Origin of the sequence: Rhizobium mesosinicum (assembly GCF_019511345.1) — a bacterium.
GTDB lineage: Bacteria > Pseudomonadota > Alphaproteobacteria > Rhizobiales > Rhizobiaceae > Rhizobium > Rhizobium mesosinicum.
In genome coordinates, this window is the sequence record NZ_JAEUAK010000001.1 from 112,593 (window position 1) to 168,354 (window position 55,762).

Annotated in this window: 54 protein-coding genes (2 of these 54 only partly in view); 31 read left to right on the forward strand and 23 right to left on the reverse strand. The window is 59.8% G+C overall.

Annotated features, from left to right (window positions below; translation table 11 throughout):
* From kdpA to JNB85_RS00605, 6 genes are all read left to right on the forward strand, one after another.
* Nucleotides 1-771 carry the 3' portion of a potassium-transporting ATPase subunit KdpA gene (gene kdpA, locus JNB85_RS00580; protein WP_220332450.1) on the forward strand. 933 nt of this gene lie to the left of the window's left edge, so the window shows 771 of its 1,704 coding nt (coding positions 934-1,704); its start codon lies beyond the left edge, outside the window; the stop codon is at nt 769-771.
* A gap of 209 nt (nt 772-980) precedes the next feature.
* Nucleotides 981-3,041 (forward strand): potassium-transporting ATPase subunit KdpB, encoded by a 2,061-nt coding sequence (gene kdpB / locus JNB85_RS00585; protein WP_220332451.1) that lies wholly within the window; start codon nt 981-983, stop codon nt 3,039-3,041.
* 11 nt (nt 3,042-3,052) lie between these two features.
* A complete protein-coding gene (gene kdpC / locus JNB85_RS00590) occupies nt 3,053-3,622 on the forward strand; it encodes a potassium-transporting ATPase subunit KdpC (RefSeq protein WP_220332452.1) in 570 nt (189 codons plus the stop codon).
* 63 nt (nt 3,623-3,685) lie between these two features.
* Nucleotides 3,686-6,397 (forward strand): sensor histidine kinase, encoded by a 2,712-nt coding sequence (locus JNB85_RS00595; protein WP_220332453.1) that lies wholly within the window; start codon nt 3,686-3,688, stop codon nt 6,395-6,397.
* Nucleotides 6,394-7,086, forward strand: a complete 693-nt coding sequence (locus JNB85_RS00600; protein ID WP_220332454.1) for a response regulator transcription factor — start codon at nt 6,394-6,396, stop codon at nt 7,084-7,086. The genes JNB85_RS00595 and JNB85_RS00600 overlap by 4 nt, the downstream gene beginning before the upstream one ends.
* 29 nt (nt 7,087-7,115) lie before the next feature.
* Nucleotides 7,116-7,571, forward strand: coding sequence for a PTS sugar transporter subunit IIA (locus JNB85_RS00605; protein ID WP_220332455.1), 456 nt, complete (start codon nt 7,116-7,118; stop codon nt 7,569-7,571).
* Between the two features lie 87 nt (nt 7,572-7,658).
* Here the strand turns inward: JNB85_RS00605 and JNB85_RS00610 are convergent, their stop codons facing one another.
* Nucleotides 7,659-8,687, reverse strand: coding sequence for a porin (locus JNB85_RS00610; RefSeq protein WP_220332456.1), 1,029 nt, complete (start codon nt 8,685-8,687; stop codon nt 7,659-7,661).
* A 355-nt stretch (nt 8,688-9,042) separates the two neighbouring features.
* Between JNB85_RS00610 and JNB85_RS00615 the strand changes: the two genes are divergently transcribed.
* From JNB85_RS00615 to JNB85_RS00635, 5 genes are all read left to right on the forward strand, one after another.
* Nucleotides 9,043-10,068, forward strand: coding sequence for a sulfate ABC transporter substrate-binding protein (locus JNB85_RS00615; RefSeq protein WP_220332457.1), 1,026 nt, complete (start codon nt 9,043-9,045; stop codon nt 10,066-10,068).
* An 8-nt stretch (nt 10,069-10,076) separates the two neighbouring features.
* A complete protein-coding gene (cysT, locus tag JNB85_RS00620) occupies nt 10,077-10,934 on the forward strand; it encodes a sulfate ABC transporter permease subunit CysT (RefSeq protein ID WP_220332458.1) in 858 nt (285 codons plus the stop codon).
* Nucleotides 10,924-11,811, forward strand: coding sequence for a sulfate ABC transporter permease subunit CysW (gene cysW, locus JNB85_RS00625; protein ID WP_220332459.1), 888 nt, complete (start codon nt 10,924-10,926; stop codon nt 11,809-11,811). The genes cysT and cysW overlap by 11 nt, the downstream gene beginning before the upstream one ends.
* A 10-nt stretch (nt 11,812-11,821) precedes the next feature.
* Complete coding sequence (locus JNB85_RS00630; protein WP_220332460.1) at nt 11,822-12,862, forward strand: sulfate/molybdate ABC transporter ATP-binding protein; 1,041 nt, start codon at nt 11,822-11,824, stop codon at nt 12,860-12,862.
* A 160-nt stretch (nt 12,863-13,022) separates the two neighbouring features.
* Entirely contained in the window at nt 13,023-13,832 is an 810-nt protein-coding gene (locus tag JNB85_RS00635) for a cell wall hydrolase (protein WP_220332461.1), read from the forward strand.
* Between the two features lie 309 nt (nt 13,833-14,141).
* On the opposite strand, the gene pepT is transcribed toward JNB85_RS00635, so the two are convergent.
* From pepT to JNB85_RS00670, 7 genes are all read right to left on the reverse strand, one after another.
* A complete protein-coding gene (gene pepT, locus JNB85_RS00640) occupies nt 14,142-15,374 on the reverse strand; it encodes a peptidase T (RefSeq protein WP_220332462.1) in 1,233 nt (410 codons plus the stop codon).
* Nucleotides 15,375-15,499: 125 nt separating this feature from the next.
* Nucleotides 15,500-16,558, reverse strand: a complete 1,059-nt coding sequence (locus tag JNB85_RS00645; protein ID WP_220332463.1) for an ABC transporter ATP-binding protein — start codon at nt 16,556-16,558, stop codon at nt 15,500-15,502.
* 4 nt (nt 16,559-16,562) lie between these two features.
* On the reverse strand, nt 16,563-17,393 hold the full coding sequence (locus JNB85_RS00650; protein ID WP_220332464.1) for a carbohydrate ABC transporter permease: 831 nt from the start codon (nt 17,391-17,393) through the stop codon (nt 16,563-16,565).
* A gap of 4 nt (nt 17,394-17,397) precedes the next feature.
* A complete protein-coding gene (locus tag JNB85_RS00655; RefSeq protein ID WP_220332465.1) occupies nt 17,398-18,333 on the reverse strand; it encodes a carbohydrate ABC transporter permease in 936 nt (311 codons plus the stop codon).
* A 93-nt stretch (nt 18,334-18,426) separates the two neighbouring features.
* Nucleotides 18,427-19,686, reverse strand: coding sequence for an ABC transporter substrate-binding protein (locus tag JNB85_RS00660; protein WP_220332466.1), 1,260 nt, complete (start codon nt 19,684-19,686; stop codon nt 18,427-18,429).
* Nucleotides 19,687-19,723: 37 nt separating this feature from the next.
* The gene (locus JNB85_RS00665; RefSeq protein WP_220332467.1) at nt 19,724-20,890 is read right to left on the reverse strand and encodes a PLP-dependent transferase; all 1,167 of its coding nucleotides are present in this window, start codon (nt 20,888-20,890) and stop codon (nt 19,724-19,726) included.
* Complete coding sequence (locus tag JNB85_RS00670; protein WP_220332468.1) at nt 20,887-21,609, reverse strand: FadR/GntR family transcriptional regulator; 723 nt, start codon at nt 21,607-21,609, stop codon at nt 20,887-20,889. Before JNB85_RS00670 ends, JNB85_RS00665 begins: the two co-directional genes overlap by 4 nt.
* A gap of 475 nt (nt 21,610-22,084) precedes the next feature.
* On the opposite strand from JNB85_RS00670, the gene JNB85_RS00675 reads away from it, so the two are divergent.
* Together JNB85_RS00675 and JNB85_RS00680 are read left to right on the forward strand one after the other, a co-directional pair.
* Nucleotides 22,085-22,834: an SDR family oxidoreductase gene (locus JNB85_RS00675; protein ID WP_220332469.1), complete on the forward strand. Its 750-nt coding sequence runs from the start codon at nt 22,085-22,087 to the stop codon at nt 22,832-22,834.
* 28 nt (nt 22,835-22,862) lie between these two features.
* Nucleotides 22,863-23,654 carry an SDR family NAD(P)-dependent oxidoreductase gene (locus JNB85_RS00680; protein WP_220332470.1) on the forward strand — a complete coding sequence of 264 codons (792 nt, stop codon included), beginning with the start codon at nt 22,863-22,865 and terminating at the stop codon, nt 23,652-23,654.
* Nucleotides 23,655-24,161: 507 nt separating this feature from the next.
* Here JNB85_RS00680 and JNB85_RS00685 read toward each other — a convergent pair.
* Together JNB85_RS00685 and JNB85_RS00690 are read right to left on the reverse strand one after the other, a co-directional pair.
* On the reverse strand, nt 24,162-24,428 hold the full coding sequence (locus JNB85_RS00685; RefSeq protein WP_183742705.1) for a DUF2277 domain-containing protein: 267 nt from the start codon (nt 24,426-24,428) through the stop codon (nt 24,162-24,164).
* Nucleotides 24,429-24,621: 193 nt separating this feature from the next.
* Nucleotides 24,622-25,095 (reverse strand): hypothetical protein, encoded by a 474-nt coding sequence (locus tag JNB85_RS00690; protein WP_220332471.1) that lies wholly within the window; start codon nt 25,093-25,095, stop codon nt 24,622-24,624.
* A gap of 305 nt (nt 25,096-25,400) precedes the next feature.
* Between JNB85_RS00690 and JNB85_RS00695 the strand changes: the two genes are divergently transcribed.
* A complete protein-coding gene (locus tag JNB85_RS00695) occupies nt 25,401-25,937 on the forward strand; it encodes a hypothetical protein (protein WP_223216386.1) in 537 nt (178 codons plus the stop codon).
* Nucleotides 25,938-26,043: 106 nt separating this feature from the next.
* On the opposite strand, the gene queE is transcribed toward JNB85_RS00695, so the two are convergent.
* The 4 genes from queE to msrA all read right to left on the reverse strand — a co-directional run bounded on the left by queE (nt 26,044) and on the right by msrA (nt 28,588).
* The gene (queE, locus tag JNB85_RS00700; RefSeq protein ID WP_220332473.1) at nt 26,044-26,790 is read right to left on the reverse strand and encodes a 7-carboxy-7-deazaguanine synthase QueE; all 747 of its coding nucleotides are present in this window, start codon (nt 26,788-26,790) and stop codon (nt 26,044-26,046) included.
* Nucleotides 26,769-27,125: a 6-carboxytetrahydropterin synthase QueD gene (queD, locus tag JNB85_RS00705; protein WP_220332474.1), complete on the reverse strand. Its 357-nt coding sequence runs from the start codon at nt 27,123-27,125 to the stop codon at nt 26,769-26,771. The genes queE and queD overlap by 22 nt, the downstream gene beginning before the upstream one ends.
* Entirely contained in the window at nt 27,125-27,835 is a 711-nt protein-coding gene (gene queC / locus JNB85_RS00710; protein WP_220332475.1) for a 7-cyano-7-deazaguanine synthase QueC, read from the reverse strand. Before queC ends, queD begins: the two co-directional genes overlap by 1 nt.
* Before the next feature lie 240 nt (nt 27,836-28,075).
* Nucleotides 28,076-28,588, reverse strand: a complete 513-nt coding sequence (gene msrA, locus JNB85_RS00715) for a peptide-methionine (S)-S-oxide reductase MsrA (RefSeq protein WP_220332476.1) — start codon at nt 28,586-28,588, stop codon at nt 28,076-28,078.
* Nucleotides 28,589-28,885: 297 nt separating this feature from the next.
* Between msrA and JNB85_RS00720 the strand changes: the two genes are divergently transcribed.
* Nucleotides 28,886-29,860, forward strand: a complete 975-nt coding sequence (locus JNB85_RS00720) for an aminoglycoside phosphotransferase family protein (RefSeq protein WP_220332477.1) — start codon at nt 28,886-28,888, stop codon at nt 29,858-29,860.
* 318 nt (nt 29,861-30,178) lie between these two features.
* Here JNB85_RS00720 and JNB85_RS00725 read toward each other — a convergent pair whose 3' ends face one another.
* Nucleotides 30,179-31,282 carry an NADH:flavin oxidoreductase/NADH oxidase gene (locus JNB85_RS00725; RefSeq protein ID WP_220332478.1) on the reverse strand — a complete coding sequence of 368 codons (1,104 nt, stop codon included), beginning with the start codon at nt 31,280-31,282 and terminating at the stop codon, nt 30,179-30,181.
* Between the two features lie 358 nt (nt 31,283-31,640).
* Between JNB85_RS00725 and JNB85_RS00730 the strand changes: the two genes are divergently transcribed.
* Both JNB85_RS00730 and JNB85_RS00735 read left to right on the forward strand, forming a co-directional pair.
* The gene (locus JNB85_RS00730; RefSeq protein WP_338050292.1) at nt 31,641-31,967 is read left to right on the forward strand and encodes a hypothetical protein; all 327 of its coding nucleotides are present in this window, start codon (nt 31,641-31,643) and stop codon (nt 31,965-31,967) included.
* A gap of 109 nt (nt 31,968-32,076) precedes the next feature.
* Complete coding sequence (locus tag JNB85_RS00735; RefSeq protein WP_220332480.1) at nt 32,077-32,973, forward strand: LysR family transcriptional regulator; 897 nt, start codon at nt 32,077-32,079, stop codon at nt 32,971-32,973.
* Nucleotides 32,974-33,029: 56 nt separating this feature from the next.
* Here the strand turns inward: JNB85_RS00735 and JNB85_RS00740 are convergent, their stop codons facing one another.
* Nucleotides 33,030-34,001, reverse strand: coding sequence for an alpha/beta fold hydrolase (locus tag JNB85_RS00740; RefSeq protein WP_220332481.1), 972 nt, complete (start codon nt 33,999-34,001; stop codon nt 33,030-33,032).
* A 452-nt stretch (nt 34,002-34,453) separates the two neighbouring features.
* Here JNB85_RS00740 and JNB85_RS00745 point away from each other — a divergent pair, with 452 nt between their 5' ends.
* The 8 genes from JNB85_RS00745 to JNB85_RS00780 all read left to right on the forward strand — a co-directional run bounded on the left by JNB85_RS00745 (nt 34,454) and on the right by JNB85_RS00780 (nt 42,835).
* The gene (locus tag JNB85_RS00745) at nt 34,454-34,807 is read left to right on the forward strand and encodes a hypothetical protein (RefSeq protein ID WP_220332482.1); all 354 of its coding nucleotides are present in this window, start codon (nt 34,454-34,456) and stop codon (nt 34,805-34,807) included.
* A 169-nt stretch (nt 34,808-34,976) separates the two neighbouring features.
* On the forward strand, nt 34,977-36,011 hold the full coding sequence (locus tag JNB85_RS00750; RefSeq protein ID WP_220332483.1) for a LacI family DNA-binding transcriptional regulator: 1,035 nt from the start codon (nt 34,977-34,979) through the stop codon (nt 36,009-36,011).
* 40 nt (nt 36,012-36,051) lie between these two features.
* Nucleotides 36,052-37,290 carry an ABC transporter substrate-binding protein gene (locus tag JNB85_RS00755; RefSeq protein WP_220332484.1) on the forward strand — a complete coding sequence of 413 codons (1,239 nt, stop codon included), beginning with the start codon at nt 36,052-36,054 and terminating at the stop codon, nt 37,288-37,290.
* An 82-nt stretch (nt 37,291-37,372) separates the two neighbouring features.
* Nucleotides 37,373-38,284: a carbohydrate ABC transporter permease gene (locus tag JNB85_RS00760; protein ID WP_220332485.1), complete on the forward strand. Its 912-nt coding sequence runs from the start codon at nt 37,373-37,375 to the stop codon at nt 38,282-38,284.
* Nucleotides 38,284-39,147 carry a carbohydrate ABC transporter permease gene (locus JNB85_RS00765; protein ID WP_220332486.1) on the forward strand — a complete coding sequence of 288 codons (864 nt, stop codon included), beginning with the start codon at nt 38,284-38,286 and terminating at the stop codon, nt 39,145-39,147. The genes JNB85_RS00760 and JNB85_RS00765 overlap by 1 nt, the downstream gene beginning before the upstream one ends.
* A 27-nt stretch (nt 39,148-39,174) precedes the next feature.
* Nucleotides 39,175-41,103, forward strand: coding sequence for a glycoside hydrolase family 127 protein (locus JNB85_RS00770; RefSeq protein ID WP_220332487.1), 1,929 nt, complete (start codon nt 39,175-39,177; stop codon nt 41,101-41,103).
* A gap of 1 nt (nt 41,104) precedes the next feature.
* Nucleotides 41,105-42,184 carry an ABC transporter ATP-binding protein gene (locus JNB85_RS00775; RefSeq protein WP_220332488.1) on the forward strand — a complete coding sequence of 360 codons (1,080 nt, stop codon included), beginning with the start codon at nt 41,105-41,107 and terminating at the stop codon, nt 42,182-42,184.
* 108 nt (nt 42,185-42,292) lie between these two features.
* On the forward strand, nt 42,293-42,835 hold the full coding sequence (locus JNB85_RS00780) for a 3'-5' exonuclease (RefSeq protein WP_220332489.1): 543 nt from the start codon (nt 42,293-42,295) through the stop codon (nt 42,833-42,835).
* A gap of 3 nt (nt 42,836-42,838) precedes the next feature.
* Here JNB85_RS00780 and JNB85_RS00785 read toward each other — a convergent pair whose 3' ends face one another.
* Complete coding sequence (locus JNB85_RS00785; RefSeq protein ID WP_220332490.1) at nt 42,839-43,729, reverse strand: LysR substrate-binding domain-containing protein; 891 nt, start codon at nt 43,727-43,729, stop codon at nt 42,839-42,841.
* A 272-nt stretch (nt 43,730-44,001) separates the two neighbouring features.
* On the opposite strand from JNB85_RS00785, the gene JNB85_RS00790 reads away from it, so the two are divergent.
* Entirely contained in the window at nt 44,002-44,997 is a 996-nt protein-coding gene (locus JNB85_RS00790; protein WP_220332491.1) for an aldo/keto reductase, read from the forward strand.
* A gap of 7 nt (nt 44,998-45,004) precedes the next feature.
* On the opposite strand, the gene JNB85_RS00795 is transcribed toward JNB85_RS00790, so the two are convergent.
* Nucleotides 45,005-45,835 carry an SDR family oxidoreductase gene (locus JNB85_RS00795; protein WP_220332492.1) on the reverse strand — a complete coding sequence of 277 codons (831 nt, stop codon included), beginning with the start codon at nt 45,833-45,835 and terminating at the stop codon, nt 45,005-45,007.
* Between the two features lie 110 nt (nt 45,836-45,945).
* On the opposite strand from JNB85_RS00795, the gene JNB85_RS00800 reads away from it, so the two are divergent.
* Nucleotides 45,946-46,851, forward strand: coding sequence for a LysR family transcriptional regulator (locus tag JNB85_RS00800; protein WP_220332493.1), 906 nt, complete (start codon nt 45,946-45,948; stop codon nt 46,849-46,851).
* 9 nt (nt 46,852-46,860) lie between these two features.
* On the opposite strand, the gene JNB85_RS00805 is transcribed toward JNB85_RS00800, so the two are convergent.
* Nucleotides 46,861-47,796: an AraC family transcriptional regulator gene (locus JNB85_RS00805; protein WP_220332494.1), complete on the reverse strand. Its 936-nt coding sequence runs from the start codon at nt 47,794-47,796 to the stop codon at nt 46,861-46,863.
* A 120-nt stretch (nt 47,797-47,916) separates the two neighbouring features.
* Between JNB85_RS00805 and JNB85_RS00810 the strand changes: the two genes are divergently transcribed.
* Nucleotides 47,917-48,297: a carboxymuconolactone decarboxylase family protein gene (locus JNB85_RS00810; protein ID WP_220332495.1), complete on the forward strand. Its 381-nt coding sequence runs from the start codon at nt 47,917-47,919 to the stop codon at nt 48,295-48,297.
* A gap of 29 nt (nt 48,298-48,326) precedes the next feature.
* Entirely contained in the window at nt 48,327-49,283 is a 957-nt protein-coding gene (tehA, locus tag JNB85_RS00815; RefSeq protein ID WP_220332496.1) for a dicarboxylate transporter/tellurite-resistance protein TehA, read from the forward strand.
* 13 nt (nt 49,284-49,296) lie between these two features.
* On the opposite strand, the gene JNB85_RS00820 is transcribed toward tehA, so the two are convergent.
* The 3 genes from JNB85_RS00820 to JNB85_RS00830 form a co-directional block, all read right to left on the reverse strand.
* On the reverse strand, nt 49,297-50,121 hold the full coding sequence (locus tag JNB85_RS00820) for an endonuclease/exonuclease/phosphatase family protein (protein ID WP_220332497.1): 825 nt from the start codon (nt 50,119-50,121) through the stop codon (nt 49,297-49,299).
* A gap of 90 nt (nt 50,122-50,211) precedes the next feature.
* Nucleotides 50,212-51,675 (reverse strand): phospholipase D-like domain-containing protein, encoded by a 1,464-nt coding sequence (locus JNB85_RS00825; RefSeq protein WP_220332498.1) that lies wholly within the window; start codon nt 51,673-51,675, stop codon nt 50,212-50,214.
* A gap of 171 nt (nt 51,676-51,846) precedes the next feature.
* The gene (locus JNB85_RS00830) at nt 51,847-52,146 is read right to left on the reverse strand and encodes a hypothetical protein (RefSeq protein WP_220332499.1); all 300 of its coding nucleotides are present in this window, start codon (nt 52,144-52,146) and stop codon (nt 51,847-51,849) included.
* A gap of 273 nt (nt 52,147-52,419) precedes the next feature.
* On the opposite strand from JNB85_RS00830, the gene JNB85_RS00835 reads away from it, so the two are divergent.
* Nucleotides 52,420-53,241, forward strand: a complete 822-nt coding sequence (locus tag JNB85_RS00835) for a DUF1206 domain-containing protein (protein ID WP_220333075.1) — start codon at nt 52,420-52,422, stop codon at nt 53,239-53,241.
* Between the two features lie 40 nt (nt 53,242-53,281).
* Here the strand turns inward: JNB85_RS00835 and treZ are convergent, their stop codons facing one another.
* Entirely contained in the window at nt 53,282-55,117 is a 1,836-nt protein-coding gene (gene treZ, locus JNB85_RS00840) for a malto-oligosyltrehalose trehalohydrolase (protein ID WP_220332500.1), read from the reverse strand.
* A gap of 121 nt (nt 55,118-55,238) precedes the next feature.
* Between treZ and JNB85_RS00845 the strand changes: the two genes are divergently transcribed.
* Nucleotides 55,239-55,762, forward strand: partial view of a UdgX family uracil-DNA binding protein gene (locus JNB85_RS00845; RefSeq protein ID WP_220332501.1) — the 5' portion only. The gene runs 118 nt beyond the window's last position; only the first 524 of its 642 coding nucleotides appear in the window; its start codon is at nt 55,239-55,241; the stop codon falls past the right edge of the window.

Here is a 55,762-nt window from a genome sequence, read left to right on the forward strand (position 1 = left end):
CTGATGCATACCTTCGGCCTGCAGGGCGGTAACATGGAAGGCAAGGAAGTCCGCTTCGGCATCACCTTGTCCTCACTGTTTGCGGTCATCACCACGGCCGCCTCCTGCGGCGCGGTCAATGCCATGCACGGCTCGTTCACAGCGCTCGGCGGCTTGATTCCGCTCATCAACATGCAGCTCGGTGAAATTATCGTCGGCGGTGTCGGCGCAGGTTTCTACGGCATCCTGCTCTTCATCATCGTTGCCGTCTTCGTGGCAGGCCTCATGGTCGGCCGCACACCGGAATATCTCGGCAAGAAGATCGAGGCGAAGGAGATGAAGATGGCCGTTCTCGCCATCCTCTGCCTGCCGCTCGCCATGCTGGTGTTCACCGCGATCGCCAGCGTCCTGCCCTCGGCGGTGGCTTCGATCGGCACGGCAGGCCCGCACGGTTTCTCCGAAATCCTTTATGCCTATACGTCGGCTGCGGCAAACAACGGCTCGGCTTTCGGCGGCCTCACGGGCAACACGCCCTGGTACAACGTCACGCTCGGCATCGGCATGCTCATGGGCCGCTTCCTCGTCATCATTCCGGCTCTTGCGATTGCCGGCTCTCTGGTCACGAAGAAGACGGTTCCGGCCTCGGCAGGCACCTTCCCGACAGATGGTCCGCTCTTCGTCGGCCTGCTCATCGGCACGATCCTGATCGTCGGCGGTCTCACCTTCTTTCCGGCACTGGCCCTTGGCCCTGTCGTCGAGCACCTGGTCATGATCGCCGGCCAGACCTTCTGAGGCTCGCCATGATTATCCGTCACAGGCTCCGAAAAGCCTTCCGTCCACGGCCCGGTCTGCCGGGGCGTGGAGCCCAGCGAACCCCGCGCGCCTCCGACATCATCCTGGTGATGACGGCAGGCCTGCTCGTCATCCTCTGCGCCATCAGAATTTTACAGGGCTGACCGGCTCTCCGGTTTGCCATCCTCGTTTCAAAGCTGGAGTCTCTTATGAGCCAGGCAAAATCCGCGAGCATCCTGGATTCTCGCATCCTCATCCCGGCCGTGGGCGCTGCTTTCACCAAGCTCAACCCGCGCACCCTCGCCAAGAACCCGGTCATGTTCGTCGTGGCCACGGTTTCGGCACTGACCACAGTTCTGTTCCTGCGCGACCTCGTTTCAGGCAATGGCAATCTCGCCTTTTCCTTCCAGATCAACCTCTGGCTCTGGTTCACCGTGCTGTTTGCCAATTTCGCCGAAGCCGTCGCCGAAGGCCGCGGAAAGGCGCAGGCAGACTCGCTTCGCAAGGCGCGTACTGAAACCCAGGCCAAGCTGCTCACTGCCAATAACGGCAGCGGCTACCGCATGGTGCCGGGCACGAGCCTCAAGGTCGGCGACCTCGTTCTCGTCGAAGCCGGCGACATCATCCCCTCGGATGGCGAAGTCGTCGAAGGCGTTGCCTCGGTCAACGAAGCGGCCATCACGGGCGAATCCGCCCCTGTCATCCGTGAGTCCGGTGGCGACCGCTCGGCCGTAACCGGCGGTACGCAGGTTCTGTCCGACTGGATCCGCGTGCGCATCACCGCGGCTGCGGGCTCGACCTTTCTTGACCGAATGATCTCGCTCGTCGAAGGTGCCGAACGCCAGAAGACACCCAACGAGATCGCGCTCAACATCCTGCTCGCAGGCATGACGCTGATCTTCGTGCTCGCCACGGCGACGATCCCGAGCTTTGCTTCCTATGCCGGCGGCTCGATCCCGATCATCGTGCTCGTTGCCCTCTTCGTCACGCTGATCCCGACCACGATCGGCGCCCTGCTTTCGGCGATCGGTATCGCCGGCATGGACCGTCTCGTCCGCTTCAATGTGCTCGCCATGTCCGGCCGCGCCGTCGAGGCAGCCGGCGACGTCGACACACTGCTGCTCGACAAGACCGGCACGATCACGCTCGGCAATCGCCAGGCCACCAGCTTCCGCCCGGTCCGCGGCATTTCCGAGCAAGATCTTGCCGATGCGGCCCAGCTTGCCTCGCTCGCCGACGAGACGCCCGAAGGACGCTCGATCGTCGTGCTCGCCAAAGAGAAATACGCAATCCGCGGCCGCGACATGGCGAGCCTGAAAGCCACTTTCGTACCCTTCACCGCCCAGACCCGCATGAGCGGTGTCGACCTCGAAGGTTCGGCGATCCGCAAGGGTGCGGTCGATGCTGTGCTCACCTACGTCAATGGCGATGCCTCCTCGAAGAACGGCGCCGAAATCGTCCGCGAACTGCAATCGATATCAGACGAGATCGCCAAGGCCGGCGGCACGCCGCTTGCGGTTGCCCGCGACGGCAAGCTGCTCGGCGTCATCCAGCTCAAGGATATCGTCAAGGGCGGCATTCGCGAGCGCTTCAACGAACTGCGGCGCATGGGTATCCGCACCGTCATGATCACCGGCGACAACCCGATGACGGCAGCCGCCATTGCGGCCGAAGCCGGCGTAGACGACTTTCTCGCCCAGGCGACGCCTGAGAACAAGCTGCAACTCATCCGCGAGGAACAGGCCAGGGGCAAGCTGGTCGCCATGTGCGGCGACGGCACGAACGATGCTCCGGCTCTGGCTCAGGCCGACGTCGGTGTGGCCATGAACACCGGCACGGTCGCTGCCCGCGAAGCCGGTAACATGGTCGACCTCGACTCCGACCCGACGAAGCTTATCGAGATCGTCGAGATCGGCAAGCAGCTCTTGATGACGCGCGGCGCGCTGACGACCTTCTCGATCGCCAACGACATCGCCAAGTATTTCGCCATCATCCCGGCGATGTTCCTGACCTTCTACCCGCAGCTCGGCGTGCTCAACGTCATGGGCCTCGCCACGCCGCAGAGCGCCATTCTCTCGGCGATCATCTTCAACGCGCTGACCATCGTCGCACTGATCCCGCTATCACTGAAGGGTGTGCGCTACCGCCCGATCGGCGCCGGCGCGCTGCTCTCCCGCAACCTGCTGATCTACGGTCTCGGCGGCATCATCGTCCCCTTCATCGGCATCAAGGCGATCGACATCGTCATCACCGCCGTCGGCCTCGCCTAAGGAGTAATTCAATGTTGAAAGAATTTCGTCCCGCAATCGTCATGATCGTTGCCACCACGGCTATCACCGGCCTTCTCTATCCGCTCGCCATGACCGGTGCCGCTCAGGCCATTTTCCCCTTCCAAGCAAATGGCAGCCTCATTGAAAAGGACGGAAAGATCATCGGCTCCACGCTGATCGGCCAGGCCTTCACCAGTGACAAGTATTTCCACGGCCGCCCGTCCGCTGCAGGCGATGGCTACAATGCCGCTGCATCCTCGGGCTCCAACCTCGGCCCGACCAGCCAAAAGCTGATCGATCGCGTGAAGGGCGACTATGACGCTGCCAAGGCGACTAACCCGAATGCCGAGGTCCCAGCCGATCTCGTCACTGCTTCGGGCAGCGGCCTCGATCCGCATATTTCACCCGATGCCGCCTACTTCCAGGTGCCGCGCGTCGCCAAGGCGCGGGGTGTCGATGAAGCCAAGGTAAAAGCGCTGGTCGATGCTGCCGTCACGGACCGCGAACTCGGCCTGCTTGGCGAGCCGACCGTCAATGTTCTGGCGTTGAACCAGGACCTTGATGCTTCTATGAGTGAGTAAAGGTCGAGAGCCCCGGACCGCGGCAAGCGGACCGGGGCTTGCTCGTGAAGAAAGACCAAACCGATGCCAGACGACCACCGCGATCAGGCCGGCAGGCCCTCGCCCGATGCGCTGCTTGAAAAGGCCCGCGCGGAGTCGCGCGGGCGCCTCAAGATCTTCCTGGGTGCCGCCCCCGGCGTCGGCAAGACTTATGAGATGCTGGTCTCCGGCCGCGCCAAGATGGCCGATGGTCTCGACGTGGTGATCGGCGTCGTCGAGACCCATGGCCGCAAAGAGACCGAGGCACTCCTTGCCGGTTTCGAGATCGTTCCGCGTGTGAAGATCACCTATCGCGGCCAATCGCTTGAAGAGATGGATCTCGATGCCATTCTTGCGCGCAAGCCCGATCTCGTTCTGGTCGACGAACTCGCCCATACCAATGCCGAGGGCAGCCGCCATCCGAAGCGTTATCTCGATGTCAAGGAGCTGCTCGACCGCGGCATCGATGTCTATTCGACGCTGAACATCCAGCATGTCGAAAGCCTGAACGACGTCGTTTCACAGATTACTCGCATCCGCGTGCGCGAAACTGTGCCGGACTCCGTGATCGACATGGCTGACGATATCGAGATCATCGACCTGACACCTGACGACCTCATCAAGCGTCTTCACGATGGCAAGGTCTATGTGGCAAAGACCGCCGAACGCGCGCTGACCAATTATTTCACGCCCGGCAACCTGACGGCGCTGCGCGAACTCGCCCTGCGCAAGACTGCCCAGCGTGTCGACGACCAGTTGCTGACGCATATGCAGGCGCATGCGATTTCCGGCCCGTGGGCCGCTGGCGAACGCGTCCTGGTATCGATTGACGAACATCCCCGCTCCGCGTCACTGGTTCGCTACGCCTCTCGCATGGCCGCGCGGCTGCGCGGGCCATGGGCGGCGGTCTATATCGAGACCAACCGGTCCATCAATCTCTCGGAAGCGCAGCGCGACACGATCGCGGCCACCTTGCGACTTGCCGAACAGCTTGGCGGCGAGGCGATTACCATTCCCGGCCGCGAAGTGTCCGAAGAGCTGGTGCGCCACGCAACCAGCAACAATGTCACCCACATCGTCATCGGCGCGCCGAATAAGCCGACATGGCGCGAATGGTGGTGGAGCCGCTCGACGCCGGATGAGCTGATCCGCCGAGCCGGCGACATCAGCGTGCATGTCATTTCCGGCAATGATAAGGATACCGCCTCGCAACGCGGCGTCAAAGCGGCTCCGAGCGTCCCGACGCTGAATTTCAGATCCTATATCCTCTCGACCGTCTATGTCGCGATTGCCCTGGCTGTCGGTGTGGTGCTCGATCAGGTTCTGGACGTGCGCAACCTGGCTCTCGTCTTCCTCATGGCCGTTCTGACATCGGCCGTCCTCCACGGCCTGAGGCCGGCGCTCTATACCTGTATCGTCAGTGCTCTCTCCTTCAATTTCTTCTTCCTCCCGCCGCGCTATACGCTGACGATCAGCGACCCCGAAAGCGTGCTGGCACTCTTCTTCTTCCTCGGTGTCGCCGTCATCGCCTCCAATCTGACCGCAACCGTGCAGCGACAGGCGGCGGCGGCCCGGCAAAGGGCGCGAACGACAGAGGACCTCTATCTCTTTTCCAAGAAGCTCGCCGGCACCGGCACGCTGGACGACGTTCTCTGGGCAACCGCCTTCCAGATCGCCTCCATGCTCAAGCTACGCGTCGTTCTGCTCCTGCCGGAGGATAATTCCATCGCGGTGAAGGCCGGATATCCGCCCGACGATACGCTCGACGACGCCGATATTGCCGCCGCGCGTTGGGCCTGGGAGCATAATCACGCCGCCGGACGTGGCGCGGACACCCTGCCCGGCGCCAAGCGCCTCTATGTACCGCTGCGCACCGGCCGCACCGCCGTCGGCGTCATCGGTCTCGACAGCGACCGCCTTGACGGCCCGCTCCTGACGCCCGAGCAGCAGCGCCTTCTGGACGCGCTCGCCGACCAGGCGGCCCTCGCCATCGAGCGCGTACAGCTCGTTGCCGATGTCGATCGGGCGAAACTTGCGGCGGAAGCAGACCGCCTGCGTTCGGCGCTGCTGACTTCGATCTCGCATGATCTGAAGACGCCCCTTGCAGCGATCCTCGGCGCGTCCGGCACGCTGCGCGACTATTTCGATTCCATGTCGGCCAATGACCGCACGGACCTTCTCTCGACTGTCGTCGATGAATCCGAACGGCTCAACCGCTTCATCGCCAACCTGCTCGACATGACAAAGATCGAATCCGGCGCCATGGAACCGAATTACGCGCTGCACTATGCCGGCGACATCGCCGGCAGCGCGTTGCGCCGCGCCGCCAAGATTCTCGACCGTCACAGAACGGAAATGACGATTCCCGCCGACCTGCCCATGGTCCGCGTCGATCCCGTTCTCTTCGAACAGGTCCTCTTCAACCTGCTCGACAATGCCGCCAAATACGCGCCCGAAGGCTCGGTCATCCGCATAGAGGGTTGGGCGGACGCCGAAAACGTCGTCGTACAGGTCTCCGACGAGGGGCCGGGCATTCCCCCTGCAGACCTCACCCGCATCTTCGACACCTTTTATCGCGTGCGCAAGGGCGATCAGGTGCGCGCCGGCACCGGCCTCGGCCTTTCCATATGTCGGGGCTTCATCGAAGCAATGGGCGGAACGATCACGGCAGGCAACCGCACCGACCGGTCCGGCGCCGTTTTCACCATCCGCCTTCCCAAACCGAATGACATTCCCAAACTGGATGAACTCAAGTGACCGGTTCAGCCGTCAAGATTCTCGTCGTCGACGACGAGCCCCCGATCCGCAAGCTTTTACGCGTTGGCCTCACCGCGCAGGGCTATGAAGTCCATGAGGCACCGAACGCCGCGGCCGCGCGCCAATCCGTCAAGGATGAGCAGCCTGACCTCATCGTGCTCGATCTCGGCCTTCCCGACATGCCAGGCCATGACCTTCTGCAGGAATGGCGCGAGGACGGGCTCACCATGCCTGTCGTCATTCTGTCGAGCCGCACCGACGAGGCCGGCATCGTCAAGGCGCTGGAAACCGGCGCCGACGACTATGTCACGAAGCCCTTCGGCATCAACGAGCTCGGTGCCCGTATCCGCGTGGCGCTCCGGCATCGCCTGCAGCAGCAAGGCGAGAAAGCGATCTTCCAGACGGGGGGCCTGTCGATCGATCTCGTCAAGCGCATCGTCAAGGTCGACGGCAGGGAGATCAAGCTGTCGCCGAAGGAATATGACATCCTGCGCGTGCTCGCCCAGCACGCCGGCAAGGTGCTGACCCATCAGTTTCTTCTGAAGCAGGTGTGGGGTCCGGCAGCGGACGTGCAATATCTGCGCGTCTATGTGCGCCAGCTGCGGCAAAAGGTCGAGCAGATTCCCGACCAGCCACACTATATCACCACCGAGACCGGCGTCGGCTATCGGCTCCGCGAGCCTGACTGATACGCGCCGAAAACAGCATCGAGAAAGAAATGAACCTCTCCAATATCATCCGGCCGGAGCACACTTTGATCGGCCTCTCGGTGACGACCAAATGGCGCGCGCTGCAGGCTATCTCCGAAAAGGCTGGCAAGGCCTTCGGCATTGACAGCCAGACCGTCCTTAAGGCACTCGAATCCCGTGAAAAGCTCGGCTCTACCGGTATCGGCAACGGCATTGCTGTTCCGCATGCGGCTATCGACGGTATGACGAGCCCACGCGGCATGCTGATCCGCTTCGCCCAGCCGCTGGATTTTGATGCGATCGATGATATCCCGACGGACATCGCATTCGTGCTGCTCTTCGGGGAAAACAATCGTGGGGAATATTTGAACGTGCTTGCCGCCATCGCCCGCAGGCTTCAATCGGAAGGCGTCTTGGCCGCCATGCGCAAGGCCAGAAGCGTCGATGAATTCTATTCGGATTTCATCGCCGATTTGCGCGTGTAAGGAATCCGATTCGCGCTTTCCACCTTCTCCCCGCCGTGACGGGGAGAAGGCAAATCGGAACAAAGGGGCCGCTTCGGCCCACTTTTATTAGAAGTCGCGCTGGAGACGCAGGAAACCGAAGGTTTCGTCGTCGCCGTCTTCTTCGTCGTGATACTGAACGCTGACCTTGCTGCGCAGATTTTCAGCGATCTGGTAGTCGACGGTGACGCCGGTCGTATAGGCACTGCCGCCGCTGAAGCCCTTGCCGTCAGCGTCGAGATCGATCTTGTCGAAGTACTGGAAGGCCGGGGTAACCGCCCACTTGTCGGTGAGCTTGACCTTGTACTCGGCAGCGACCGTCCATTCGGACTCTTCGTAGTAGTAGTTAGCGCCGCTAGCCCAAATGCCAGCGAGGCCGAGGGTGCCGGGACCGATGTCGGCATACAGGATTGCGCGGATGGCGCCTTCCTCGTTGTCGGTATCGTAGCTGCCGAGCAGGTAGCCGCTGAATGCGCCGCTCTTGAAGGAAACCTGGGCCGCGACGCCGAAGTTGTTCGGGCCTTCGCCCGGCTTCTCGTCATAGGCTTCTTCAAGTTCGTCGAGCGAGATACCGGCTGCGAAGCGGTCGGTCTCGTACTGGTAGCGGATCGAGTTGTGGGTCGTTTCGTTGCTCGAGAGCGTGTCCGTCTCGCCGCTCAGATCGTCATCCCACCAGCTGTACTGCTTACCAACGCGGAAGCCGGCGATATCGATATAACCTTCGTCGAGCGTCGTCGTCTGGTTGGTGGCGTTGTCAGCGTTGGTACGCAGCGTGATAACGCCCGTGAGCGTGCCATACTCGGTGTCGTTCTTGGTCTGGAAGGTGACCTGACCACGGGTAACGGCATCCCAGTCAGAGTCGTTGGTATCCCGGCCGCCGGCGTTCTGGCTGACATTAAGCTGGAAACGGATGTAACCTTCGATCTTCAGGCAGGTTTCCGTGCCCGGGATGTAGAAGTAGCCAGTCCCGTAGGCGTCGCAAACGCGAACATATTCTACGGGCTCCGGCTCGGCGGCGACGATAGCGTCGGCTGCATGTGCTCCGGAAACCGCTGCAAGGGCGGCGACAGAGCCAAGAAGGATAGTTTTAATAGACATCAGAAAGACCTTTTACGGTTTGAAAGAAGCAAGCAGTGCTTCAAGGGCACCCCTGCCGTCGGTCGCCGAATCCCAACGACCGGACGTCCATGTAGGCACTCGAAAACGTCAGTGCTGCAAAAGAGGACAAAAAATCGACACATCAGAGCCACTTTCAAGTTCGAACTGTGGCAGAAAAATCACGATTGTGGCGTAACGGCCTGATCGGCCGCGACCAACTGTCAGCACGTCCTGTTCGCAATCAGCCGCTGAAAATGGGATGGCTTTCTAAGGTTGGTCCCCGGAACCGGAACAATCTTCGTTTCATTATACGACCTAGTTGATAGAGTTTACCGCATAACCACGGAGGGTTCCCATGCAGACTTCAAGGCTCACCCGGCTCATCGCGGCCGCGGTCATGGCAAGCAGCTTTGCGATCGGCAGCGTCGCACCGGCCTTCGCCGATCAGACGCTTCTCAACGTATCCTATGATCCGACGCGCGAATTGTATAAAGATTTCAACGTTGCCTTTGCCGCCAAGTGGCAGAAGGACACCGGTGAAACCGTGACGATCCAGGCATCACACGGCGGTTCCGGCGCCCAGGCCCGCTCCGTCATCGATGGCCTGGAGGCCGATGTCGTGACGCTCGCCCTCGAAGGCGATATCGACGCCATCGCAAAGAAGACCGGCAAGATCCCGGCCGACTGGAAGGCCAAGTTCCCGAACAATTCAACCCCCTACACTTCGACGATCGTCTTCCTCGTGCGCAAGGGCAACCCCAAGGGCATTAAGGATTGGAGCGACCTGGTCAAGGAGGACGTGCAGGTCATTACGCCGAACCCGAAGACTTCGGGCGGCGCTCGCTGGAACTTCCTGGCTGCCTGGGCATGGGCCAAACAGGCCAATGGCGGCGACGACGCCAAGGCGCAGGAATATGTAGCGAAACTGCTGCAGCATGTTCCGGTTCTCGATACTGGCGCTCGTGGTGCTACGACCACCTTTGTCCAGCGCGGCCTTGGCGATGTCCTGCTCGCCTGGGAAAACGAAGCCTATCTCTCGCTCGAGGAACTCGGCCCCGACCAGTTCGAGATCGTGACCCCCACCTTCTCGATCCGCGCCGATCCGCCGGTCGCAGTCGTTGATGGCAACGTCGACAAGAAGGGCACACGCAAGGTCGCGGAAGCCTATCTGAACTACCTTTATTCGGATGAGGGCCAGAAGATCGCGGCAAAGCACTATTACCGCCCGATCAAGCCGGAAGCAGCCGATCCGGCCGACATTGCCCGCTTCCCTAAGCTAACGCTCGCCACGATTGACGACTTCGGCGGCTGGAAGGATGCACAGCCGAAATTCTTCGGCGATGGCGGCGTATTTGACCAGATCTACAAGCCGGCCCAATAATAGGTCTTATGAGCGCACATAACCCCACACGGTGGCGGTTCAAGCGGCCGAGCGTCATTCCGGGTTTCGGACTGGCGCTCGGCCTTACCTTGATCTGGCTTACCCTCATCGTCCTTATCCCGCTGTCTGGCCTCGCCTGGCGGTCGAGCACACTTGGCTGGGAGAAGTTCTTCGGCATTGCATTCGACCAGCGGACACTGAGCGCGTTGCGCATCAGCTTCGGCTGCGCCTTCATTGCCGCCTGTCTCAACGTCGTCTTCGGTGTCATCCTTGCATGGGTGCTGGTGCGTTACCGGTTCCCCGGCAAACGCGTAATCGACGCCATGGTGGACCTGCCCTTCGCCCTGCCGACGGCCGTCGCCGGCATCGCGTTGACCACGCTCTATGCTCCGAACGGCTGGGTCGGGCAGTTCCTGACGCCACTCGGCATCAAGATCGCCTTCACGCCGGCCGGCATTGTTGTCGCCCTCATCTTCGTCGGCCTGCCCTTCATCGTGCGAACGGTCCAGCCGGTCATGGAAGAGATAGACAAGGAGGTGGAGGAGGCTGCCGCCACGCTCGGCGCCAATCGTTTCCAGACAATAGCGCGCGTGCTGCTGCCGGGCCTTGCGCCCGCAGTCCTGACGGGTTTCGCCCTTGCATTTGCCCGCGCCGTCGGCGAATACGGCTCGGTCATCTTCATTGCCGGCAACCTGCCGTTCAAATCGGAAATCGCGCCGCTGCTGATCGTCATCAAGCTCGAAGAATATAACTATGCAGCAGCGACCGGCATCGCGGCGATCATGCTGATCATTTCCTTCACGATGCTGCTTGTCATCAATCTCATCCAGAGCTGGAGCAGGCGGAGGTACGGTTATGGCGTCTAATGCTAGCGCAACCGTTTCGACCGTAGAGCCGCACAAGGTTCATTCGGCTGTCACAGAGAGCAAGGTCGCCCGTATCACGCTGGTTGTGATCGCACTCGTCTTCCTGCTCTTGATCCTGTTGCTGCCGCTTGCAGCCGTCTTCGTCGAAGCTTTTCGCAAGGGTGCCGGCGCTTTCTTCACAGCGCTCCAGGATGCCGAAACCTTCTCGGCGATCCGCCTGACATTGATCGTTGCCGGCGTCAGCGTGCCGCTCAACCTCGTCTTCGGCATCGCCGCTGCCTGGGCGATCGCCAAGTTCGAATTCAAAGGCAAGGCGTTCCTGACCACACTGATCGATCTGCCCTTTTCGGTCTCGCCTGTTATCTCGGGTCTCGTCTTCGTGCTGCTCTTCGGCGCCAACACCTGGCTCGGCCAGTGGCTGAGCGCCAATGACATCAAGATCCTGTTTGCGGCGCCCGGGCTGATCCTCGCCACTATGTTCGTCACCTTCCCCTTCGTTGCGCGCGAGCTTATCCCGCTCATGCAGGAACAGGGAACGCAGGATGAGGAGGCAGCTCTTTCGCTTGGCGCGAGTGGCTGGCAGGCCTTCTGGCACGTCACCTTGCCGAACATCAAATGGGGCCTGCTCTACGGCGTCCTTCTCTGCAATGCCCGCGCCATGGGCGAATTCGGCGCCGTTTCGGTTGTGTCAGGCCATATTCGCGGGCAGACCAATACGATGCCGTTGCAGGTGGAAATCCTCTACAACGAATATAACTTCACCGGAGCCTTTGCGGTCGCTTCGCTTCTGGCCTTGCTTGCCCTCGTCACGCTTGTTTTGAAGACGCTGCTGGAAATGCGCTATAGCGCCGAAATCGCCGCCAGCCGGCGGCACTGAGGGAATTAGAATGGAAGTACGCGTCCAAAACCTACGCAAGGAATTCGATCGCTTTCCGGCGCTCCACGATGTCTCGCTCGATATCCGCTCTGGTGAATTGATTGCACTGCTCGGCCCGTCCGGTTCCGGTAAGACCACGCTTCTGCGTCTGATCGCCGGCCTTGAAAGCCCGACCGAAGGCCAGATCTTCTTCGGCGAAGAGGATGCATCGAGAAAGACCGTCCAGCAGCGCAATATCGGCTTCGTATTCCAGCACTATGCCCTTTTCCGCCATATGACAGTGCTCGAGAACGTCTCCTTCGGCCTGAAAGTTCGCAGTGCGTCGCGCCGTCCGCCAAAGGCGGAGATCCGCAAGCGGTCACTGGAGCTGCTCGATCTGGTGCAGCTCTCTGGCCTTGAAAAGCGCTATCCGGCACAGCTTTCCGGGGGCCAGCGCCAGCGTGTGGCGCTAGCCCGCGCCATGGCGGTCGAGCCGAACGTCCTGCTGCTCGACGAACCCTTTGGCGCGCTCGATGCACAAGTGCGCAAAGACCTGCGCAAATGGCTGCGCGAAATCCATGACCGAACAGGCCACACCACCGTCTTCGTCACCCACGATCAGGACGAAGCGATGGAGCTTGCCGATCGTGTCGTCGTTATGAGCCAGGGTGCAATCGAGCAGGTTGGCACGCCGGACCAGGTCTATGACACCCCCAACTCGCCCTTCGTCTTCGGCTTCGTCGGCCAGTCCAATTGCCTGCAGGTGGAAGTGGCCGAAGGCGATATCCGCTTCGAAGGCCGCTCCCTGGGTCTCAATGCCGAGGGTGAGGCCGACGGCGCTGCGCAGCTCTATTTCCGCCCGCACGATGTCCGGCTCTGCGAATCCGCCGAGAACTGCATTGCCGGCCGACCGGTCGCCAGCCGGCGCGTCGCGGGTACCCGCCATATCGAGCTCGACATCGGCAACGACCGGCCGCATATCGAGATCGAGCTTCCGCCGAGCGAGGCCGACAGGCTCGACCGATCGCGCGTCGCCTTCAAGCCGACACGCTGGAAGCTTTTCCGGAATTGACGTTGCTCCAACATCGGCTCCCGCCAGAATCGTATTTTGGCGGGAACCCGTTGTTATTTTTGTGATCTCCGGTTGTTTGTATTTTTGTCACATGCCGGGTAAAAACGTTTTCGCTTAGATCGAGAAGGGCTGGACTAATTCCAATAGGAGGCACCTGGCGTTGAGGGCGGAGATTTCCTTTGGAAAATCCCTGGTCGGGATTTTATTCGTAGGACTGGCAGCCGCGAGCTGCACGACGACACCGAAACCGGCGGCAGCGCCGGTTAAAGCCAAATCGAAACAGGTTCAACCGGCAAAGGTCACTTTCAATTACACCACAAAAGATCGCGACTGCCTGAAGCGGGCGATGTACTTCGAATCGCAGCATTCGGACGAGAATGGCTATCTCGCCGTCGGCAGTGTGATCATGAACAGGCTGACCTCCGGCGCCTATGCCGACTCCATCTGCGGCGTCGTGGCCCAGAAGAAGCAGTTTGCGCCTGGCGTCCTGACACGCGAGGTCAAGCCGCAGGCAGAGCCGGAGCTTGCGACCGCAGCTGACGCGATCCTGAGCGGCGAACGCCACCCGGCAGTGAAGGACGCAATGTTCTTCCACACCGCCGGATTGAAATTTCCCTACAATAACATGCACTATGTGACGGTAGCGGGCGGCAACGCCTTCTATGAAAAGCGCGACGAAAATGGCACGCTCGAAACGCCGCCACCACTGCCGTCCTACGAAGTCGCGATGAACTATGTCCCCGGCGAGAGCATGCTGCCGCCACAGTTCGAGGTGCTGATTCCGTCAGATGTTCCGGTACCTATCCCATCTCCCGACCCAGCGGCGACGGCAAGCATCAACCCGATGCCGATGCCCGCAGCGGCGACGGCAATCGAGCCTGAACCCGGCACACCGATCGCCATCCCAACACCGCGCCCTGCCTATGACAGCGTGATGTTGCGGCCAAGCATTCCGGCAAACGGCGGCTGATCCCGGAGGGAGGAGCGCTAGAGCCTTTCCTGGCAGGATTGCAGCATTCTGTTGGCTCAAACAGAGTCGGATGGTCGACCGGCCAGCGCGCGTCGTAGCCCAGATCTACGGCCAAGCCGGCCGGTCGATCAGGCGGCCCGTTTCAGCCAACCCCGGTGGTTTGCTTGCAAACCAGCCAGGCCGGGCATCTTTGCGCCAGGATCAAAGGCGATCGGCTCGGCCGTACCTGCAGGTATGCCCTTCGCCAATCGCCTTTGCCCTGACACAAACCTGCTCCGGCAGAATGCTTCAATCGAACCAGTAAAGGCTCTAGGCGCGCTCTTCCCAGACCTTCGCAAGCTCCACGATCGTTCTGACAGCCTTTTCCATATCCTGGTGGCTGATCCATTCGAGCGGCGAGTGAAAAGCGTGACCGCCAGCGAAAATGTTGGGACACGGCAGGCCCATGAAGGAAAGACGCGAGCCGTCGGTGCCGCCGCGGATGCTGCCGCGTACCGGCGTCATACCCGCCCGGCGCACCGCCTCGACTGCGTTCTCGACGATCTCAGGATGACGGTCGAGAACCACCTTCATATTGCGGTACTGTTCCTTCACGTCGAAATCATAGGTCGAGCCCGGATAAGCCTTCATCACGTCCTTGACGATCGCTTCGAGCATCGCTTCCTTTTCGGTCAGACCCTCGTCGGTGAAATCGCGGACGATAAGGCTGATTGCGGCCTTTTCCATCGAGCCGGCCACTCCTGTCGGATGAATGAAACCGTGCCTTCCCTCAGTCGCCTCCGGCGCAATCTCCTTCGGTAGCCGGTCGATGATCGCGCCGGCGATCTTGATGGCATTTTCCATTCTGTCCTTGGCAAAACCCGGATGGATTGCGACGCCTGTGATAACAATATCGACGCTATCTGCCGAAAAGGTCTCGTCCTCGATATGGCCGGCGGTTTCGCCGTCCATCGTATAGGCGAAATCCGCACCGAGCTTCTCCAGGTCGACCTTGTTGACGCCGCGACCGACTTCCTCGTCCGGGGTGAACAGGATCTTGATCGGCCCGTGTTTGATCTCACGATTGTCGACGAGGATCTGGGCCGCAGTCATGATTTCTGCCAGGCCAGCCTTGTCGTCGGCCCCGAGCAAAGTCGTTCCGTCGGTGGTAACGATATCGTTGCCGATCTGGTTTTTCAGCTCAGGATGTTCCGACACGCGGATCACCCGGCTCGGGTCAGCGGGAAGCTGGATATCCCCGCCCGCATAAGCCTTCACCATCTGCGGCTTGACGTTCTTGCCGGTGAAGTCAGGCGCAGTGTCCATGTGCGAGCAGAAGCAAATGACCGGCACGGTCTTGTCGGTATTGGCCGGAATGGTCGCATAAACATAACCATGCTCATCGAGATGCGCGTCCGAAAGGCCGATCTCCAAAAGCTCGGCAACCAGAATCCGGCCGAGATCCTTCTGTTTTTCGGTGGTCGGCTGCGTGGACGAGGCGGGATCGGATTGGGTGTCGATGACGACGTAGCGGAGAAAACGGTCGAGAACAGTGTCTGTCATAATATCCATTCCAGCATGATCAACGTCCGCTCATATAGCCATCGGAGGCCTTATGGTGAAAGCTCTTTCCGCTTGTGACGGATTGAATCACCATCCGCCCTGAGCCGGGCTATGGCCTTTGCCGGTTAATCGACGCGATTGCCTTCGCCGTTGAACACATGCAGGTGCTTGGCCGGAAAGGCGACCTTGACCTTCGGTCCCGCATCCAACGCTTCACGATCAAGGGTAAAAATCTTGAATGGCAGGCCATGCAGCGAAAGGTGCAGGATGATGCCGAAGCCTGTAGGCTCGACGAGTTCGACATCGGCGGCAATTCCGGCTCCGTCATTGGTCATGACGACATGTTCCGGCCTGATGCCGAGCGTGACCTTTTCGCCGTTCGACAAAGGCAGTGACTTATCGACCGGCACGATTGTGCCGTCCTTCAGCTTCACGCCGCCCGCCTCGTAGTTCGCCTCCAGGAAATTCATGCCCGGAGAACCGATGAAACCCGCGACGAATAGGTTGGCAGGGCGATCATAGAGCTCCAAGGGGCTTCCGACCTGCTGCACGACCCCGCCATGCATGGCGACGATCCGGTCCGCCAGTGTCATCGCCTCGATCTGGTCGTGGGTCACGTAGATCGAGGTCGCCTTGAGGTCGCCATGCAGTTTCTTGATTTCGGCGCGCATCTGTTCGCGCAGGCGCGCATCGAGGTTCGAGAGCGGCTCGTCGAACAGGAAGGCCTTTGGCTGCCGCACGATAGCGCGGCCCATGGCGACGCGCTGGCGCTGGCCGCCGGACAGCGCCTTCGGCCGGCGTTCCAGCAACGGATCGAGGCCGAGCTTGGAGGCCGCGCCTGCAACGGCACTGGCGATCTTTTCCTTCGCCGTCTTTCGGAGCTTCAAGCTGTAGCTCATATTGCCGGCAACATTCATGTGCGGATAGAGCGCATAGGACTGGAACACCATGGCGATGTCACGGTCTTTCGGGTGCAGTTCGTTGACGCGGTTGCCGGCAATGCGGATCTCGCCGCCGGTCACGTCTTCGAGGCCGGCGATCATGCGCAGCAGTGTGGACTTGCCGCAGCCGGACGGGCCGACGAGGACGACGAATTCCCCATCCTTGATTTCCAGATCGACGCCATGCAGCACCGGGAAATGGCCGTAGGATTTCTTGATATTCTTGATGTCGATCGATGCCATGTAACTAACCCTTGACCGCGCCGGCCGTCAGGCCCTGGACGAGATAACGCTGGATGAGCAGGAAGAAGAGACCGGCCGGAATAAGCGCCATGACGCCTGCCGCCATCATCTGCCCGAAATCTACGGAGAATTTCGAAACGAAGGTGAGAAGACCGACCGGGAAGGTCGCCGCGTCATTGCCGTTGATCAGCATCAGTGCGAAAAGCAGCTCGCTCCAGGCCGCGGTGAAAACGAAGCCGAGGGTTGCCGCGATGCCGGGCAAGGTCAGCGGCAGGATGATCTGCCGGAAGGCCACGAACTGGGTGGCGCCGTCGATCATGGCGGCCTCCTCCAGATCCTTAGGAATGCCGTCGAAGAAAGACTGCATCAGGAAGGTCGCAAAGGGGACATTGAAGGCGGTATAGACGATGACGAGACCGGTCAGGCTGTTCGTGAGATGCAGCGGCGACAGGATCTTGAAGATCGGCGCCACCAGCATCACGAGCGGGAACATCTGTGTCAGCAGCATCAGCGCCACGATCCAGTATTTCGCCCGGAAGGTGAAGCGCGACAGCGCATAGCCGGACAGCGAGGCACAAATCGTCACCGCCACTGCTGTTGAGGCAGAGACGATAACGCTGTTCTTGAAGAAGGTCGGGAAGGCACTGTGCTGCAGCACGAAACTATAGTGCTCCCAAGTGGTCCGCGACGGCCACATGCGCACGCCCTCTGTGTAGAGCAGGTCGTTCGGCGTGACCGAAACCTTCAGGAGCCAGAAGAGCGGAAAGAGCGCGAAAACAACGTAGACAAGGATCGCCAGACGGTGCGCGACAGTGGGGAGAATGGATTGTCTCATCGGCTCAATCCTTGGACAGAAGGCTCTGCCGCAGCAGGATGATCAGCATGGAATAGGCGAGAAGCAGGACCAGCAGCACCAGCGCGATTGCCGAGGCATAGCCGAAGTCGAGCCGCTTGAAGGCCTGAGTGAAAATGTAGCTGGCGACGATCTGCGTCCTGTCGGCCGGGCCGCCACCAGTCATGACGACGATGAGATCGGCGAAATTCGAAATCCAGACGGTGCGCAGCATGACGGTGATGGCAATCGTCGGCGCCAGAAAAGGCAAGGTGATCGACCAGAAGCGCTGGAACCAGCCGGCACCGTCGATCGAGGCCGCCTCATAGAGATCGCGTGGGATTGCCTGCAGGGCTGCAAGCAGCGTGATGGCAAAGAAAGGAATACCCCACCAGACATTGGCGATGATCGGCCCCCACATCGCATATTGCGGATCGGAGAGAATATTGCCCGGCGCGCTCATCAGCCCGAGCGCAAAGAGCCAGTGCGGGATCGGCCCGATGACCGGATTGAAAAGCCAAGCCCAGTTCAGTCCGGCAAGGAATGACGGTACGGCCCAGGGCAGGAAGACCAGCGCCTGAATCACACCCCTGCCCCAAAACGGCTTGTCGAGCAGAAGGGCGAGGATGAGACCGAAGATGAATTGCAGGATCACGGAAGCGCCGGTCCACCAGAGCGTATTCTTCAGCGCACCATAGAAGGCCTTGTCCTGTGCAAGCTCCCGGAAATGCTCGATCCCGACAAAGCCACCGGAAAAAGGATTGAGCAACTGTATATCGCGGAAGGCATAGGAAACCCCGACCACCAGCGGGACCAGCATGACCGCAATGATCAGGATCAAGGAAGGCGCGCTATAGAGATAAGGTTCCGAGGCATCGGCCAGGCGGCGCAGCCATGGCCGGCGGTCGCGGCGCGTCTCGAGCGGGTCGGCGGTGATGGTCATTTACCCGATACTTCCCCTTGCGGCGCTTCGGCGCGCCGTCTGTCGTTGCATGAGCGGCGGCGGAAGATCTCCGCCGCCGTTTGCACGGTTGACCTACTTCTTGGCGAGGAACTTCTGCTGTGCCTTCGTGAGATAGGCGGCCCACTGATCGGCGAGATCCTTGGCCGAGATGTCGCCGAGCAGCGCCTGCTGCGAGGTCTTGATCGCCATGGAATCCTTAAAGAAGGCGAATTCCTCGAGGTAAGTCGGCATGACCGTCGGGACGGTATCCTTGTCGGAAAGCTCCTCGAACCAACCCTTGAACTGGTCACCGGCGTAGAAAGGATCCTTCTCGGCGGCCGTATAGGCCGGCAGGGCACCGATCTTCTTGTTCCACTCGATGTTGCCTTCAGGCCCTTCGAGGGTTGCGATCAGCTTCCAGGACAGGTCCTTGTTCTGGCTCGTCGTAAACATCGACCAGCCGCCGTAGCCGATGGTCGGATAGGACTTGCCGGCCGGACCTTTCGGCAGCGGAGCGACGCCGAAATCTTCTTTTTTCATGCGCTCGGCAATGGCGATCAGCGCATCCGGATCCTGGTCAAGGAAGGCGCAGGTGCCAGAATAGAAGCCGGCGACAACCTCGTTGAAGCCCCAATTGACGCTGTCCTTCGGCGCATAGCCCTTCTTGTAGAGATCGACCATCCACTCGATGCCCTTTGCCCAGCCTTCGCTGTTCATGGTCGAGGTGCCGTCTTCCTTGAAGTACTTATTGTCACCGGCCATGGAGGCGGCGAAGATCATCCAGCCGTTCAGGCCGCCCGGACCGCCGCGCATGCAGTAGCCGTATTTGCCCGGCAGCTTGGAGACGGCTTCAGAGGCCCTGGTGAAATCCTCCATGGTCTTCGGCGGTTCCTTGACGCCGGCCTCCGCGAGCAGCTTCTTGTTGTAGAACATGGCGCGCAGATAGAAGCCGTAAGGCAGCATGTATGCCGTGTTCTTGACATCCCGGCCGAGTTCGAGCGCACGCGGCGTCAGTTCCTTGGTGTGCTCCCACTTTTCGAGATAGGGCTCCAGGCTTTCGAGCATGCCGTTATTGGCATAGAGCGACAGCCAGGTATCGGGCATTTCCATGACGTCGGGCACATCGCCGGCCGAGACCATGGTCGCGAACTTCTGGAAGGCTTCGTTCCAGGGCAGCGAGATGATATCGACCTTGGTGCCGGGATTGGCGGCTTCGAACTTGCCGACGATTGATTTCAGCGTCTCGGTGCGCTCCGGGCTGGTAATGACTTCGACAAGCTTCAGCGTGGTGTCTGCAAAAGCCGTACCCGCCATCATCGTGGCAAAGAGCGTTGAAAGAATAAGCTTTTTCATTTTCGGTTCCCCTCCGTCGTTGTTTGTGAGGTTTCAGTTAAGAGGCGACGGCAATCGCCTCCTCGATATCCCTCCACAGGGCCTCGGTTCCTTCGAGGCCGATATGGAGGCGCACAGATCGCGGGCTGATGCCGAAGGCTTGTGCGGAGTTCGGCTGTGCCTTTTGCTGCAGCACCACTTCGCCCGGGACGATCAGGCTTTCATGCCCACCCCAGCTGACACCCAGTTTGAAAAGCTTGAGGTGATCTGCGAAGGCTCTGATATCGATGCCTTCGCGGAATATGAAGGAGAAGAGGCCCGACGTGCCGTTGAGGCAGGCAGGCAGGCGATTGGCGAGGCCCGGATGGCAGACCTGTTCAACCACGTCGAGCGCCTGCAGGCGCTGCGCGATCGTCATAGCCGCCGCCTCATGCGCCCGCATGCGCAAAGGCAGGGTCCGTAAGCCGCGGATCAGCAGCCAAGCGTCAAAGGGCGACAGCTTGCCGCCGAGATAGGGATAGGATTCGGCCTTGATGCGGGCGATCATCTCCCTCGAGCCGGCGACGACACCGGCAACGACATCGCTGTGGCCGCCAAGATATTTGGAGGCCGAATGAATGACGAGATCAACACCGAGTTTTATCGGCCGCTGGAAGAACGGGCTCGCCCAGCTATTGTCGATCATGGTGACGACGCCATGCTTCTTGGCGAGTGCGGCGAGCACGCCGACATCATGGGCTTCCATCACCCAACTCGTCGGGCTCTCCATATAGAAGACTTTGGCCCCTGGCAGCGCCCTGGCGACGGCCTCTTCGTCACGGCCGTCGACATAGGTCACCTCGACCTTCATGCGCTTCAGGATGGTGCCGAACAGGCGGAAGGCATCGGGATAGACATGCTTGACCGCAACGATGCGGTCGCCCGGCTCCACGAAGCTCAAGACGGCGGACGAGATCGCCGCCATGCCGCTTGCAAAACCCAGAGCATCCTCGGCACCTTCGAGCTTTGCGAGCATCTCCTCGAACATGCGCACGGTCGGGTTCAGACCTCGCGTATAGATCGGCCGCACCTTTTCGCCGCGATAGGAGGCGATCATGTCGTCGTAGTCGGAGAAGGTGAAAAGCGAGGTTTGGAAAATCGGCGGAACGACGGCTTCGGCGAAGTTGCCTTCGTCATGAGCGGTGATCAGCGAGGCAAGGTCGAACGGTTCGAGGCCGTCAGTCATCGGGACATTTCCTTGATGTCTTCCTCGACCACGTCGAGGATTTTCAGTGTCTCGCGCCGCGCCGCCTCGGTGTCCTGGGCGGCAATGGCGTTGAAAAGGGTTCGGTGAAAGGGAAAGGAACGGCGGGCAAAATCCTGCCGGTCAAAGGGATGCGACCAAAAACGCTCGAAGGCCTCGCGCATCTGCTCGAGCAATTGCCGAAACAACGGATTGTGCGTGGCGTCATAAACAGCGAGATGGAAAGCAAGGTCTTCCGGCCCGGACGTACCCTTGGCAATATGCACCCGCTCCATTTCGTCGAGCTTTTCCTCGATGATCGCGAGGTCTCTGGCAGTTCGCCGGCGAGCGGCCACCATGCCGGCTTCGCATTCGATACCGCGGCGAACCTCAAGTGTCTGTAAAAGTGCGTCACGCTGATGCGTCGTATCGAGCGACAGCGGCATATGGACCGTATCTCGGGAAACCGGTTTCAGCAGATAAGTTCCACTACCCTTGCGTGTCTCGATAACGCCGAGCGCCTGAAAATGCCGGATTGCCTCGCGAATGGTGGAACGCCCGACGGCAAGGGCTGCCATCAGCTCACGTTCCGCCGGCAGCCGGTCACCCGCCTGAAGCCGGGCATCCTCGACATAATGCGCCAGCGCTTCCGTCACCTGACGGGCGCGGTCAATCGCCGGAAGCGGCCGGATCACCGGCCTGTCGCGATCATTTGCCTTCATGGTTCCCCAAGTTCTTTTCTAAGGCAGTCGACCTTAAATTGGTCTGACATCTTAGCATTTCTCAAAGATGGAGAGGCGTCAAGGCGGTATTTACTACAGCGGATTCCCTCTGACCCTGACTCATTCACCGAATGCGGACCTACTTTGACTTTCCGAGGTCCCGCCTCACGCTAAAGAGGCTCAAATTACTGCTTCCACTGGATTATTTTTCGAAATCATATTTAGCGTTTTGCGGGTTGGCCGTCTGACTACGCCAAGCTCCAATCGTAAAGTTGCCCCCCGTTTTCGTCACGTACTGGGATTGTTCCGTTGACCCTTCAGCTTGCTAGCCCTGATGCTCCCCGCCTCAAACGTTCGGCCTGGCCGAACAACAGAATTGCTTTTGGCCCACTAATTCGAACGGCTCTCCAGTAGTAAATCCTTGTCATCGACCCCGGCATCGAGGCCGTCTCAACAACGCAAAAGGAAATCAAACATGTCCAGACTTGCTAACAAGACCGCCCTCATCACCGGGGGCACCAGCGGCATCGGCCTTGAAACGGCTCGCCAGTTTGTCGCCGAGGGCGCGCGCGTCGCCGTGACGGGCAGCAGCGCTGCCGGTGTCGAAAAGGCGCGCAAGGAGCTTGGCGAAGACGTCATCGTCATTCAGTCCGACGCTGGCAACGTCGCCGGTCAGAAGGAGGTCGTCAACCAGGTGACGAAAGCCTTCGGCCAGCTCGACATCCTGTTCGTCAACGCTGGCGTCGCTCAGTTCGGTCCCGTCGAGAGCTGGTCGGAGGCGGACTTCGACAAATCGTTCGCGACGAACGTGAAGGGCCCCTATTTCCTCATCCAGGCTCTCCTGCCGATCTTCTCCAAGGGCGCCTCGATCGTGTTGAACACGTCGATCAACGCGCATATCGGCATGCCGAACTCGAGCGTCTATTCGCTGACGAAGGGCGCCCTCCTGACGCTGGCAAAGACGCTCTCGGGCGAGCTGGTCGGTCGCGGCATCCGCGTCAACGCCGTCAGCCCTGGCCCGATCGCGACACCGCTTTACGGAAAGCTCGGTATGTCGGAAGCTGATATGAAGGCGATGGCGGAAGGCGTGCAGAACCAAATTCCGATCGGTCGGTTCGGTGACGTGTCGGAAGTGGCGAAGACGATCGTCTTCTTCGCATCTGACGAAGCGGCCTATATCGTCGGGAGCGAACTCATAATCGATGGCGGCATGAGCAATCTTTAATCGACATACAACCTCACAGGAGCAGAAAGTGCAGATCGATCTCAAAGGAAAGACAGCCCTGGTGACAGGGTCCACGGAGGGCATCGGCTACGCGATCGCCCGGCAGCTCGCGAGAGCGGGCGCGGACGTCGTCGTGAACGGCAGATCCGAAGACAAGACCGCGAGGGCCGCCGAACGGTTGAGAAACGAAGGTGCCAAGGCCAGCGTCACCGCGGTCGCGGCCGATCTCGCGACCGCCGAAGGATGCAACGCGCTTGTAGCCAAGCTTGCCCATGTCGACATCCTCATCAACAACGCTGGCATCTTCCAACCGAGCGACTTCTTCGACACCAGCGATGAAGTGTGGGACCGGCACTGGCAGGTGAACGTCATGTCGGCGATCAGGCTATCCCGCGCCTATCTGCCAGGCATGGAGAAGGCGAACTGGGGCCGCGTCATCTTCATCGCCTCGGAATCGGGCTTCAACATCCCTGTCGAGATGATCCACTACGGGGTCAGCAAGACGGCCGATATCGCCGTCGCTCGTGGACTCGCCAAGCGCATGGCAGGCACCGGCGTGACTGTGAACTCGGTTCTTCCCGGCCCTACTCTCTCGGAGGGCGTCGAGGCAATGCTTGCCGACGAGCAGCAGAAGACCGGAAAGTCGATTGAGGAAGTTGCCGCCGACTTCGTCAAGCAACACCGCAGCAGCTCGCTCATCCAACGTGCTGCCAGCGTCGACGAGATCGCGAACCTGGTGACCTATCTCGCATCCCCGCTCGCATCGGCCACGACTGGGGCTTCTATGCGGGTGGACGGCGGCCTCATCGACACGCTTTGAGAAGAGGCCGGTTTACGGCGCAAGCTCAAGCTTAGAACATCTGAAAGCCCCCGCAGAAGATGGAGGTTTTCGCCCGTGCAACCGAGTGTGGCGGGCAGGATATAGGGGTAGGCTAGGCTTCGAGACCTACCGCTAGCTCCGGGCGCCGTCGGCCAAGCTGTGCCAGCTAACACTCAATAGCCCACTTTCGCGGGCTTTTTTGTGCATTGCCGGCCGGCAATCTTGCAGGGCGAAAACCGCGGGATTCTGGGGACGGGAAATCGCCTTCATATTGGGGAAAGAGTAGTGCTTCGAGAAAAATGCGCAAAAACAACGAGCTACCAAAAACGGGCAAAAAGCGGGACAGTGTGTCAGAGGGCATTTGCCTGAAGAGCACCCGTCGCAGAATATCTTCGCCAAGGAACTGCTCGGCTTCGAGTATCGTATCCGAGCAATGAGAAATCACTGACACACTCCAGGCAACAGGGCGAACCACCCGCCAAATGGAGGAATTGCAAGGCGGCTTTCTTAAGCGAAGCGGGTCGCTGCCCGTGCCCGCGCTTTCGCGGCTACTTCGTCGCGATCGCGAGGAGGTTGAGAGGTCTCCAGCGAATTAAGCAGTTCCCTGGCGCATTTCGCGATTGACACCACCGCGTGTTCAAAAGCGGCCTCATTGCGTTTTGATGGCCTGTTGGTTCCGCTCAACTTGCGTACGAATTGAAGCGCCGCATCATGGATTTCCTCGTCCGTCGCTGGTGGATCGAAGTTGAATAGGGGCTTGATATTTCGGCACATGCCTTGCTTTCCTTTTTCGTCACTCCGCCGCTTCAAACGGCTACGTGGTATAAAAGCTAGTTCCGTGAGCGCTCATTGCAACGGACTCGGCCACCGATCACGTTAGGTGGACGGCGGTCTTAACTCGGCTCCCATGAGAAGATGTGCAAGCGCGCTTCTAACGCGACCTCTACAAAGGCGGAGCCACCCACGCCTACCGACCGCTTGCGAACTCAACCGATGATATTTCGACTGACCAATCCAGTTCCTGTGGTGTCAATTTATCCGGCAAAGTCTGCAGCCCTCGATATTGGTTTAGGGCCCAGCAGTCGTCATAGGTACCACCAGGCTCAATGATTTTATAGCTCGTGAGGTGGTCGGAATAATACTCAATGCTGAAGCCGCGACGTTTTGCGATCAGCCGGAAGCGGACGACATTCACCTGCTGCCGAGAACCGTTGAAAAGCCGAACGAAAACTGGCCTGGCGGGATCTGGGCATCCCTTACTCCCACTGCTTGTGCCTTCTACGGAGGCACTCGATCCATCGCGGTTTGTTTGCTGGAAGTAGATGAAGGTCGCAACACCGCCGCCCAGGACCGCGAGTCCGGTGAGGGTAACCAGCGTCGGCTTTGGAAACAGAAAGAAAAAGACGATAACGATCACCACCGCGACTATCAGTAAAATCATATGGCGGGTCTCGTTTCTTCACCTTTGTGCCGTCCAAAGGACGACGTGATATGAGGCCTTTGTCGTCGCCCAACTCTTGACCGCTTGTTAGTCGCGAACGCGATGCTTGGCATCTCAACATGTAGGGTTTTGCTGGTTGATCTTCCAGCCAGTTGAGGGCGATCAAGCGTCTGCTGGAGCGAGGGATTACTTAACCCCGGTATGCAGAGACATGATTTTTCCTTTTTCATTGGGATGATAGTTATGGGCGGCGCAGTAACAACCGACGAAGGCCACAGGCAGATCCCATGGTTTTAACGCGATGGATGACATACGGCTTCGCAACTGCGTTTCTTCTTGGCAGCATTGCCGATGTCGTCGCGGCAGACGAGCCGGATCCCTTCGACCAGTTCAATGAACGCTGCCTCAATCGGGGAACGGATTATCAACGGGTGGTCGCCGTAGCAAAGGAACGGAATTGGCCGGCACTTGCGGAGGATATGACTACAAGTCTGGTGCCGATGGAAAATCCCGTCGCGTTGGAGGGCTGGAATTTGAGCGCTGGCGAAGACGTACCATTCCGGGCGCTGGTAGTGGCACGGGCGTCCGTAGGCGACAATACCGTCGAAAGCTGCACCATGGCGTTCGCGGAAATCGATGCTGCGGCCTTCGAACGACGCCTGATCAGCGAGACGCATGCTCAAGCGTCCGGAGAAGGGAATGGACAGGGGCGCGCCAGAAAGTTCTTCAAAGCATCGTCCCCAGAGCGCCGGGAAGCGATCACGCTCGACCTGCCACTTTATCCGAACGGAAGCGACGAGGTCATAGTCAGCGTTGTTTCGGACCAACTGATCGAGAACTGATGCGAACCGTGACCGGTGTCTTTCAACTTGGAAACGATGCCAACAAGCCCGCCAGATCGGGGAAGGCACATCAAGCCGCTGAGGCCGTAACCTTCCTCAAAGGTGATCACACCCCGCGCATGTTTCCCCAAAGCAGGACATGGAGCTGCGGGAGAACGCGCGCATTAAACCACCGGTCTGAGGCGACCCTGTCGACCAGCCACCGCATACGGTTGAGAATACCTTCGAGATCGATCAAGGCTTCATCTTCCACCGGCGGCGTATGATTGCCTGGCTGCAGGAAGATCGGAAGTTCTTTGAACTCCTTCGCGACAAACCTCGCAAAGGCATAGTCGGCCTCATCGAAGATGACGATCTTCAGCGCGATTCGGGGACCGTTGCGTGCGGCCGCCACGCAGTTCCTCAGTTCGCCTGGCTTGAATTCCATACCGCTGGACGGTGGTTTGGGACTGAGGATCAAATGATCCAGCTCTGCAAACCAGTCCTGAGCGATCGATCCCTGCGTTTCCAAGGCGAATTGATAGCCATCGCGCTTTCCCCTGGTTATCAGCGGCCCGAGCGGCTGAATCGCCGGGTTTCCACCGGACAAGGAAATCGTCAGTGGACAGCCGTCAGAGAGTGATTCCACTTTCGACCAGATATCCTCGACCGACGTCGGCGTCCACTCGTCACGGAAGGCGCTGTCGACGGCGTGGAGGGTATCGCACCATTCGCAGCGATAGTCGCAGCCGCCTGTTCTGACGAAAACGGTCGGAAGGCCCATGAGCGGCCCTTCCCCCTGGATCGTCGGTCCGAAGATTTCGCTGATGCGGATCTTTTGTTCCCTGCCCGTCATGGACGATATTCCGCCCATGTCTTCGGCGTTTCGCTCACCCTGACAGCAGACGTCTCCGGCAGGCGTTGTTTGCACCAGTCGTAAAAATGCTTGGCGAGCCATTCGGATGTCACCCGGTCATGGCCGAGTACATCATTGAGGTGGCGGTGATCGAAACTCTCGTCGATGTAGTGCTTGAGTGGCGAAAGCTCGTGATAATCACGGACAAAGCCATCCTCGTTCAACTCAGAGGCGGCAAGCTCGACCTCGACGATGTAATTGTGGCCGTGAAGACGAGCACACTGATGGTCGTCAGGAAGATGGGACAGTTGATGCGAGGCAGAGAAATGGAACTCCTTGGTGATCCGGTACATCACTTCGCCTCTTCTGCTCTGAATGCACTCGTCGCAGCGACCCAAAAATCCGGGTCGCCGTAGACAGTCGGATCCTCGACACCGGCGAGATGGAAAGCTTCGCGGCGCTCGACGCAGGTTCCGCACCTTCCGCAGTGCAGGCGATCGCCCTTGTAGCAGGACCAGGTCTCTTCAAAAGGCGTCCGGTTTTTCGCACCATCGGTGACAATGTCAGCCTTGGTGGCATTCACGTAGGGAGCAAGCAGCCTGACATCCGCATACCCATCGAGCGCATGCTGTTGCATGACCTCGAACGACGAAATGAATCCAGGCCGGCAGTCTGGATAGATGAAATGGTCTCCACCGTGGACTGCAATCGCCACGGCGTCTGCGTGACGAGCAGCAGCAAGGCCGAACGCGATCGACAGCATGATGGCGTTGCGGTTCGGCACGACCGTTGCCTTCATCGTCTCTTCTGCGTAGTGCCCGTCAGGAACCTCAATATCGTCCGTGAGGGCGGAGCCGGTCAGGTGCTTGCCCACATTCGATATGTCTATGATGTCGTGTGGCACGGCGAGCCTTCGCGCGCAGAGAGCCGCGAATTCCAGCTCTTTGACATGCCGTTGACCGTAGTTGAAGGAGATCAGACCGATCAGTTGGTGGTCCGCCGCAATCTTGTATGCAAGCGAAACAGAATCAAGTCCGCCTGAGCAGACGACAAGTACTTTCATTTCAAGATCCCTTGTTTTGTTGAACCGGGTGGGCTGCGACCGGTTAGCGGGGGCACCTACTAAACTTCCGATGCTGCTATGTCTAGCAACTTTGCCGGCAAAAGCCTTCGGTGCCCACTCCTCCGCGCAGGCACAAGAGGGCAGTTTGGGAGGAGGATCGTGCGGCGGAAAGGAAGGAAGATCGTGACGTCGGGCGACGGCCGAGGCCGCCGCTCGTCAAGTTCGATCGTAGTCAGAGGATCAAGCGACGTTTGCCTGACGCTTCGGCAATTTCCAGCCGGGGCGGGCAAAATGGCATGTGTAGCCATTGGGGATCCGCTCGAGATAATCCTGGTGTTCCGGTTCGGCTTCCCAGAAGTCGCTGACGGGAACAACTTCCGTCACGACCTTGCCTGGCCAGAGGCCGGAGGCATCCACATCGGCGATCGTATCCTCGGCGATGCGATGCTGGGTCTCATCAACATAGAAGATCGCCGAACGATAGCTTGCGCCAATGTCATTGCCCTGGCGATTGCGGGTCGACGGATCATGAATCTGGAAGAAGAATTCCAGAAGATCGCGATAGCTCGTCTTTTGCGGATCGAAGATTATCTCTATCGCTTCGGCATGGTTGCCGTGGTTGCGATAGGTTGCATTGGGGACTTCACCGCCTGTGTAACCGACACGCGTTGAAACAACGCCGGGAAGCCGTCGAATAAGGTCCTGCATTCCCCAGAAGCAGCCGCCGGCAAGTACCGCACGTTCTGTCGTCATAGAGATGTCCTTTCCAAATGCGCGAAATTGACGGGAATCGTCAGATCCGCTTCGCTGACGCCTATATGGGTACTCGGCTCAATAATCGCCAGTCTTCCCTGAAACACATTCCGCTTCCAGCAGCTCCCGCAGCCGAGGGCATAATTTCTGCGGACCGAGATTGACCGCTGAGAAAGGTCAAAGCACTCTGAGCTGAATTTTGCCTCGTCTATCATCCGGGCGGTATTCTCTGGTTCACAATTTCCGGCACCGCCTCTCAAAATCGGCTGCGAGGGTCGCGCAAGGGAGCTTTTGGACATGGCACCGGAAAGACGGACGACCCTGGAGCTTGATGGAGAAACCGTTCGGCAGATCGTCCAAAACCTCGATCCTGGCTTCGTCGCCGGCGGCTTTGCCCGTCTGCATGGCGGCAGCACGGAAGTTTACAGGATCGACCTTGCCGGCGCCGACCACGAGCCTCTGGTCCTCAAGATCTATCCTGACGAACCTGAATGGGGACCGGCGAAAGAGAAGCTTGTGGCGGGTTGGTTCACGGAGCTGACGCCGCTTGCGCCAAGCTGGCTGGAGATCGACGAGTCGCGAAGCCTCCTGCCGTTGCGTTACGCCTTGCTGCCGCTGCTGCCCGGCCGCTCGCTGCGCGACTGGATGGCCGCACCGGATATAGAGCAAGCCTATCGGCAGATGGGGGAGTTGCTGAGGGGCATTCATGCGATGCCGATGCCAGCTTATGGCTACGTACTCGGCCACGGGATCGACAGACCGATATCGACGAATGCGGACTATATGACATCAGCGTTCGAGGACGTATTCCGGCGCTTTCGCGACCTGGGCGGCGATACCGATCTTGGGCGCCGTCTGCAGCAGCAGGCGGAAGGAAACTTCGGCCTTCTGCTGCAAAGCAGCAATGCCGTGCTCTGTCACGACGACTTCCATCAAGGCAACGTACTGGCCTTGCGCGGTAACACCGGCAAGCTTCAGCTCAGCGGGCTTATCGATTTCGGCAATGCGCGGGCAGCAGACAGGCTCTTCGATCTTGCCAAAGCCCTCTTCTGCTCGGCACATGAAGATCCGCGCAGCTATAAGCCCATCCTTGAAGGTTATGGCCCTGTCGATCACATCGATATCGAGCGGACGCTTTGGTTCTATACGCTTTTCCATCGACTGAGCATGTGGTGCTGGCTGACGAAGCTCGGCATGGATCCCGCTGCCGAGAGCGGTCCCGGTGGATTGATCCGAAATCTGCACGCGATGGTCAAAGGTTCAGGCGCTTGATATGGTGAGGCATGATAACGCGTGCGGCTACTGAACAGGATGCTGGCTGGATTGCGAAACTCCTCGTACAGCGATGGGCAGCACGACAATTGTCGCTCACGGCTAAGCCTTTGACCTGTTGACGCTTCCAGCACTTGTGCCTGAACCGCAACGCGGGCTTGCGACATATCGGCTGCGGGGCGACGATGCAGAACTGATGGCGCTGGATGCGGTTTCTCCGGCCAGGGCGTCGGTACCTTGTTGACCATCACGGGCCTCTATGCCGGTTTTAACGGCATAGAGGCAGATGCGTTCTTATGCGAATATCCGGCCCGAACGTCACTTAACAAACAGGGTCTTGAACTGCGAGGGCTGGCATCGGAGATACTGGTTGGCTGCTTTCACCTGTCCGCCGAGTTCGGCGGCCGCGTGCCACGGCCAGCGCGGATCATAGAGGATGGCACGGGCGAGCGCAATTAGGTCCGCATCGCCGGTTGCTACGATCGCTTCGGCCTGCGTCGGCTCGGTGATCAAGCCGACGGCGATGACTGGCATTTTGACGGCGCTTTTGATCGCCCTGGCGAGCGGCACTTGGTAACTCGGGCTGATCGGGATCGCCTGCGAGGGATGCAGACCGCCGCTCGATACGTGGATGGCGTCACATCCGCGTGCTTCGAGCATCCCGGCAAATTCCACACTCTCGGAAATTTCCAGACCGCCTTCGACCCAGTCGGTGGCTGAAACGCGCATCGTCACCGGCCGATCAGACGGAAAGGCATCTCTCACGGCGTCGAGAACCTCCAGCGGAAACCGGGCGCGATTTTCCAGCGAACCGCCATATTCGTCGGTTCGCTGGTTCGACAAGGGCGACAGGAACTGGTGCAGCAGATAGCCGTGGGCACCATGGATCTGAACGGCGTCGATACCGATCCTTGCCGCCCGCCGTGCGGCAGCAGCAAAGGCATCGCGGACGCGCTTCATGCCATCGCGATCCAGCGCGGTCGGCGGCACGTAATTCGGATTGAAAGCGACAGCTGAGGGCGCTTCGGTCTGCCATCCGTTCGGATCGGTCGGTGGAAACTGACCGCCGCCTCTCCAGGGAACCTCAGTCGAGGCCTTGCGGCCGGCATGCGCCAATTGCACTGCAATCGGCATGTCCGACCATTTTCTGATGCTGTCGAGCGTGCGAGCCATCGCCGCTTCCGAGGCGTCATCATAAAGGCCAACATCGGCAAAGGTGATGCGTCCCTCAGGGACGACGGCAGTTGCCTCGATGGTCAGGAGCGCGGCACCGGAAAGCGCCAGTTGTCCGAGATGAATCAGGTGCCAATCCGTCATGCAGCCGTCTAAAGCCGAATACTGGCACATGGGCGCGATCACAATGCGGTTGGCGAGCTCGAGATTGTGCACGACGAAGGGCGAGAACAGGACGGGCTGGGGCATGGCGTTCCTCGAAGCGGAATTCAGTGGTCTCGATTTATAGCATTCTGTCGGAGTTTTACGACCGTTAGCAGAGCCTCCCCATCTCAGGTACTGTTCTTTGGTGTGGGTCCGCTTTGCGAAGCGGCCCCGTATGGCAGCTTCTTCCGATTGTTTCGCCACGCGGAAGAAAGCCTTCAGCACAACCTCTGTTCAGGGCAGGTGCGGCCGGATGTATTGATCCATCGACGATATTTCGTCCGCGAACGGCCAATGGGCCTGCGATCGCTTCATCGGCCAAAGCGTCGCACGACATCTTTGCCGACAGGCTCGAAACGGCGACCGACGAGACGAGCGCTGTTTGAGGCCTATGGAGAATAAGGTGAGCAAGAATCTCATCACACCGATCATGCGCATACAAATCGAACTTGCTATCGCAAACGCGAGAAATGATCTCAACGCTCTCCGATCTCTGGAGATCGAGGCGAAGCATCTGGCGCTGAGCGGCGCGGAAATCGACGCAGCAAAACGTGGAGGCAGTTTCGACGTGCTTGCCGATATCACCGTGAAACTCGCGCTGGCGATCGAAGCAGGCGATCAGGAGGTAAGTGCGGTCGCAAGACGACAGCTCACGGTTTTCGGTATTCCAGAGATCGCTTCGGAACTGCTCGCCTTCGTCAAGGAACTGAAGCCATCGTCACCGAAATAAGATGCTTTCGCCCAGCAGCTTGCATCAATGAGATCGATAGATTGCGATCGGAAGAAAAGCGCTTAAATCTCTGTCCGAGACTTAAGCTTTTCAAGATAACGTGGGTCGCATGGATCGATGGCAGGCAATGAGGGTCTTCGTGAAGGTCGCGGAGGCCGAGAGCTTTGCAGACGCAGGACGGCAACTCCACATGAGTCCTCCCGCAGTCACTCGCATGGTGTCTGCTCTGGAAGATATCATTGGCACGCGCCTTCTGACGCGCACGACGCGGTCCGTCAAACTGACGGAGGCGGGTGCCCAGTATTTTGCAGATTGCCAGAGGCTCCTCGCCGATCTCTCAGAGGTCGAAGCGGCCGCAGCCGGCGCGTATGGCAAACCTACTGGCACGCTTACCGTCACCACCTCCGTCATGTTCGGCGCGATGTTCGTCCTGCCCCTGATGACCGAATATCTGGATCTCTATCCTGATGTGATCGGTCGCGGCCTGTTCGTCGATCGGGTCGTGAGCATGGTCGATGAAGGTATCGATGTTGCGATCCGTATCGGTCATCTGCCCGACTCCGGCCTCACCGCAACGCGCGTCGGCCAGGTGCGACGCGTCATCTGCGGATCCCCTGGCTATTTTGAAAAGCATGGCGTGCCGATGACGCCCGGCGATCTGTCGACCCATCGCATTGTCGCCTCGACCAGTGCGTGGACATCGCTCGAATGGCGTTTCGGGGTGCGGAAGAAGTTAGCCGTCCACGTCAATCCTCGTCTCTTCTGCAGCACCAACGAGGCCGCTATCTCGGCGGCGGCTTCCGGCTGGGGTCTGACTCGCGTTCTGTCCTATCAGATTGCGCCGCAGCTTGAGTCTGGCGAATTGCGCACGATCCTGGCTGATTATGAGGAGGAGGCTTTGCCGATCCATGTCGTCCATCCGGAAGGCCGCTATGCTTCGGCGAAAGTGCGAAGCTTCATCGATTTTTCGGTGGAGAAGCTGAGATCCAACAGACACTTCAATTAGTAGGGAAAGGCCCGCGTATTCAGCTCTGAATGCGCGGGCTCTCATGCAAGCGATTGTCATTTTGCGATCTTGCGATCGAGGAAATCGCGGATGAGTGGCGCCATCTCATCCAGCTTGTCTTCAAGGGCGAAATGACCTGTGTCGAGGAGGTGCATTTCAGCGTCCGGAAGATCACGCAGGTAAGGATGTGCGCCGACCTCCGGGAAGATCTTGTCGTTCTTGCCCCAGACGATCAGCGTCGGCGGCTTGCGTTCGCGGAAGAAGGCCTGGAATTGCGGGTAGAGCGGGACGTTCGTGCCGTAATCGTGGAAGAGATCCAGCTGAATATCCTTGTTGCCGGGACGATCGAGCAGGGCCTGATCGTGAACCCAGTTGTCGGGGCTGATGCGGGTGAGGTCCTTGACGCCATCGGTGTACTGGAACTTAGTGGTCTCGAGGACGACGAGATTGGACAGGGCCTCGCGCTTTTCCGCGGAACCGTCTGCCCAGGATGCCTTGATCGGATCCCAGAATTCGCGCAGGCCTTCTTCATAGGCATTGCCGTTCTGGACGATCAGCCCGCTTACCCGTTCCGGATGCTTGAGAGCCAGACGATAGCCAACGGGCGCGCCGTAATCCATGACATACATGGCGTAGGTCTCGGCGCCGAGCTCAGTCATGAGCGTATCGACCATGTCGGCATAATGGCCGAAAGTGTAGGCGAACTTCGTGTGATCGGGTGCATCGCTCTGACCGAAACCCGGATAGTCAGGTGCGATGACATGATAACGATCGGCAAGCAGCGGAATGAGGTTGCGGAACATGTGCGAGGATGTCGGGGAGCCGTGCAGGAGCAGGACGACCGGGCCATCGGCCGGACCGGCTTCCCGATAGAACATGTCGACGCCATCGATTTTGACCGAACGATAGTGCACGGTCACCGGCACCCGCTGGGTGATCGCAACCTGCTTGGTAGGAGCGGCGACAGCTTGGGAAAGGGGAGCAAAGCTGACGGTTGCCAGCATCAGGGAAAGGATTAGTCTGTTCATCTCAGTTCTCCGTTTTGACAAATTCAACAACTGCGCTTGCTGGTCTGGCACCAACATAACAATTCATCGGAATCCGTTAATCGGCAGAACGCGGAAGGTATTATTCCACTTATAGGAAGAATTTTCGGTCCATTACGAGCAGGAATCGTGATCGAATCAGCAGGGACGGCCACCTGTGCATACTGCTAGCTGTTTCTTCATGCATGCTGCTTGGCGTGAAGCAGCTACTCGCTAGTCGATCAGCTCAGCTTCCGCTACAATCTTTCTACGGGCACTGCCTGCGTCATGGGCGGAGACTATGCCAATAATGCCTATCGGAGGGCCGACCTGGCGCTCCACGCAGCCAAGATGAGAGGTCGCGACCAGATCAGCAGCGATCCCCACGCGCACCCGCTTGGGCAACAGACATCATAGTCCGGCCTGCCAGTCGGGCCACAAGCCAGGGCGTTCCAATGGTCGAAAAGATTGCACCCACCTCCCCCACGGCAGCCTCCTCGGCCACGCATGTGAACCACAGCACCTCTATCGGCTCCGAACCCGACAATGCCTGGGTTGCCGAGCGACAGGCAAAAATCGGCGCCGGGGGTGGGAAGAAAGACGATCACCACACGGCTCATGACGATGAAGATCGCATCGATGGGGATGATGATCGGGCAGCGGACCGGCATCTGGATCATCACTCCACCCATCCCCATGTGGAGCCTTCTGATCCGGACGAGGAGCGCCTGTCCGGCGAGAGCGAGCGCATCGGCAGCGGCAATCTGGATGAGGATGTCCCGTTCGGCCACCACGTCGGGTTTCTGTAAGAGATAGCGATCGCACGCTGACAAGCCCAACGCACCTTCGATCAGAAGCCGGCACATCATTGATATCAGTTCATCTCTGCCCATCGGCCTTGAGGCCTTCAATCACGGTTGAGAAAACCTTTTCCCACTTGACAATTCTGCAGAGAAAAGCTTTTCTCAATTTGAGTTGATGGAGGAGCGACTGGACACAGCGGAGGAAAAGAGGGGCAGGATCACCATCCACGACGTCGCTGCGGCTGCCGGAATCAGCATCTCGACGGCGTCAAAGGCGCTCAACGACACGGGCCGCATGGGACTGGAAACGCGCGAGCGGGTGAAGCGCATTGCAGCCGAGATCGGCTATAGGCCAAACGCCCTGGCGAGAGGCCTGCTCAGCAAACGCAGTTTCACAATTGGGCTTTTGACCAACGACACCTATGGCCGTTTCACGCTGCCGGTCATGGCGGGCATATCGGATGCTCTGGTCGATCACGGCGTTTCGGTTTTCCTCTGTGCAATCGAGGAGGATCCGGAACTCGGGCAGATTCATGTGGAGGCGATGCTCGACAAGCAGGTTGACGGCATCATCGCAACAGGAAAGCGTCTCGACAGACGGTTACCTGTCGACCTTTCGAATTTGAACGTGCCTGTCGTCTATGCCTTCACGGAGGGTGCGCCCGGATCCGTGACGTTTCGTTCCGACGACGCGCAGGGTGCGCAGCTTGCCGTCGAGTGGCTGGTAAAGCTCGGGCGTAAACGGATCGTACATGTCACCGGGCCGGAAAGTTTCTTTTCGGTGCGCGAGCGTGCCGATGCCTATTCTAAGGTTGCCGGGGAAGAGCGCCCGGTCCTGTTTGGGGTGTGGTCGGAAAGCTGGGGCCACGAGGCCGTTGCAAGATTGTGGAGTGGCGGCGGCGAAAGGCCGGACGGCATCTTCTGCGGCAATGACCAGATTGCCCGCGGTGTCATCGATGCGCTGCGCGAACGCGGCATCCGGGTGCCGCAGGATGTTTCGGTGGTCGGCTTCGACAATTGGGAGATTGTCGCCGCCCAGACACGGCCGCCGCTGACGACGGTGGATATGGAGTTGAAGGAACTGGGGCGACAGGCCGGATTGACGGTTCTGGCGCTTGCGGAGGGACGCCCTGTCGAGCCCGGCATCAGGAAACTGCCGTGCCGTCTCGTCGTGCGCCAGTCATGCGGGGGTGACACCCTCGGAATATAGTAGGGCGCGGAGGAGACGCGCCAATTTGGGAGGAGAGCCAATGATGAAGCGTCTATTGGTGGCAACCAGTCTTGCCACCCTCTGCCTGGTCTCGACAGCCTCGGCTGCCGAAAAAATCGAAATGTGGGTCCGCACGGGCATCGGCGATTCCTTCAAGAAGGTTGTCGAGGCCTATAATGCGAGCCATGAAAACCAGGTCGTCACGACCGAAGTGCCCTTCGGCGAACTGGTGCAGAAATACGCAACCGCAATCGCCGGCGGCCAGGCACCCGATGCCTTGTCGATGGACCTGATCTATAATCCGGCCTTCGCTGCCGCAGGTCAGCTCGAGGACCTGACGGATTGGGCAAAGAGCCTGCCCTATTTCAATTCGCTGTCGCCGTCGCATGTCAAGCTCGGCACCTATCAAGACAAGATCTACGGTCTGCCGCTCTCGGTCGAGACTTCTGTCTTTGCCTGGAACAAGGACCTCTACAAGAAGGCCGGCCTCGATCCCGAAAAGGCGCCTGCGACCTGGGAGGAAATCGAAGCCAATGCCGAGAAGATCCGCAAGCTCGGCGACGATACCTACGGCTTCTACTTTTCGGGCGGCGGCTGCGGCGGTTGCATGATCTTCACCTTCACGCCGCTCGTCTGGGGTGCGGGCGCCGACATCCTCTCGGAGGATGGCAAGACCGCAACGCTCGATACGCCGCAGATGCGCAAGGCCGTCGGCTACTACCGCGACATGGTGAAGAAGGATCTCGTTCCGGCAAGTGCTGCGAGCGACAATGGCACGAACTTCCTGAGCTTCACGAACGGCAAGATCGGCCAGCAGAGCCTCGGTGCCTTCGCGATCGGGACGCTGGTTACCCAATATCCTGACATCAACTTCGGCGTGACGCTGATCCCGAGTGTCGACGGCAAGACTTCGTCCTTTGCCGGCGGCGACAATTTCGTCATCACCAAGGGCACGAAGAAGATCGATGCCGTCAAGGAATTCCTCGAATATATCTATTCGATGGATGGCCAGAAGGTCATGGCGAAATATGGCAGCCTGCCGACACGCGGCGACATTGCCGACCAGGTGCTTGCCGGGCTCGATCCGCGCATGCAGGTCGGCCTCAAGGCCATCTCCGTTGCCAAGACACCCTATACGCTGCAGTTCAACGATCTGATCAACAGCGCGAACGGCCCTTGGGCGAGCTTCACCAACGCCGCGATCTTCGGCGATGACGTCGATGGCGCATTCTCGAACGCACAGTCCGAGATGCAGTCCATCATCGACAGCGGCCAATAACTCTCCCGGCCGTGGCCGGGGGGCAGTGGCAGTTCCCCGGCCGATTCAAAGACAGAAGAACTCGTAAAATGCGGAGGTTTCGATGACCGGTTCCGGTCCGCAGCGCATCCGCGCTGTCCGAAAACGGCGAAAGTCGCAATGGCGCGGCTTTCTCTACATAGCGCCCGCCATGGCGCTCGTCATCGTCTTCTTCGTCATGCCCGTGCTGTTCACCGGCTGGATGAGCCTGCACAACTGGCCGCTGATGGGTGCGGCGCGCTGGATCGGTTTTGCCAATTATATCCGCATGTGGAACGACAGCCGCTTCATGGCGGCCCTGAATTTCACCGCCTATTATACGGTCATCGTAACCATCGCGATCTTTGCAATCGCCTTCCCGCTGGCGATCTTCGTCGAGAAGGAACGCCGCTTCGTCAGCACCTACCGGACGATCATCTTCCTGCCCGTCGTGGTCGGCCTCGCGACTGCTTCGCTTCTCTGGGTCTGGCTTGCCAATGTCGACAGCGGCTTTGTCGGCCCCACCCTTCGTGCGCTTGGCCTCGTCGAGCGAAGTCCCAATATCATGGCAAGCTTCGATACCGCTTTTGCAACCATCATAGTCATGGTCGTCTGGAAGATCGCCGGCTTTACCATGATCATCCTGTTGACGGGACTTCAGGCCATTCCGTCCGAACTGACGGAAGCTGCCCGCATCGATGGCGCCGGCCGGTGGCAGCGCTTCCGGCATCTGACCCTGCCCTTGATGCGAAAGACGATTGCGCTTGCGCTGATCGTCTCGGTTACCGGCTCGATCCTCGCCTTTGACCAGTTCTACATCATGACCGCGGGTGGACCACAGAACAAGATGATCTCCGTCGTCTACTACATCTTCAACCAGTCTTTCGTCTCCTTCAATCTGGGATACGGATCTGCCCTTTCGATCGTGCTCCTGGCAATCCTGGTTGCCATTTCCGTCGTCCAGCTCTGGCTGCTGCGTGTCGGGGAGGAACGCTGATGGTCTCCTCACGGGAACGCCGCGCCCGTAAGCGCTTCAGATCGCAATCGGCCTATCACGTCGCCGGCATTGCCATTTCGATCTTCTTCCTGGCTCCCTTCCTCATCACCCTGCTTGCCTCCTTCCGGCATGGCACTGAGGCAAGCCTGCCGCCCTTGCCTCCGTGGCCGACAACAGGGGTGAGCTTCGACGCCTATGCGCTGCTTGATACGTTCGGCGCCGGCATCTGGCGGCACATGATCAACTCGCTCTTCGTTTCGCTAGCCACCGTGCTCTTGACGGTCACTGTAAGCCTGCTCGCGGGCTACGGCTTCTCACGCTATCGATTTCCCCTGAAGAACGCGCTCTTCGTGTTAATCATCGCGACCCTGATGATCCCGTTCCAGTCGATCCTGACGCCGCTGTTCATCATCCTGGCAAAGCTCGGCCTCAACAACTCGCTGCTGGGACTGACCCTCGTCTACGTCACGCTGCAACTTCCCTTCTCCGTCTTCATGATGCGCAATGCCTTTGACGCCGTGCCGAAGGAGATTGAGGAGGCAGCCCGCATCGACGGGGCACGGGATCTGAGGCTGCTGATCCGCGTGCTCCTGCCGCTGGTGCTGCCAGGTATTGCGACGGTCGCGATCTTTGCTTTCCTCAATGCCTGGAACGAGTTCCTGGCCGCCCTCGTGCTGCTCTCCAGCAACGAGAAATACACGCTTCCCGTCCTGATGACGGCGGTGCGCGCCGGACGCCTCGGCGCCATCAACTGGGGCGCGGTCCAGGCCGGTGTCGTCGTGATGACGATCCCCTGCCTGATCGTCTTCCTGCTCCTGCAACGCTACTACATGCGCGGGCTGATGGCCGGCGCGGTGAAATGATGACCTTTCAACGAAATGGATGAAGCCATGAACCAGCTGAAAAGAGATCGCCAGTTCCGTCCCCTGCCCGTGCCGAGCGTCGAGTTGCAGGGCCTGTTTGGCGATCGCCAGAATGCGATCTGCGATTCCACCGCAGAAACGCTGCTCGACCGCTGTGTCGAGGCCGGCATGCTGCAGGCCATCGACGTGACCCAGCCGAGCCCCGGCGTGGTCATTCCGATCGGTCCGTGGGGTGGGACGACGCAGATGTTCTGGGACAGCGACCTCGGCAAGTCGATCGAGACGGTTGCCTATTCCCTCTACCGCCGGCCCAATCCGAAGCTTGAAGCCCGCGTCGATGAGATTATCGACATGTACGAGAAGCTTCAGGACAAGGACGGCTATCTGAACGCCTGGTTCCAACGTGTTCAGCCGGGCCGGCGCTGGACGAACCTGCGCGATCATCACGAACTCTATTGCGCCGGACACCTGATCGAAGGCGCCGTTGCCTATTATCAGGCGACAGGCAAGAAGAAGCTGCTCGACATCATGAGCCGCTACGCCGATTACCTGATCACCGTCTTCGGCCACGGCCCCGGCCAGACCCCCGGCTATTGCGGCCATGAAGAGATCGAGTTAGCCCTTGTGAAGCTGGCCCGTGTGACGGGCGAAAAGAAATATCTCGATCTCTCGAAATTCTTCATCGACGAGCGCGGCACTGAACCGCATTTCTTCACCGAAGAAGCGATCCGAGACGGTCGCAGCGCCGCTGATTTCCATCAGAAAACCTATGAATATGGCCAGGCGCATCTGCCGGTGCGCGAGCAGAAGAAGGTCGTCGGCCATGCGGTGCGCGCGATGTATCTCTATGCCGGCATGGCCGATATCGCGACCGAATATAACGATGATACGCTGACATCAGCCCTCGAAACCCTGTGGGACGACCTGACGACCAAGCAGATGTATATTACCGGCGGCATCGGCCCGGCAGCCGCCAATGAAGGTTTCACAGACTATTACGACCTGCCGAACGAAAGCGCCTATGCCGAGACCTGCGCCTCGGTCGGCCTCGTTTTCTGGGCAAACCGTATGCTTGGCCGCGGCCCGAACCGGCGCTATGCCGATATCATGGAGCAGGCGCTCTATAACGGCGCCATGGCCGGGCTTTCGCTCGACGGCACCCGGTTCTTTTACGAAAACCCGCTGGAAAGCTCCGGCAAGCACCATCGCTGGATCTGGCACCATTGCCCTTGCTGCCCGCCGAACATCGCCCGCCTGCTCGCCTCGATCGGCTCCTATATGTACGCGATCGCCGACGATGAGATTGCCGTCCACCTCTACGGGGAAAGCAAGGCCCGCTTCGATCTTGCCGGCGCCAGCGTCGAGCTTACCCAGCAGACGCGTTATCCTTGGGATGGCGCGATCCATTTCGACCTGACGCTCGACCGCCCGACTCACTTCGCACTGTCGCTGCGTATCCCGGAATGGGCTGACGGCGCGACGATTTCGATCAATGGCGAGACGCTCGATCTGGCTCCCGTGCTGACCGATGGTTATGCCCGCATCGAGCGCGACTGGAAGAGCGGCGACACGGTCGATCTGTCGATCCCGCTGACGGCCCGCAAGCTCTTCGCCAACCCGCTGGTCCGTCAGGACGCCGGCCGCACCGCGCTGATGCGCGGACCTCTGGTCTATTGCGTCGAGGAAACCGACAACGGCGCCGGGCTGAACGGCATTACCCTTTCGGCCGATGTCTCCCAAGCCAAGACCTCCGAGATATCAGGCCTTTGCGGTGCGGTCGCTCTCGACCTTCCCGTGAGCCGCGACATGGCGGATTGGGGTTCGGCGCTCTACCGCACCTCTCCGCCTGCGGCAAAGCAGGCAAACGCGCGTTTCGTGCCCTACCCTTTCTGGGACAATCGCGAACCGGGCGAAATGCTCGTCTGGGTCAGAGCGGGCGAGGCGCGTGGTGAGTAACATGGCGGATACGGGCGTCGTGCTGACCGAAATTCGCAAGAGTTTCGGCAATCTGGAAGTCATCCATGGCATCGACCTGACGATATCAGAGGGATCCTTCGTCGTCTTCGTCGGTCCCTCCGGATGCGGGAAATCGACGCTGCTGCGCATGATTGCCGGGCTGGAGGATGTCACTGACGGCGAGATCGAGATCAAGGGACGCAATGTCACCGATCTCGACCCCTCCGATCGCGGCATCGCCATGGTCTTTCAGTCCTATGCGCTCTATCCGCATATGAGCGTGCGTGACAACCTCGCCTTCGGCCTGAAAATGGCGCGGACGCAGGCCTCGGAAATCGACGCCCGCGTCAAGGCGGCCTCGGCGATCCTGAAGATTGATCATCTGCTGGACCGCCGGCCGGGCCAGCTCTCCGGCGGTCAGCGGCAACGCGTTGCGATCGGCCGCGCGATCGTGCGCAAACCGGATGTTTTCCTCTTCGACGAGCCGCTGTCGAACCTCGACGCGGAACTGCGCGTCTCGATGCGTATCGAAATCGCGAGACTCCACCGTGAACTCGGCAATACGATGATCTATGTCACACATGATCAGACCGAGGCCATGACGTTAGCCGACAAAATCGTCGTGCTTCGTGACGGATATATCGAACAGGCGGGAACGCCCCGCGAAATCTACGAGCGGCCAAACAATGTCTTCGTCGCGGGCTTTATCGGTTCGCCGCGCATGAACTTACTTGAGGCAAGCTGGGCAAGTGACGGCACCATCCTGGCGGCCGGAAATCGCATTCGTTCGCCGATCAGCGGCGCCGGCTTGAGCGAAGGGCAGAAGATTACACTGGGTATGCGACCGGAGCATCTGAGGGTTACCGCGAACTCTCAAGATGAAACACTAAGGGCCAGGGTCGATTTTGACGAATATCTCGGCGGCACTCAATTCCTCTATTGCCAGCTTGACGACGGCCAGCCGCTGACTGTCGAATATCGGGGCTCCTCCGACATCGCGACCGGCAGCCAGCTTGCCTTCACCTGCGATCCGGCCCATCTGCATATCTTCAACACCGATGGTATCCGGCTCGACAAATAAACTCGACCGATTGTAGGCTACGGTCCCGTTCTTCGGTCGGCCGCTGCGGCACCGGCCGGTCACCATAAGAGTTCCCGCTGGAGGACAGCCCTCGCCTGTCGCGTTGCATTGATCGTTTTCCTGGATTTCGAGGCCTCGTCCCTCAGCAAGAAAAGCGTTCCAATCGAAATTGCATGGGTATTCCAAGATGGTCGCTCGCGCTCTGTCTTGATCCGCCCCGCCGCCGACTGGGAAGATTGGGCAGCCGATGCAGAAGCAATCCATGGAATCTCGCGGGAGTTGCTCGCATCGGAAGGCGTGCCGGCAGAGCAGGTCGCTCGTGAAGTGATCGGAGTTTTGACCGGGCACGATCTTTATGCAAGCGCTCCCTCTTGGGATGGAAAATGGCTTAGCGTTCTTTTGCGCGCCGCTGGCTTTCCTCGGCATGCTCTCCGGCTCGGCAAGTCACGCGACGCCTTCATGGCCGCGGCGCGTGAAATAACAGGAGCAACAGTCACGGAGATAGAGCTGTCAAAGCTCATCGACGGCATCATCGAGGAAAGCAAGGTGGCAATCCCGGCGCATCGCGCATTGGCGGACGCGACGCTTGAGTTTACCCGATGGAAGCTTGTCCGAGAGGCGGCCAGGAAGCGGATGGCGACAGGCGGGTAGAGGTCAGCGTTTGTGAAAGCTCTCGGTCACCCATCGCGCAAAATCCGCAGCCGGGGGCGCAAGACGGTCGAAGCTGCGGGCAACCAGCCAGTAGGCGCCATTCGGGACAGAGAGATCAAAAAGCTGGCGTAAGCGGCCAGCCCTAATTTCCTCCTCTGCAAAGGCTTCGTCGAGGAGCGCAACGCCCTGGCCGCGCAGCGCCGCCTGCAGCACGAGCCCGTCATCAGCATAAACTGGCCCCCTCGCCGTCTCGGGCATGGCGATGCCGGCCGCCTCGAACCACCTGCTCCAGGCGTCGCGGGTTTCTTCATGCAAAAGCCCGTAGGCAAAGATGTCATGCGGAGAGGAGATCGGTGAGCCACGCGCCAGAAGATCGGAAGCGATCACCGGCACCATGCGGACGTCGATCAGGTGCCGGCTTTCTGTCCGTGGCCATGCGGTGACGGTGGCGCTGTGCCTGATTGCGATCTGCGCTTGGCCGGTACGGAATTCGATCGTCCGCGGATCGGCATCGAGCGATATCTCGACGTCAGGGTGACGTTTGCGGAATTCCGGCAGCCGCGGCACCAGCCAGCAGGCGGCGAAGGAAGGTTCGACGCTGACTTTCAGATCCGCCGACATTGAAGCTCCGCGGATATCCTCCAGGCACTCATCGATCCGGTCGAAAGAAGGGGTGAGAACGGCAAGCAGCTTTCGGCCGCTTCCGGTCAGGATGACACTTCGATGGCGCCGCTCGAAAAGCGGCTCGCCCAACAGTTGCTCCAGCTCACGGATCTGCCGGCTGACGGCCGCCTGCGAAATGAACAGTTCCTCGGCCGCACGCGTGAAGCTTTCGAGCCGTCCTGCGACCTCGAAGCTCCGCAACGCCGTCAGCGGCAGCCGGCTGCGTTTCATCTCATAACCTCAAGTTATCCGAAGCCGACGATAAGCTCGTTTGAAGACCAGGCGCAAGAGGAGGAGAACGCTGGCGAAAGGAGAACGCCATGTGGAAGCAAATCATCGCCGCCCTGATGGATGTGATTCGCCTCGTCACCTACACATCTGATGACAGAAACAACCGGCGCCGCCGGAACACCTGAACGCTCACGCAGCTTATCGGGATTTTCGCGTATTCAAAATCCTGCACCGGGGTTTATATAGACCTCTCCCATTTGAGAAGCAGGAGCATGATGATGCAGAAGCGCAAACTCGGCAGCCAGGGACTTGAAGTATCGGCCATCGGCCTCGGATGCATGGGAATGAGCCAGTCCTATGGCCCGGCGGATGAAACGGAATCCATTGCCACCCTTCACCGCGCCCTCGAGCTCGGCTGCACCTTTCTCGACACAGCCGAAGTCTACGGGCCCTACAAGAATGAGGAGTTGCTCGGCCGTGCGCTGAAGGGTCGCCGCAACGAGGTGACGCTCGCCACCAAATTCGGCTTTCGCCTGAAGGATGGTAAACAGGTCGGCACCGAGCGTGACAGCCGGCCGGAAACCATTCGCCGTGCCGTCGAGGGCTCACTCCAGCGTCTTGCGACCGACCATATCGATCTCATCTACCAGCACCGGGTCGATCCGGCTGTCCCGATGGAAGATGTCGCCGGCACCGTCGCCGAGCTCGTCCAGGAAGGCAAGATTCGCTACTTCGGCCTCTCCGAAGCGGGCGTTTCCAATATCCGTCGCGCGCATGCCGTCTTTCCGGTGTCGGCCGTGCAGAGCGAATATTCGCTGTGGGAGCGCAATTTGGAAGCCGACGTCATCCCCGCCTTGAAGGAGCTCGGCATCGGTCTCGTACCCTTCAGCCCGCTCGGCCGCGGCTTCCTGACCGGTGAAGTCAGGCGCGCCGAGGACTATCCGGAAGGCGATTTCCGCCGCGGCGATCCCCGCTATCAGGGCGGAAATTACGACGCCAATGTCCGCGCAGCCGAGGCCGTCCGCTCGGTTGCATCCTCGCTCGGCGTCAAGCCCGGGCAGGTGGCGCTCGCCTGGATCCTGCACAAGGGCAGCGATTTCGTGCCGATCCCCGGCACCAAGCGCCGCACCTATCTGGAAGACAACATCGCCGCCGCCTCCATTGCGCTCAATGCTGAGCAGATGAAGGCGCTCGATGCAGCGCTTGCCCCCGGCAATGTTTCAGGCAAGCGCTACAACGACACGATCATGGCGACGATCGACCGCTGAGGGTGGCTCACGCGTCGATGTCGGTCGACAGCGTGATCTCCTTTTGCGCCTCCAACTCGGCAAGCCGCTCGCCCAAAGCCTTGCGGATCGACTGATATGTCGTGCTGCCGAGAGCAAGTCTTTTGGGCGCCGGTTGTTTTTCGGCCGCCGCGATCATCGCGTCGGTCATCTTGACGGGGTCGCCCAGGATCTTGAATGAGCCGTTGGCAATTGCCCTGCGCACCTGGCCGGCCGGCGTTTCGTCATAGACTTCCATCTGCGGCGGCCTGACGAGACCCTTGCCAAAATCGGTCCCCGCCGGCCCCGGCTCGACAATGGTGATGTCGATGCCGAAGGGAGCAACTTCCTGCGCTACTGCCTCGATAAAACCTTCGATCCCCCATTTGGTGGCATGATAGAGGCTGAAATTCGGATATGCGATCTGTCCACCTTCCGAAGCGACCTGCAGGATGCGACCACCGCCCTGCTGACGCAGATGCGGCAAGGCCACCCGGATCACCTGTATGGAGCCAATCAGGTTGGTATCGATCTGATGACGGATCTGGGTATCGCTCACCTCTTCTGAGGTGCCGAACAGACCGTAACCGGCATTGCTGACAACGACATCGATGCGTTCCATCTGCTCGAAGGCGGCATCGACGACGGCATGAACGGCCCGGTCATCGGTGACGTCGAGCATCGTGACCCGGAGCCGGTCACCGTATTGCGACTCGAGGTCAGCCAGAGCCTCCCGCTTGCGGAGAGTGGCGGCCACGCGATCGCCGCGGGCCAGCAGTTTCTCGGTCATGATCCGGCCGAACCCGGAGGATGTGCCTGTGATGAACCATGTCTTTGTCATCGTCTCTACCTTTCTCACACCGCTGAATCGCGGCTTGATGACAGCAAAGATAGAGGTGATTATTGATGTGATAATCCGTTCAAACCTGCACGAGTTGTTGAAAAATACCCATGAGTTACCGACCAACGCTCGACGACCTCAATGCCTTTGCGGCAATCGTCACCCACCGCAGCTTCCGCAAGGCGGCCGGTGAACTCGGCTTATCGCCTTCGACACTGAGCCACATGATGCGCAATATGGAAGCGCGCATGGGCGTGCGCCTGCTGCATCGCACGACACGCAGCGTCGCGGCCACCGAGGCCGGCGAAATGCTTCTCGATAGGCTGAAACCGGTCCTGCGCGATCTCGATTTGGCACTCGATGCCGTCGGCGAATTCGGCGGGCAGCCGAGCGGCACGCTGCGCATCAACGCAAGCGAAATTGCCGCCCGCGTATTGTTGAATGCCGCCATTCCTCTCTTTCTCGAACGCTATCCAGAGATATCGCTCGATATCGTCACCGAAAACCGGCTGGTCGATATTGTCGGCGAGGGCTTCGATGCCGGCATCCGCCTGCGGGAATCCGTGCCGCTAGATATGATAGCGGTCGAATTCGGCGGCGAGACACGTTTCCTCGCGGTTGCCTCATCAGCTTATTTGAAAGACCACAAGCAGCCGAAGACGCCCGAAGACCTCAAGCGCCACCGCTGCATCCGCCTGCGTATGCCGAGTGGCAAACTCTACCGCTGGGAGTTCGAGAAACATGGCCAGGCAGTGACGATCGAGGTATCGGGCGCCCTGACGCTCGATCATGTAGAACTGATGGCGGAGGCGGCGGTCAAAGGACTGGGCATCGCCTATGTGCCGGAAAGGGTCGCCAGGCCCTACCTTGCCAGCGGCGATCTAATCTCCGTTCTCGACGACTGGTGCCCGTCGATTCCCGGACTCTGCCTCTATTATCCCGGTCACAGGCATCTGCCGCAAAGCCTCAGGGCCTTCATATCCGTGCTGACGGAAGCCGAGAGGCAAGGTGCTTAGCCTCCCCGCTCATCGCCTCTGCCCATTCTGTCCCGCCTGTTCCGCAGCGCGGAAGCGCGACGGCGTCATACCACGTCTTGCCTTGAAAGCCTTGCCGAATGCCGCTTCGGATTCATAACCGACCGCTGCAGCGATATCTGCAACAGTCCGCCGCGTCCTGAGCAGCTGGTCACTCGCCAGCATCATCCTGATATCGGTCAGGAAAGCGCCAACCGTCATTCCGGCGCGCTCGCGAAATTGCCGGGCATAGGTGGCCCGCGACATCGCCGAACGACGGGCAAGATCATCGATGGTCCAGTCAAAGGCCGGCGAAGACATCATTGCCACCATGGATTTGCCGAGCCTGGCATCCCCAAGCAATTGCAGCAGCCCCCCGGATGCGACGGGCGAGACCTTGCCAGCCCTCACCGCCATGATGAAAAGCGAGAGACAGGTCGCGGTAATGATCGCCAATGCCCCCGGTTTCTCCTCAGCCATTTCCCTGTAAAGCATGGCGACCAACGTCTTCAGCAGCTCCTCCGTTTCCTCGGCGAGCGACACGTGAAAGACATCAGGGAGGCTATCGAGCAGCAGGGCGGCCGATCCCGGGGCGCAATCGAAATGGCCACAGAGCAGGTCGACATCGGGCTCGCCTTCGCCGTTTTCGCGCAAGGGCAGCATACCGCCCGTGGCGATGCGTAGAGGCTGCGCTGCGCCACGGGGCCGCAAGCCAACGATCGTATGCGCGTCCCCGCGCGGCAGCAGCAGGAAATCGCCGGAGCGCAAGGTGACCTGACGACCGGAGCCGAGGCGAATGAGGCAATCGCCGCCGAGGATCAGATGAAACGGTAGCGTACCTGTTGCAACGGGTTCGTGGTTGATTTGAAATTCGCCCTGCAGCCGGCAGCGAATGTCGAGCGTCGGCTGCAGGCGGGCAAGTTCGATAAGGCGGCTTAAAACATCCATGAGACGATCGCGCTAGAAAATGACTTTTTTGAGCATTCAAAATATCGGCCTCGAAAGTCATAGTCACTTCCAACAGCCGAGGCAATCACGCCGTCGCTGATGTGAGAAGGAATGATTTTCATGTTGGATTGGAAGGAATATCGCGGCGAACTCCTGGGCCGGATCGGCGAAATCGCCAAGATCGTGCCAGAGACGATCAAAGGCTATCAAACCCTTTCGACCGCCGGACAGAAGACCAATCATCTCGACGCCAAGCAGCGCGAGCTGATCGCCCTTGCCGTGGCCGTCACCGTCCGCTGCGATGGCTGTATTGCCGTACATACTACCGAAGCCCAGAAGGTCGGCGCTACCAAGGAGGAAATTGCCGAAGCCCTCGGTGTCGCGATCTCGGTAAATGCCGGTGCTGCTCTTGTCTATTCGGCGCGCGTGATGGACGCCGCCGACGCCGTTGCAAATAGAGTATCCAACATGAACCGCTTGCCGCACCAGCAGGATAAATGATCCTGCCGGACCAATTCGGAGAACCTAACATGTCGCTCCCCCGCATACCCGCTGCATTCTTTGGCATTGTTCTTGGTGTTGTCGGGCTCGGCAACAGCTGGCGCGCCGCCGCTGCCATCTGGCCGGTTCCGGCCAGCGTGGGCGAAACCATCAGCCTTCTTGGCTTTGCGACCTGGCTCGTCCTCATCCTACTCTACGCCGCGAAAGGGTTTATCGCGCCAAAGGAGGTGATGGCGGAACTTGAGCATCCCATCCAGTGCTGCTTCGTCGGACTGATCGGCGTCGCGACCATGCTGGCCGGACTTGCGATCCTTCCCTATTCGCGTGTCACAACTGAAGTCTTGGCTCTGGTGGGATTCGCCATCACCCTGTTTTTCCTGCTCTGGCGAACCGGCCTGCTCTGGCGCGGTGGGCGTGATCCGGCAACCAACACGCCGGTTCTTTATCTGCCGACTGTTGCCGGCTCTTTCGTCACCGCCATTGCGGCAGGCACGCTTGGTTATGCCGACTGGGGTCAGCTCGCCTTCGGCGCCGGTTTCTTTTCATGGCTGGCAATCGAATCCGTATTGTTGCACCGGCTGCTGATGGCGCCGGAACTGGCCGCACCGCTGAGGCCGACTCTGGGCATCCAGCTTGCCCCACCCGCCGTCGGCAGCGCCGCCTATCTGAGTGTGACGACCGGCACGCCCGATATGTTCGTGCATGCCATGTTCGGTTACGCCATCCTGCAGGTCCTGATCATCGGTCGCCAGTTGCCCTGGATCATGCAACAACCCTTCGCCGGTTCCTATTGGGCTTTCACCTTCGGCCTTACTGCGCTTTCGACAGCAGCACTGCGCATGACGGCGCGCGGCGACACCGGCGCGATCAGTGAGCTTGCGCCTGTTATCTTCGTGCTCGTCAACATCGCGCTTGCGATTATTGCAGTCGGGACGCTCTGGCTGCTGGTGAGAGGCAAGCTCCCTCCTGCTCCCGTCCGGGCCTGAGAGCCCACAGGCGCTAAACACTTGCCACTTCCTGCTGCAGATCGACCACCGCCTTGATCGGCAGGTGGTCGGACGCCATGCGCGCGAGCGGGGTATCGTGCACCTCCACGGCAGAGATGATCCCTCTCCGGTTGGCAATGATGCGGTCCAGCGCCAGGACCGGCAAGCCGGCAGGAAAGCTCGGGACGGCGGGCGGCAGCGGACCGAAGGCCATTTGGAAAGTATTGAGAGACGAGCGGTCGCCGAGCCGCCATTCGTTGAGATCGCCTAGTAGGATGGTCGGCATTTCGTGACGGTCGCTGATGAGATCGACCAGCGTCTTTGCCTGTTGCGCCCGAGAATGGCGCAACAGGCCGAAATGGGCGGCGATGATGCGCAGCTTCCCGCCAGCTTCGAGCTCAATTTCCGCAACCAGCGCGCCACGCGGCTCCAGCCCCGGCAGCTTCACCTGGTGCACATCATGCACCAGGCCCTTTCGGACGAGCACCACATTGCCGTGCCAGCCATGTGCTTTTACCGCTCCCGAGATTGGAACAGGCACAAGGCCGGTTTCGCGCTCCAGCCTCGGCAGATCAAGGATACCGGTGCGCTCGCCGAAGCGCGTATCGGCCTCCTGCAGGGCGATCACATCTGCGTCGATCTCGTGGATAACGCGGCTGGTACGCTCGGGATCGAAACGCCGGTCGGTGCCGACGCATTTGTGGACGTTGTAGGAAGCAATCAGCGTCCCCTCGCCCCGCGGCGCCGGCCCGGCGCTCCAGGTCTCGACGCGTTTCCTTCTGTTTTTGATGGAAGCGAGAATATTGGCGGGGAGACTATCTTTCTTCTTGGCTTGCATCGGAAGGAACGCCGGCTCCATTGCTCGAAAAGCTCTCTGCATTATAGGCAGCGCAGCAAAACTTGCCATGCTGCAATCACGAAATCTCGCTCAAAGATAGGGCGAACCCAGCCACAACACCTTTTCGAGAAGCCGCACCAGGAAGGGCCGCGACCAAAGCCCCTCAAGCGTAACCGGCGTTGCGGACTTGATGGCATCGTCGACGCGCTCGTCAATCTCAGCAGCAAAGCCGGCATTCAGCACTTCGAGATCGACCTCGAAATTCAGGCGCAGCGAGCGCGGGTCGAGATTGGAAGAGCCGACATAGGCCCAGGTTCCGTCGATAGAGAGCAGCTTGGAATGGCTGAAGCTGCCGGTCGAACGCCAGATGCGGCAGTAGTTCTTGACGATCTGGTCGAATTGCGCCGTCATCGCCCGGTCGACCAGGACGAGGTTATTGGCGGCAGGCACGACGATATCAACCTCCACCCCGCGCCGGGCTGCCGTCGTCAGTGCACTAATCAACTCCCGGTCCGGCAGAAAGTAAGGTGACATGATGCGGATCGACTGGCGCGCTATGGAAAAGGCGCCCATCAGCATCTTGTGGTTGGTCTCGACGCTTCGATCAGGTCCGGAAGCGACGACACGCAGGAAGACTGGATCGCCACGCCTGCGCTCCAGTCGGTCGATGCGCCAAGCCTCACCGTTCAAGACTTCGCCTGTCGTAAAACGCCAGTCCTCGGCAGCGACGTCGAAGAGATCGGCAACCGCCGGGCCGCTGATGCTGAAATGCGTGTCATGGGCAAAACTCCCACCGACCGCTTCCTCGCTGAAGCCTTCGCGGATATTCATGCCGCCAGTCAAAGCGGTTTTTCCATCCGCAATCAGGATCTTGCGGTGGGTCCGCAGGTTGGCATAGGGCAGCCTCAGGCCCATGATGACGTTGCCGTTGAAGACATTGACCGTCACCCCGCCGTCCTGCAGATAGCCGAGAATGCTCGGCACCGAATAGCGCGCGCCGACTGCATCGATCAATACGCGTACCGCGACACCGCGCTTGACGGCCGCAATCAGTGCGTCGGCGATGCGAAGGCCGATCCTGTCGCGGTCGAAGATGTAGGTTTCGAGCAGGATGCTGCGCTCGGCACCGTCGATCGCCGTCTTCATCGCCGCATAGGCTTCGTCGCCATTTTCCAGCATATCGATGGAGTTGCCCGTCGTCAGCGGGTAACGCGTGACGCGATCGCCGAGCGTTTGCAAGGCGGCAAAACGCCGGCCGAACTGGCTGATGACGGCATCGGTCTCGGCGTCGAATTTTTCGAGCTCGTGCAAATCGGCGGCAGGCAGCAACACGTCGCGGCGAAGGCTGAGCGACTTGCGGCGGATGCGATTGATGCCGGCAATCATGTAAAGCAGCGCGCCAATGATCGGAGAGAGGATGATGACGCCCACCCAGCCGGTGGCGGCCCGAACCTCTTCCTTGGTCATGGTGGCATGGATGGCCGCCGCTGCTCCCATGGCAATGGAGATGACGAAGAGGATATGCGGCCAGTAGGTCGACAGCAGTTGAAACATCGCGTCCAGAAAGTGTGAGTGCCCCTGCATCAATGCACGAAACCGGCTAAGTAGCGGTATTAAAGCACCGATCCAGCGACGTGACGCAAAAATATCCGGGAAGTGCGATTTTCCATAGCTATTTGTGGAAGGTCGATTTTTGCCGCCCTATCTGCGTCGGCCCTCGCAGCGTCAGTGCCGTAGGGCGGCCGACCCCTCGCTGTCCAACTCCTGCTCACGACAAGTATAAGCGTACATGAACTGAATTCCGAATTCGAGCAGAAGCTCTGCCGTCTCAAGCTCGCACTTGGAAAGATCGTTCCCGCAGCCGCGAATCGTACAGGCAATCGCCTTCGAGTCTCGAGCAAACCGCTCGTCGCCATCGTTTTCTGCTTCTTCGGCGAAAGCCTCGAGGGCTTCTACGACGACATCGACCATATTGGTGCGTTCCTGCAGCGTCATGTCTGCGAGCGCCCTTGATAAAGTCTGCATGATTTTACCTCTTCTTTCGCGCGCATACGAACACAGCGTTAAGCTGTCCGCCGCGGCGATGGAGTGGAAGACAAGGGAATAGATTTACGCGCTTATATGCAGCTCTCGGGCGACCGGCGCAATCACCGAGCACTGCCAATTGGTCAAAGCAGCATAGAGTTATCTGCAGAGTATCGAAAACAGCGGAAGGTGTTTTCAGGTTCGATAGCCGGCCCAAACTTTTCGTGTGCTGGCGCGTTAGCTTTCCCATCCGGAGGATCCGCTATGAACACGATGCCACAGGGATTTCGTTTCGACCTGCTTGCCAAGAGCGGCTATACCGCGCGCGGCATCGTCTTTCTTCTTGTCGCAGGCCTTGCCCTCTTCTCGGGCGTGTCGGGTGGCCGCCCGGAGACGAAGTCGGCGCTGTCAACCCTGCTGCAGCAGCCGTTCGGCCGCGTCTGGGTCGGTCTGATCGGCCTGGGCCTGCTAGGGTTCGTCGTCTGGAGGCTTGCTCAATCGCTCGCAGACAGCGATGGACGTGGCTCTGGGGCAAAGGCGCTGGTGATCAGGATCGCATGGTTTGGCAGTGCTGTGACATATCTCAGCCTCGCGGCCTTTGCTATTGGACACGCCCTGATTTTTGGAGGCGGAAGCGACGAAGCTGGCGAAAAGGATCTCGCCGAGTGGATCATGTCGAAGCCGTTCGGATCCTATCTGGCCATTACCGTCGGCGCAGGTTTCATCATCGGCGGCGGGATCACCGCGGCCAAGGGACTGACGAAGAAATTCGAACGATACCTGCGGATCCCGAACAAGAGCGGCGCCATCACTGCGATCTGCATCTACGGCCTCGTTGCCCGCGGCCTCGTCTTTGCAATTACCGGCGTTTTGTTTGCCTATGCAGGCTTCCGCGTGGATCCGGCTCAAGCCGGCAGCATCGCAGATGCGCTGCAGTGGCTGCGGCAGCTGCCCTTCGGGTCCGTCCTTTACATTGCTGTCGCTGTCGGTCTTGCGGCATTCGGTTTCTACAACCTAGTCGAAGCGCGTTATCGCATCGTTCGGGAACCATCTCTGAACGACGTCAAGCGCGCATTGCCGACGCGCGGTCTTTAATTCGCGGCCTGGCTTCGCCTGCCAAGCAGACCAACGCGATTTAAAGTTCCATCTGCCCGCTGAACTCAATCGCGAAAATGACCGAATGCGGCGGCAACTCTACGTTTTCCGAGGCCTTTGCTTTCTTGCCGTAGCGCTCATAGATCACCGTCCCGGCGACCGGTGGCAGGATCAGCGGCTGTTCGGAGAGATTGGCGCGCAGCGCCAGTGTCCGGTGCGCAAACTTCCACCAGACGGCAACACCTCCTTCAGGTGCTTCCACCAAGCCGCTCTCGATGGCCCAGCTCCCCCGCAGCAAGGGCACGATATGGGTCTTGCGCAATTTCAGGAGCTCGGCGACGAAAGCCAGACTCTTTCGCCCCCTTTCGCTCTCCCGCCATTGCCAGTTGAGCTTTGAATGTTCGAAGGTTGAAAGCGCATTCGGATCGGGCAGATCGGCCGCGGTCTTGCCGGCCTTCAATCCGCCGAAACCCTCGGCTTCCGCCATGCGGCCCTCGCGAACTATTTTGGCAAGCTCGCCGGTATAATCGGTGAAGAAATAGAAGGGCCGCCTCTCCCCATACTCTTCTCCCATGAAGAGAAAAGGAATGTGCGGTGAGAGCAGGAGTATCGCTGTCAACGCATCCAGCATGTCCGGATCGGAAAGGCTCACCAGCCGTTCGCCGAAGGCGCGGTTGCCGATCTGGTCGTGGTTCTGCAGGAAATCGACGAAGGCGGTCGGCGGCAGATAGCGACGCTCCCCGGCGGGTAGTGCGGGCGGATCGGTTCGGTCAGGATAGATGAAGCCGTGCTGAAGCGCCAGGCGAAGCTTATGCCAGAGCTGATCGGCGAAAGGTTTATAATGACCGACGGTTTCACCTGTCGCGACGATGTGCGCCACATGATGAAAATCATCGTTCCATTCGGCGTCGTAGGCGTTGGCCGCGCCGGTTTCGTCACGGACCAGCAGTTCAACGAGATTGCGCTGGTCTTCGACGACCAGATGCACCTGCCTGTCGCCGAAGGCGGCTTTCACTTCTTCGGCCAGGGCAGAAAGCACATGCTTTTCGGAGGTGTCATGGATTTGCTCCACGGCATCGAGCCTGAGCCCGTCGAGCTGGAACTCACCGATCCAATAGAGCGCGTTCTCAATGAAGAAGCGCCGCACCGGTTCCCGCCCGAAATCGATTGCCGCTCCCCAGGGCGTTTGCCGGTCTTTACGGAAGAAGCCCGGCGCATAGCCGTGGAGATAATTGCCCTCAGGGCCGAAGTGATTGTACACGACGTCGAGCAGCACCATGATGCCGAGGCCATGCGCCGTATCAATGAAGGCCTTGAAATCGGCTGGCGTGCCATAAGCGGAGTGCGGCGCATAGTGCAGCACTCCGTCGTAACCCCAGCCGCGATTGCCGGCAAATTGCGCGACCGGCATTACTTCAATGGCCGTGATACCAGTTTCAGCGAGATGCTTGAGCTTCTCTGCCGCAGCTCGGAACGTACCCTCCTGCGTAAAGGTGCCGATATGGATTTCGCTGATAACGGCCTCCTCCCAGAGACGGCCCCGCCAGCGCGAATTCTGCCATGAATAGTGCGGATCGACGATCAGCGACGGGCCGTGCACGTCGCCGTCCTGCGCCCGCGACGCCGGATCCGGCACGGCTCTTCCATCCGGGAGGACGAACATGTACGCATCGCCGGCGGACGCTTCCGCCACCGTCAACTGGAACCAGCCGCCGCCGGCATCGTGCATCGGAATATCCCGGCCGCGATGCCGCAACCAGATCGCGTTTTGCCCCTGCGTCCAGAGGCGAAAACGCGCACCTCCGCCCGCAAGAAACTCTGCGCCCCAGCGCCCCATGCTTTCCGTATCCGTGCCGGTCTTTGAAATCTGGTTCATCCCGCAAGCCCTGTGTGATTTTCCGATCAGCATCAAAGTCCCGAGGCTGCGGGTTGTTCCAACGGGTAGGAACAATCCGCGGCGCGATCGGTTGAGAGTGAAAGCCAAGGGTCTACCGCCAATGAACGTCGCACCAAAATTCGGTCCTGCCTTCACGCTTGAAAGCGCCGACGCCGCCGGCCTCGATCAGCTTAGACATCAGGCGGAAGGTTGCACGCGCTGCGAACTTTATAAAAACGCCACCCAGCTCGTCTTCGGCGAGGGATTGCAAAGGGCTGCGATCATGCTCGTCGGAGAACAACCCGGCGACAAGGAGGATATTGCCGGACGCCCTTTCGTAGGCCCGGCCGGACGTCTGCTGGACATTTGTCTCGAAGAAGCGGGGCTCGACCGCTCGCGCTGTTACGTCACCAATGCGGTCAAGCATTTTAAATTCGAGCCTCGCGGCAAGCGCCGCCTGCATTCGAAACCCAATGCGGGGGAGATCCAGCGTTGCGCCTGGTGGCTCGGTGCCGAGATCAAATTGGTGCGGCCCAATCTCGTTGTCGCACTCGGCGCGACAGCACTTTACTCTCTCCTCGGCTCGAAGGTGAAATTGACGCCAGAGCGCGGCCACATTCTTACGCCCCGCAACCACCCGGCGGT

What these genes read in the sequence shown, in the direction of transcription:
- JNB85_RS00735 (WP_220332480.1), top strand. Translation starts at nt 32,077, where the DNA reads ATGGATCGATGGCAGGCAATGAGGGTCTTCGTGAAGGTCGCGGAGGCC.
- JNB85_RS00775 (WP_220332488.1), top strand. Translation starts at nt 41,105, where the DNA reads ATGGCGGATACGGGCGTCGTGCTGACCGAAATTCGCAAGAGTTTCGGC.
- JNB85_RS00805 (WP_220332494.1), bottom strand. Translation starts at nt 47,796, where the DNA reads ATGGATGTTTTAAGCCGCCTTATCGAACTTGCCCGCCTGCAGCCGACG.
- kdpC (WP_220332452.1), top strand. Translation starts at nt 3,053, where the DNA reads ATGTTGAAAGAATTTCGTCCCGCAATCGTCATGATCGTTGCCACCACG.
- JNB85_RS00810 (WP_220332495.1), top strand. Translation starts at nt 47,917, where the DNA reads ATGTTGGATTGGAAGGAATATCGCGGCGAACTCCTGGGCCGGATCGGC.
- JNB85_RS00740 (WP_220332481.1), bottom strand. Translation starts at nt 34,001, where the DNA reads ATGAACAGACTAATCCTTTCCCTGATGCTGGCAACCGTCAGCTTTGCT.
- JNB85_RS00670 (WP_220332468.1), bottom strand. Translation starts at nt 21,609, where the DNA reads ATGAAGGCAAATGATCGCGACAGGCCGGTGATCCGGCCGCTTCCGGCG.
- JNB85_RS00750 (WP_220332483.1), top strand. Translation starts at nt 34,977, where the DNA reads ATGGAGGAGCGACTGGACACAGCGGAGGAAAAGAGGGGCAGGATCACC.
- queD (WP_220332474.1), bottom strand. Translation starts at nt 27,125, where the DNA reads ATGTACCGGATCACCAAGGAGTTCCATTTCTCTGCCTCGCATCAACTG.
- JNB85_RS00655 (WP_220332465.1), bottom strand. Translation starts at nt 18,333, where the DNA reads ATGACCATCACCGCCGACCCGCTCGAGACGCGCCGCGACCGCCGGCCA.
- JNB85_RS00645 (WP_220332463.1), bottom strand. Translation starts at nt 16,558, where the DNA reads ATGGCATCGATCGACATCAAGAATATCAAGAAATCCTACGGCCATTTC.
- cysW (WP_220332459.1), top strand. Translation starts at nt 10,924, where the DNA reads ATGGCGTCTAATGCTAGCGCAACCGTTTCGACCGTAGAGCCGCACAAG.
- tehA (WP_220332496.1), top strand. Translation starts at nt 48,327, where the DNA reads ATGTCGCTCCCCCGCATACCCGCTGCATTCTTTGGCATTGTTCTTGGT.
- JNB85_RS00610 (WP_220332456.1), bottom strand. Translation starts at nt 8,687, where the DNA reads ATGTCTATTAAAACTATCCTTCTTGGCTCTGTCGCCGCCCTTGCAGCG.
- JNB85_RS00755 (WP_220332484.1), top strand. Translation starts at nt 36,052, where the DNA reads ATGATGAAGCGTCTATTGGTGGCAACCAGTCTTGCCACCCTCTGCCTG.
- JNB85_RS00685 (WP_183742705.1), bottom strand. Translation starts at nt 24,428, where the DNA reads ATGTGCCGAAATATCAAGCCCCTATTCAACTTCGATCCACCAGCGACG.
- JNB85_RS00830 (WP_220332499.1), bottom strand. Translation starts at nt 52,146, where the DNA reads ATGCAGACTTTATCAAGGGCGCTCGCAGACATGACGCTGCAGGAACGC.
- JNB85_RS00745 (WP_220332482.1), top strand. Translation starts at nt 34,454, where the DNA reads ATGGTCGAAAAGATTGCACCCACCTCCCCCACGGCAGCCTCCTCGGCC.
- JNB85_RS00765 (WP_220332486.1), top strand. Translation starts at nt 38,284, where the DNA reads ATGGTCTCCTCACGGGAACGCCGCGCCCGTAAGCGCTTCAGATCGCAA.
- JNB85_RS00695 (WP_223216386.1), top strand. Translation starts at nt 25,401, where the DNA reads ATGACATACGGCTTCGCAACTGCGTTTCTTCTTGGCAGCATTGCCGAT.
- JNB85_RS00665 (WP_220332467.1), bottom strand. Translation starts at nt 20,890, where the DNA reads ATGACTGACGGCCTCGAACCGTTCGACCTTGCCTCGCTGATCACCGCT.
- JNB85_RS00660 (WP_220332466.1), bottom strand. Translation starts at nt 19,686, where the DNA reads ATGAAAAAGCTTATTCTTTCAACGCTCTTTGCCACGATGATGGCGGGT.
- JNB85_RS00825 (WP_220332498.1), bottom strand. Translation starts at nt 51,675, where the DNA reads ATGTTTCAACTGCTGTCGACCTACTGGCCGCATATCCTCTTCGTCATC.
- JNB85_RS00760 (WP_220332485.1), top strand. Translation starts at nt 37,373, where the DNA reads ATGACCGGTTCCGGTCCGCAGCGCATCCGCGCTGTCCGAAAACGGCGA.
- JNB85_RS00630 (WP_220332460.1), top strand. Translation starts at nt 11,822, where the DNA reads ATGGAAGTACGCGTCCAAAACCTACGCAAGGAATTCGATCGCTTTCCG.
- JNB85_RS00795 (WP_220332492.1), bottom strand. Translation starts at nt 45,835, where the DNA reads ATGACAAAGACATGGTTCATCACAGGCACATCCTCCGGGTTCGGCCGG.
- JNB85_RS00690 (WP_220332471.1), bottom strand. Translation starts at nt 25,095, where the DNA reads ATGATTTTACTGATAGTCGCGGTGGTGATCGTTATCGTCTTTTTCTTT.
- JNB85_RS00790 (WP_220332491.1), top strand. Translation starts at nt 44,002, where the DNA reads ATGATGATGCAGAAGCGCAAACTCGGCAGCCAGGGACTTGAAGTATCG.
- JNB85_RS00820 (WP_220332497.1), bottom strand. Translation starts at nt 50,121, where the DNA reads ATGCAAGCCAAGAAGAAAGATAGTCTCCCCGCCAATATTCTCGCTTCC.
- JNB85_RS00770 (WP_220332487.1), top strand. Translation starts at nt 39,175, where the DNA reads ATGAACCAGCTGAAAAGAGATCGCCAGTTCCGTCCCCTGCCCGTGCCG.
- treZ (WP_220332500.1), bottom strand. Translation starts at nt 55,117, where the DNA reads ATGAACCAGATTTCAAAGACCGGCACGGATACGGAAAGCATGGGGCGC.
- JNB85_RS00605 (WP_220332455.1), top strand. Translation starts at nt 7,116, where the DNA reads ATGAACCTCTCCAATATCATCCGGCCGGAGCACACTTTGATCGGCCTC.
- kdpB (WP_220332451.1), top strand. Translation starts at nt 981, where the DNA reads ATGAGCCAGGCAAAATCCGCGAGCATCCTGGATTCTCGCATCCTCATC.
- cysT (WP_220332458.1), top strand. Translation starts at nt 10,077, where the DNA reads ATGAGCGCACATAACCCCACACGGTGGCGGTTCAAGCGGCCGAGCGTC.
- pepT (WP_220332462.1), bottom strand. Translation starts at nt 15,374, where the DNA reads ATGACAGACACTGTTCTCGACCGTTTTCTCCGCTACGTCGTCATCGAC.
- JNB85_RS00725 (WP_220332478.1), bottom strand. Translation starts at nt 31,282, where the DNA reads ATGCCCCAGCCCGTCCTGTTCTCGCCCTTCGTCGTGCACAATCTCGAG.
- JNB85_RS00800 (WP_220332493.1), top strand. Translation starts at nt 45,946, where the DNA reads ATGAGTTACCGACCAACGCTCGACGACCTCAATGCCTTTGCGGCAATC.
- JNB85_RS00720 (WP_220332477.1), top strand. Translation starts at nt 28,886, where the DNA reads ATGGCACCGGAAAGACGGACGACCCTGGAGCTTGATGGAGAAACCGTT.
- JNB85_RS00675 (WP_220332469.1), top strand. Translation starts at nt 22,085, where the DNA reads ATGTCCAGACTTGCTAACAAGACCGCCCTCATCACCGGGGGCACCAGC.
- JNB85_RS00785 (WP_220332490.1), bottom strand. Translation starts at nt 43,729, where the DNA reads ATGAAACGCAGCCGGCTGCCGCTGACGGCGTTGCGGAGCTTCGAGGTC.
- msrA (WP_220332476.1), bottom strand. Translation starts at nt 28,588, where the DNA reads ATGACGACAGAACGTGCGGTACTTGCCGGCGGCTGCTTCTGGGGAATG.
- JNB85_RS00595 (WP_220332453.1), top strand. Translation starts at nt 3,686, where the DNA reads ATGCCAGACGACCACCGCGATCAGGCCGGCAGGCCCTCGCCCGATGCG.
- queC (WP_220332475.1), bottom strand. Translation starts at nt 27,835, where the DNA reads ATGAAAGTACTTGTCGTCTGCTCAGGCGGACTTGATTCTGTTTCGCTT.
- JNB85_RS00615 (WP_220332457.1), top strand. Translation starts at nt 9,043, where the DNA reads ATGCAGACTTCAAGGCTCACCCGGCTCATCGCGGCCGCGGTCATGGCA.
- JNB85_RS00650 (WP_220332464.1), bottom strand. Translation starts at nt 17,393, where the DNA reads ATGAGACAATCCATTCTCCCCACTGTCGCGCACCGTCTGGCGATCCTT.
- queE (WP_220332473.1), bottom strand. Translation starts at nt 26,790, where the DNA reads ATGGGCGGAATATCGTCCATGACGGGCAGGGAACAAAAGATCCGCATC.
- JNB85_RS00835 (WP_220333075.1), top strand. Translation starts at nt 52,420, where the DNA reads ATGCCACAGGGATTTCGTTTCGACCTGCTTGCCAAGAGCGGCTATACC.